The 57215-nt window shown below is 74.2% G+C and carries 47 protein-coding genes (2 of these 47 running past the window's edge); 31 read left to right on the top strand and 16 right to left on the bottom strand.

Annotated features, from left to right (window positions below; genetic code table 11):
- Both NQZ70_RS12620 and NQZ70_RS12615 read left to right on the top strand, forming a co-directional pair.
- Positions 1 to 1092, top strand: partial view of a kelch repeat-containing protein gene (locus NQZ70_RS12620; protein ID WP_165373925.1) — the 3' end only. The gene continues 1524 nt to the left of window position 1, outside the view; the window shows 1092 of its 2616 coding nt (coding positions 1525-2616); the start codon falls outside the window, past its left edge; the stop codon is at positions 1090 to 1092.
- Positions 1089 to 2108, top strand: a complete 1020-nt coding sequence (locus NQZ70_RS12615) for a PEGA domain-containing protein (RefSeq protein WP_272828267.1) — start codon at positions 1089 to 1091, stop codon at positions 2106 to 2108. Before NQZ70_RS12620 ends, NQZ70_RS12615 begins: the two co-directional genes overlap by 4 nt.
- A 21-nt stretch (positions 2109 to 2129) precedes the next feature.
- Here NQZ70_RS12615 and NQZ70_RS12610 read toward each other — a convergent pair whose 3' ends face one another.
- The 8 genes from NQZ70_RS12610 to NQZ70_RS12575 all read right to left on the bottom strand — a co-directional run bounded on the left by NQZ70_RS12610 (position 2130) and on the right by NQZ70_RS12575 (position 9551).
- A complete protein-coding gene (locus NQZ70_RS12610) occupies positions 2130 to 2606 on the bottom strand; it encodes a hypothetical protein (protein WP_129574445.1) in 477 nt (158 codons plus the stop codon).
- Between the two features lie 205 nt (positions 2607 to 2811).
- Positions 2812 to 3942, bottom strand: a complete 1131-nt coding sequence (locus NQZ70_RS12605; protein WP_129574444.1) for a hypothetical protein — start codon at positions 3940 to 3942, stop codon at positions 2812 to 2814.
- 98 nt (positions 3943 to 4040) lie between these two features.
- Positions 4041 to 4415, bottom strand: coding sequence for a PleD family two-component system response regulator (locus tag NQZ70_RS12600; protein ID WP_129574443.1), 375 nt, complete (start codon positions 4413 to 4415; stop codon positions 4041 to 4043).
- A 168-nt stretch (positions 4416 to 4583) separates the two neighbouring features.
- On the bottom strand, positions 4584 to 5957 hold the full coding sequence (locus NQZ70_RS12595) for a sensor histidine kinase KdpD (protein ID WP_237245267.1): 1374 nt from the start codon (positions 5955 to 5957) through the stop codon (positions 4584 to 4586).
- Complete coding sequence (locus tag NQZ70_RS12590; RefSeq protein ID WP_129574442.1) at positions 5954 to 6640, bottom strand: response regulator transcription factor; 687 nt, start codon at positions 6638 to 6640, stop codon at positions 5954 to 5956. The genes NQZ70_RS12595 and NQZ70_RS12590 overlap by 4 nt, the downstream gene beginning before the upstream one ends.
- A 58-nt stretch (positions 6641 to 6698) precedes the next feature.
- Entirely contained in the window at positions 6699 to 6929 is a 231-nt protein-coding gene (locus NQZ70_RS12585; protein WP_165373924.1) for a hypothetical protein, read from the bottom strand.
- 17 nt (positions 6930 to 6946) lie between these two features.
- Positions 6947 to 7495 (bottom strand): Spy/CpxP family protein refolding chaperone, encoded by a 549-nt coding sequence (locus NQZ70_RS12580; RefSeq protein ID WP_129574440.1) that lies wholly within the window; start codon positions 7493 to 7495, stop codon positions 6947 to 6949.
- A gap of 391 nt (positions 7496 to 7886) precedes the next feature.
- Positions 7887 to 9551: a hypothetical protein gene (locus NQZ70_RS12575; protein ID WP_129574439.1), complete on the bottom strand. Its 1665-nt coding sequence runs from the start codon at positions 9549 to 9551 to the stop codon at positions 7887 to 7889.
- A 450-nt stretch (positions 9552 to 10001) separates the two neighbouring features.
- Between NQZ70_RS12575 and NQZ70_RS12570 the strand changes: the two genes are divergently transcribed.
- The 4 genes from NQZ70_RS12570 to NQZ70_RS12555 all read left to right on the top strand — a co-directional run bounded on the left by NQZ70_RS12570 (position 10002) and on the right by NQZ70_RS12555 (position 14426).
- A complete protein-coding gene (locus NQZ70_RS12570; RefSeq protein WP_129574438.1) occupies positions 10002 to 10589 on the top strand; it encodes a hypothetical protein in 588 nt (195 codons plus the stop codon).
- The gene (locus NQZ70_RS12565; RefSeq protein WP_129574437.1) at positions 10586 to 12160 is read left to right on the top strand and encodes a GMC family oxidoreductase; all 1575 of its coding nucleotides are present in this window, start codon (positions 10586 to 10588) and stop codon (positions 12158 to 12160) included. The genes NQZ70_RS12570 and NQZ70_RS12565 overlap by 4 nt, the downstream gene beginning before the upstream one ends.
- A 65-nt stretch (positions 12161 to 12225) precedes the next feature.
- Positions 12226 to 13317, top strand: coding sequence for a low-specificity L-threonine aldolase (gene ltaE, locus NQZ70_RS12560; RefSeq protein ID WP_237245266.1), 1092 nt, complete (start codon positions 12226 to 12228; stop codon positions 13315 to 13317).
- Positions 13314 to 14426, top strand: a complete 1113-nt coding sequence (locus tag NQZ70_RS12555; RefSeq protein ID WP_129574435.1) for a lipopolysaccharide assembly protein LapB — start codon at positions 13314 to 13316, stop codon at positions 14424 to 14426. Before ltaE ends, NQZ70_RS12555 begins: the two co-directional genes overlap by 4 nt.
- Positions 14427 to 14522: 96 nt before the next feature.
- Here NQZ70_RS12555 and NQZ70_RS12550 read toward each other — a convergent pair whose 3' ends face one another.
- The gene (locus NQZ70_RS12550; protein ID WP_129574434.1) at positions 14523 to 14912 is read right to left on the bottom strand and encodes a hypothetical protein; all 390 of its coding nucleotides are present in this window, start codon (positions 14910 to 14912) and stop codon (positions 14523 to 14525) included.
- 202 nt (positions 14913 to 15114) lie between these two features.
- Between NQZ70_RS12550 and NQZ70_RS12545 the strand changes: the two genes are divergently transcribed.
- The 8 genes from NQZ70_RS12545 to NQZ70_RS12510 all read left to right on the top strand — a co-directional run bounded on the left by NQZ70_RS12545 (position 15115) and on the right by NQZ70_RS12510 (position 25849).
- Positions 15115 to 15921, top strand: coding sequence for a hypothetical protein (locus NQZ70_RS12545; protein WP_129574433.1), 807 nt, complete (start codon positions 15115 to 15117; stop codon positions 15919 to 15921).
- Between the two features lie 39 nt (positions 15922 to 15960).
- A complete protein-coding gene (locus tag NQZ70_RS12540; protein ID WP_207217816.1) occupies positions 15961 to 17958 on the top strand; it encodes an FHA domain-containing protein in 1998 nt (665 codons plus the stop codon).
- The gene (locus NQZ70_RS12535) at positions 17955 to 19775 is read left to right on the top strand and encodes a Stp1/IreP family PP2C-type Ser/Thr phosphatase (protein WP_129574431.1); all 1821 of its coding nucleotides are present in this window, start codon (positions 17955 to 17957) and stop codon (positions 19773 to 19775) included. Before NQZ70_RS12540 ends, NQZ70_RS12535 begins: the two co-directional genes overlap by 4 nt.
- Before the next feature lie 16 nt (positions 19776 to 19791).
- On the top strand, positions 19792 to 20886 hold the full coding sequence (locus NQZ70_RS12530) for a serine protease (RefSeq protein ID WP_237245265.1): 1095 nt from the start codon (positions 19792 to 19794) through the stop codon (positions 20884 to 20886).
- Positions 20886 to 22496: a trypsin-like peptidase domain-containing protein gene (locus NQZ70_RS12525; protein WP_237245642.1), complete on the top strand. Its 1611-nt coding sequence runs from the start codon at positions 20886 to 20888 to the stop codon at positions 22494 to 22496. The genes NQZ70_RS12530 and NQZ70_RS12525 overlap by 1 nt, the downstream gene beginning before the upstream one ends.
- A gap of 15 nt (positions 22497 to 22511) precedes the next feature.
- Positions 22512 to 24041, top strand: coding sequence for an ABC transporter permease (locus NQZ70_RS12520; RefSeq protein WP_237245264.1), 1530 nt, complete (start codon positions 22512 to 22514; stop codon positions 24039 to 24041).
- Positions 24038 to 25033 carry an ABC transporter permease gene (locus NQZ70_RS12515; RefSeq protein ID WP_129574428.1) on the top strand — a complete coding sequence of 332 codons (996 nt, stop codon included), beginning with the start codon at positions 24038 to 24040 and terminating at the stop codon, positions 25031 to 25033. The genes NQZ70_RS12520 and NQZ70_RS12515 overlap by 4 nt, the downstream gene beginning before the upstream one ends.
- 174 nt (positions 25034 to 25207) lie before the next feature.
- On the top strand, positions 25208 to 25849 hold the full coding sequence (locus NQZ70_RS12510) for a thioredoxin domain-containing protein (RefSeq protein ID WP_237245263.1): 642 nt from the start codon (positions 25208 to 25210) through the stop codon (positions 25847 to 25849).
- A 121-nt stretch (positions 25850 to 25970) separates the two neighbouring features.
- On the opposite strand, the gene larC is transcribed toward NQZ70_RS12510, so the two are convergent.
- Complete coding sequence (gene larC / locus NQZ70_RS12505) at positions 25971 to 27401, bottom strand: nickel pincer cofactor biosynthesis protein LarC (RefSeq protein WP_129574426.1); 1431 nt, start codon at positions 27399 to 27401, stop codon at positions 25971 to 25973.
- Between the two features lie 68 nt (positions 27402 to 27469).
- Positions 27470 to 28222 (bottom strand): nickel pincer cofactor biosynthesis protein LarB, encoded by a 753-nt coding sequence (gene larB, locus NQZ70_RS12500; RefSeq protein WP_129574425.1) that lies wholly within the window; start codon positions 28220 to 28222, stop codon positions 27470 to 27472.
- A 260-nt stretch (positions 28223 to 28482) separates the two neighbouring features.
- Between larB and NQZ70_RS12495 the strand changes: the two genes are divergently transcribed.
- Together NQZ70_RS12495 and NQZ70_RS12490 are read left to right on the top strand one after the other, a co-directional pair.
- Positions 28483 to 29235 (top strand): hypothetical protein, encoded by a 753-nt coding sequence (locus tag NQZ70_RS12495; RefSeq protein WP_129574424.1) that lies wholly within the window; start codon positions 28483 to 28485, stop codon positions 29233 to 29235.
- Between the two features lie 175 nt (positions 29236 to 29410).
- The gene (locus NQZ70_RS12490) at positions 29411 to 30775 is read left to right on the top strand and encodes a TldD/PmbA family protein (RefSeq protein WP_237245262.1); all 1365 of its coding nucleotides are present in this window, start codon (positions 29411 to 29413) and stop codon (positions 30773 to 30775) included.
- A gap of 261 nt (positions 30776 to 31036) precedes the next feature.
- On the opposite strand, the gene NQZ70_RS12485 is transcribed toward NQZ70_RS12490, so the two are convergent.
- Positions 31037 to 31666, bottom strand: a complete 630-nt coding sequence (locus tag NQZ70_RS12485) for a helix-turn-helix domain-containing protein (protein WP_129574423.1) — start codon at positions 31664 to 31666, stop codon at positions 31037 to 31039.
- A gap of 200 nt (positions 31667 to 31866) precedes the next feature.
- Entirely contained in the window at positions 31867 to 33498 is a 1632-nt protein-coding gene (locus NQZ70_RS12480; protein ID WP_207217815.1) for a lamin tail domain-containing protein, read from the bottom strand.
- 78 nt (positions 33499 to 33576) lie between these two features.
- Between NQZ70_RS12480 and NQZ70_RS12475 the strand changes: the two genes are divergently transcribed.
- Complete coding sequence (locus tag NQZ70_RS12475; protein WP_129574422.1) at positions 33577 to 33921, top strand: DNA-binding transcriptional regulator; 345 nt, start codon at positions 33577 to 33579, stop codon at positions 33919 to 33921.
- A 42-nt stretch (positions 33922 to 33963) separates the two neighbouring features.
- On the opposite strand, the gene scpB is transcribed toward NQZ70_RS12475, so the two are convergent.
- Both scpB and NQZ70_RS12465 read right to left on the bottom strand, forming a co-directional pair.
- The gene (gene scpB / locus NQZ70_RS12470) at positions 33964 to 35742 is read right to left on the bottom strand and encodes an SMC-Scp complex subunit ScpB (RefSeq protein WP_165373923.1); all 1779 of its coding nucleotides are present in this window, start codon (positions 35740 to 35742) and stop codon (positions 33964 to 33966) included.
- On the bottom strand, positions 35729 to 37891 hold the full coding sequence (locus NQZ70_RS12465) for a ScpA family protein (RefSeq protein ID WP_129574420.1): 2163 nt from the start codon (positions 37889 to 37891) through the stop codon (positions 35729 to 35731). Before NQZ70_RS12465 ends, scpB begins: the two co-directional genes overlap by 14 nt.
- 125 nt (positions 37892 to 38016) lie before the next feature.
- Between NQZ70_RS12465 and NQZ70_RS12460 the strand changes: the two genes are divergently transcribed.
- The 4 genes from NQZ70_RS12460 (at position 38017) to NQZ70_RS12445 (ending at position 42929) form a co-directional block, all read left to right on the top strand.
- Positions 38017 to 40329 carry a serine/threonine-protein kinase gene (locus tag NQZ70_RS12460; RefSeq protein WP_165373922.1) on the top strand — a complete coding sequence of 771 codons (2313 nt, stop codon included), beginning with the start codon at positions 38017 to 38019 and terminating at the stop codon, positions 40327 to 40329.
- Positions 40330 to 40339: 10 nt separating this feature from the next.
- A complete protein-coding gene (locus tag NQZ70_RS12455) occupies positions 40340 to 41176 on the top strand; it encodes a hypothetical protein (RefSeq protein ID WP_129574418.1) in 837 nt (278 codons plus the stop codon).
- A gap of 137 nt (positions 41177 to 41313) precedes the next feature.
- Positions 41314 to 42162, top strand: coding sequence for a MaoC/PaaZ C-terminal domain-containing protein (locus NQZ70_RS12450; protein ID WP_129574417.1), 849 nt, complete (start codon positions 41314 to 41316; stop codon positions 42160 to 42162).
- A 50-nt stretch (positions 42163 to 42212) separates the two neighbouring features.
- Positions 42213 to 42929, top strand: a complete 717-nt coding sequence (locus tag NQZ70_RS12445) for a peptidylprolyl isomerase (protein ID WP_129574416.1) — start codon at positions 42213 to 42215, stop codon at positions 42927 to 42929.
- A gap of 135 nt (positions 42930 to 43064) precedes the next feature.
- Here NQZ70_RS12445 and NQZ70_RS12440 read toward each other — a convergent pair whose 3' ends face one another.
- A complete protein-coding gene (locus NQZ70_RS12440; RefSeq protein WP_129574415.1) occupies positions 43065 to 44084 on the bottom strand; it encodes a DUF6599 family protein in 1020 nt (339 codons plus the stop codon).
- Between the two features lie 137 nt (positions 44085 to 44221).
- Here NQZ70_RS12440 and NQZ70_RS12435 point away from each other — a divergent pair, with 137 nt between their 5' ends.
- The 10 genes from NQZ70_RS12435 to NQZ70_RS12390 form a co-directional block, all read left to right on the top strand.
- Complete coding sequence (locus NQZ70_RS12435) at positions 44222 to 45055, top strand: prepilin-type N-terminal cleavage/methylation domain-containing protein (RefSeq protein ID WP_324293050.1); 834 nt, start codon at positions 44222 to 44224, stop codon at positions 45053 to 45055.
- Positions 45052 to 45657 carry a prepilin-type N-terminal cleavage/methylation domain-containing protein gene (locus tag NQZ70_RS12430; RefSeq protein WP_129574413.1) on the top strand — a complete coding sequence of 202 codons (606 nt, stop codon included), beginning with the start codon at positions 45052 to 45054 and terminating at the stop codon, positions 45655 to 45657. Before NQZ70_RS12435 ends, NQZ70_RS12430 begins: the two co-directional genes overlap by 4 nt.
- Positions 45654 to 46958 (top strand): PilW family protein, encoded by a 1305-nt coding sequence (locus tag NQZ70_RS12425; RefSeq protein WP_129574412.1) that lies wholly within the window; start codon positions 45654 to 45656, stop codon positions 46956 to 46958. The genes NQZ70_RS12430 and NQZ70_RS12425 overlap by 4 nt, the downstream gene beginning before the upstream one ends.
- Positions 46952 to 47548: a hypothetical protein gene (locus tag NQZ70_RS12420; protein ID WP_272828266.1), complete on the top strand. Its 597-nt coding sequence runs from the start codon at positions 46952 to 46954 to the stop codon at positions 47546 to 47548. The genes NQZ70_RS12425 and NQZ70_RS12420 overlap by 7 nt, the downstream gene beginning before the upstream one ends.
- Before the next feature lie 16 nt (positions 47549 to 47564).
- Positions 47565 to 51218: a PilC/PilY family type IV pilus protein gene (locus tag NQZ70_RS12415; protein ID WP_129574411.1), complete on the top strand. Its 3654-nt coding sequence runs from the start codon at positions 47565 to 47567 to the stop codon at positions 51216 to 51218.
- Positions 51215 to 51754: a hypothetical protein gene (locus NQZ70_RS12410; RefSeq protein ID WP_129581313.1), complete on the top strand. Its 540-nt coding sequence runs from the start codon at positions 51215 to 51217 to the stop codon at positions 51752 to 51754. The genes NQZ70_RS12415 and NQZ70_RS12410 overlap by 4 nt, the downstream gene beginning before the upstream one ends.
- Before the next feature lie 89 nt (positions 51755 to 51843).
- Positions 51844 to 52965: a glycine cleavage system aminomethyltransferase GcvT gene (gcvT, locus tag NQZ70_RS12405; RefSeq protein WP_129574410.1), complete on the top strand. Its 1122-nt coding sequence runs from the start codon at positions 51844 to 51846 to the stop codon at positions 52963 to 52965.
- Between the two features lie 86 nt (positions 52966 to 53051).
- Positions 53052 to 53453: a glycine cleavage system protein GcvH gene (gcvH, locus tag NQZ70_RS12400; RefSeq protein ID WP_129574409.1), complete on the top strand. Its 402-nt coding sequence runs from the start codon at positions 53052 to 53054 to the stop codon at positions 53451 to 53453.
- 41 nt (positions 53454 to 53494) lie between these two features.
- The gene (gene gcvPA, locus NQZ70_RS12395; protein WP_129574408.1) at positions 53495 to 54859 is read left to right on the top strand and encodes an aminomethyl-transferring glycine dehydrogenase subunit GcvPA; all 1365 of its coding nucleotides are present in this window, start codon (positions 53495 to 53497) and stop codon (positions 54857 to 54859) included.
- Between the two features lie 130 nt (positions 54860 to 54989).
- Positions 54990 to 57215 carry the 5' portion of a serine/threonine-protein kinase PknK gene (locus NQZ70_RS12390; protein WP_129574407.1) on the top strand. 1704 nt of this gene lie beyond the right edge of the window, so 2226 of the gene's 3930 nt are visible here — the first part of the coding sequence; the start codon lies at positions 54990 to 54992; its stop codon lies beyond the right edge, outside the window.

Genomic DNA, 57215 nt, shown 5'->3' with positions numbered 1-57215 from the left:
GGCAACGCCTGCCTGAGCGGCCGCGAGTGCCGCGACGGCGAGTGCACGCCCCCGCGGGTCGCCATGACGGCGGCCGGCGCGCCCGCGCCGCGCCAGATGGCCGCGGCGGCCTGGATCGGGGACGCGCTCTTCGTGTGGGGCGGCCGCACGGCGACCAGGGACGTGAACGACGGGGCGCTCTACAACCCGGCGCGCGACGCGTGGTCGCCGCTGGGCGTCGAGGGCGCGCCCTCGGCCCGCGTGCTCGCCGGCGCGGCGTGGACGGGCTCCCGGGTGCTCGTGTGGGGCGGCGGCGCGTTCGGGAGCACGGCGGGCCTGGCCACCGGCGGCGCGTACGACCCGGCGGCGCGGACCTGGCGCGCGATGAGCACCATGAACGCCCCCGCGGCGCGGCGGTCGCCGATCGCCGTGTGGACCGGCACGCGCCTCCTGATCTGGGGCGGCGCCGCGGGCGGCGGCCCGGTGGGCGGCGGCGCGCTCTACGACCCGGTCGCCGACGCGTGGTCGCCGGTGTCCAGCGTGGGCGCGGCCCCGGCGCGCGATGGCGTCGCGTGGGCGTGGTCGGGCGCGGAGCTCTACCTGTTCGGCGGGCGCGCCGGCGACGCGACCGCGAACGACGGGTACGCCTACAACCCCACGACGGACGCGTGGCGATCGCTGCCCAGCGCGGGCGCGCCGAGCCCGCGGGCCGACGCGTTCGCGGTCTGGCTGGGCAGCCGGCTGCTCGTCTGGGGCGGCCTGGACAAGAACGACCGCGATCTCGACGACGGCGCGCTGTACGACCCGGCGGCCGGCACGTGGGCCGCCGTCGACGACAAGGACAAGCTCTCGCGGCGCAGCCGCGGCGAGCGGCGCACCGGCTGGACCGGGTGGACCGGCACGCGCGCGCTCATCGCGGGCGGGCGGAGCGATGCGATGCCCAAAAAGGACGGGAAGCTGTACGATCCCGTGGCAGGGTGGGGCGCGAGCTTGGCGGTGGCGAACAAGCAGCACAGCTACGGCGTGGGGGTCTGGACGGGGACAGAGCTCATCCTGTGGTCCGGGTTCGACGGGTTCTCGCTGCTCGCCGACGGGGAGCGGTTCAGGCCGTGACGCCGCGGCGGACGCGGGCCCTCGCGGGCCCCCTCGCGCTCCTCGTCGCCGCGGCGGGGCTCCTCGCGGCGCCCGCGCCCGCCGCGGCGCAGAGCGCGGCCGACGTCGCGGTCGCGCGCGAGATCTTCATCGAGGGCTCCGAGTTCGCCAAGCAGGGCCGCTGGGAGGAGGCGCGCGAGCGGTACGAGCGCTCGCTCGCGATCAAGCGCGCGCCGATCACGCTCTACAGCCTCGGGGTGGCGCAGCAGCAGACCGGCCAGCTCGTCGAGGCGCTGGAGAGCTTCCGCGCGTTCCTGGTCGAGCCGTCCGCGCCGGCGACGAAGGGGTACGAGAAGCTCGCGCGGCAGGCGGTGCAGGAGCTCGAGCGCCACGTCGCCGGGCTCGATCTGAGGCTCTCCCCGGACGACGTCGCGGGCGTGGTGGTGAAGATCGACGGCGTCGAGGTGCCCGCGGCGGCGCTGGATCGGCCTCGGCCGGTCAACCCGGGGAACCACGTGGTGACCGTGAGCGCGCCGGGCTACCGCGAGGCGCGGCGGAGCGTCGCCGCGGCGCCGGGGAGCCGCGTCGTCGTCATGCTGACCCTGGAGCGCGACGCCCCCACGCCGGGCGCGTCCACGCCGGGCGCGCCCACCCCGGGCGCCGCCGCCGGGCCGCGGGCGCCGGCCGCGAGGGCGCTGCCGGGCGGTGCGGCGCCCGACGCCGCGCCCGACGCGGCGACGGTCCGCGTCGTGCCGATCGTGCTGCTCGCCGGCGGCCTGACCACCGTCGCGGCCGGCGTGGCGATCGGCCTGCTCGGCGTCGCGAGCGCGTCGGACGCGCCGACGCGGGACGGGGACGCGGCCGACGCCGCGCGGGCCCAGGCGCTCGCGGGCGACATCGTCGCGGGCGCCGGCCTCCTCGCGGCGGGCGCCGGCGTGCTCGTGCTGGTCCTCGACCGCGACCCCGCCGGCGCCCCGCAGAAGCAGGCCCCGCCGCGCGCCGCCGTCGGCCCGCTCCGCCTCACCGTGCGCTTCTGATCGGCCCGCGGGGGCCGGTCGCTACGCCGCCGGCATCTCGCCGCGGTCGAGGCTCACCACCACGAACGCGCCGTAGTTCAGCACCGTGAGCGAGTCCTCGTCGAGGATGAGCACGCGGACGCACTGGGGCGGGGAGGGAGCGAGCAGGTCGGCGTAGGGGTCGAACGGCGCCTCGTCCGTGGGCGGCAGCGCGGCGTGCAGGAACGCGTGGAGCCGCGCCCGATGGCCGAGGATGACGCTCGCGGCCGGCGGCTCCGCGCCGGCGGCCGCCGCGCTGCGGAAGAGCAGCCGGCGCGCCGCCGGGGACACGACCAGGATCGCCGCGTCGGTCACCTCGAGCTCGCTGCACGTGCACAGCTGCTCCACGCGATCGCCCACAGCGTCCTCCACCGTCTGGAACAGCCGCAGCCGCCGCCGCTGTCCCTCGGTGAGCCCCGGCTCCTCGAGGTAGGCCTCGAGGCTGCACCCGTGCGTGTTCCGTCCGCCCCCGTAGCTCATGCCGCCCCGTCGTGGCGCAGTCTGCTCGCCCGCCCTTGCCAGCCGGGTCGGACAGCCGCCACGCCTCCCCGCATGGACGTTCATGCACGGGATTAGCCAACGCTCCGCTGCGCCGCCGCGGCGCGCCAGAGCGAGGCGCGGTCGCCATGCTCTCCAGGCCGGGCGCAGCGGCGCGCACGCGCGCCCTCGCCCGCGTGGCGGGCGGCTACTGCGCTGCGGGCGGCGCGATCTTCGCCGTGAGCTCGACCTGGGCGACGCTGCGCTGGGCGGCTTGCTGGCCGCCGGCGCCGGGGCCGCTGGCGCCGGGGGGCACGAGCAGCGCCTGGAGCCGCTGCGACGCGTCGGCCGTGCCCGGCGCGTAGCTCGACGGCGACCAGGTGAGCGTGCCCTTGCCGGCGGAGTCGAGCCGGTCGATGGTCAGCGTGACGTCGCCGTTCGGGCCCGGCAGCTTGAGGTCGGCGCCCTCCGCGTACTGGCGCGTGTCCACGCTGAACGAGACGACATCCCCCTCCACCTTCTCGATCTTGAAGACCCGGTAGCGCAGCACCGGCAGCTGCGCCCCCGACACCACGGCGCGGTCGGTGACCATCCAGTAGGCCCCCGCGCCGACGGGCTTGTCCGGCAGGGGCGGCGTGAGGAGCGTGATCGCCTCCCCGAGGGCGGCGAGCAGCGGCTGGAGCCCGGGGTCGGCGTCCTTGGCGAGCTCGGGCTTTTGGTTGCTGACCACGTTCGCCGGCGAGAGATCGTAGCGCAGCGCGCTCCCCTTCAGCTTCGCCAGCGCGTCGGCGAGCTCCTTCGGCGGGCCGCCGATGGACATGGACGCGAGCGTGGCCGACGTGATCTTTGCGGTCACCTTCGTCGGCGCCGCGGGCGCGCCCTCCTTGGGCTTGTCCGCCGGCTTGTCGGCCTTGAGGCTCAGGCCGAGCTCGAGGTTCGGCAACCCCTGCGGCCCGCCCATGCGCAGCCCGAGCGTCATGGCGACCTTCTGCTCGGATTTCGGATCGACCTTCGCGGCGAGCTGGGCGCGCGGCTCGCTGCCGGCGTCGATGACCTCGATCGTGTAGGGCACGTCCTTCGGGAGCACGGCGGCGGCCGCCTGCGGCGAGAACACGCCGTTCTCCGGCGGGCCGTCCTTCGCGCCGCCCGGCGCCGGCCGGCTCTCGTGGCCGCCCGACTTCGCCGCCTCCGCGAGCTCCGCGCCGAGCTTGCCGCCGACGACCGGGAGCGCCGGGCCGGCGTCGAGCGCGCCCGCGTCGGCGGCGGCCTGCGCCTTGCTCTTGTCCCCGTCGCAGCCCGCGAGCCCCGAGAGGGCGACCGCCGCGAGCATCGAAGCCATAACCCCGCGCCACCGAGTGTGCATGACGGCGGGGTGTAGCCAAAACCCGCGCCGCGTTCCAGCGCGCTCTTGCGCCGGCCGGGGAGCCGCGGCGGCGGTCAGGCCCGCCGCGCGGCCTTGAGCCCGCCGATGTGCTCCAGGAGCTCGAGGGGCCGGAACGGCTTCGCGTAGTAGGCGGTCGCGCCGAGCGCCTCGGCGCGGACGCGCGCCTCGCGGTCGTCGAGGGCGCTGATCACGACGATCGGCAGGCTGGCCGTCGCCGGGTCCGCGCGGAGGCGCGCGCAGACCTCGAAGCCGTCCATGCTGCCGGGGAGCATCAGATCGAGCAGGAGGACATCGAAGGGCTCGGTCAAGGCGCGCTCCACCGCCTCGGGGCCGGTGCCGACGCCGATGACCTCATGGCCGCTCGCGCCGACCAGCGCCTCGATCATGCGCCGGATCGCGTCCTGATCTTCACAGAGAAGGATACGCATGGTCGCGAGCTGACGGAGCCTCGCACCGGCGCCGTCGCGCGGTCAAGCGGGAACGCGCCCGCCCCGTCCGCTCGCTGCCGGGTTGGCTGCCCCCGGGCGCCGCTCCCCGGCGTCCGCCGCGCGGCCGTCCAGCCCCGCGCGGCGGCCACCCCTTCCGGGGATCGCACGCTAGGCGCGGAGAGGGCGATCGCGGAGGCGCGCGGCGCTCGCCGGCGGGCGCAGCGCGAGCTCGATGCCCACGCGCGCCCCGCCGCCCTCGCGGCGCTCGGCGAACGCGCGACCCCCGTGCGCCTCGGCGACGCGCTTGCACAGCGCGAGGCCCAGGCCGAGCGAGCCGCGCTCGGCGCCGCTCTCCCCGCCCTGCGCCCGCTCGCGCCGGAAGAACGGCTCGAAGATGCGCGTCTCCTCCCCGTCCGCGAACCCGGGCCCGCGATCCTCGACCTCGAAGACGACGCGGCTCGGACCGCCGGGGCGGACGCGCAGCCGCTCGGCCCCGCCCGCGTGTGCGCGCGCGTTCTCGAGCAGGTTGGCGAGCGCGCGCGCCAGCAGCGTCGCGTCCGCCTCGAACGGCGGCGTCCCCTCGGCGACCTCCAGCAGCGTCGGGTCGAGCCCGGCGCGCTCCAGCGCGCGGATCGCGGCCTCGGCCGGGTCGAGGCGCGTCAAGGTGAGCGCCGCGAAGTCGATGCGCGAGCTCGCCAGGAGGTCGCCGACGAGGGCGTCGATCTCCATGACCTCGCGATCGAGGTCGTCGAACACGGGCGCGCTCGGCCCGCCGTCCCCGCGGGCCATCTCGGTGAGCAGGCGGATCCGGGCGAGCGGCGTGCGGAGCTCGTGCGACACGGCGGCGAGGAGCTCTCGCTGGTCGGCGATCTGGCGCTCGATGCGCGCGGCCATGTCGTTGACCGCCTCGGCGACCACGCCGACCTCGCCGTGGCCGTGGCCGTGGCGGTCGAGCCGGACCCGGCTCGACAGCTTGCCGGCGCCGATCTCGTGGGCGACGTGGGCCAGATCGACGAGCGGGCGGGCGAGGCGGCGCGAGATGAGGCCCGAGGCCGCCCACAGGACGGCGGCCACGGCGAGCAGCGGCAGGGCGAGGCGGAGCGACGCGCCGGACCGGCCGCGCCCGGGGCAGAGGAGCACGGTGCCGAGCGAGCCGCCGTCGCCGGGGACCGGCGCGACCAGGGCCTGCGCCCGGCAGGGCTGGCCGTACCGCGCGAGCCGCCGCCCCTTCGCGTCGAGGAGCTCCAGGTCGGTGTCGAAATCCTCCGCGATCACGCGGGCGAGGGCGTCGCGGGCCACGGGGTCGCCCCAGACCCGCTGGAACTGGTGGCCCACGAAGGACTGGGCGCGGGCGTGCTCGTGCCGCCAGCCGGAGTTGCCGACGCGGTCGATGGCGCCGACCGTCGCGATCGCCGCGAACGCGGTGAGCAGGATGGTCGCGCCGAACCACATGAAGATCCGGCGGTGCAGCCGGGCGCTGAGGAAGCGGCCGATCGAGACCTTCCGCCCGTTCTCGAACAGCCAGGAGCGGCAGCGCATCATGCGCGGTCCTTGGCGAGCACGTAGCCGACCCCGCGCACGGTCTTGATGAGCTTCGGCGACCTCGGGTCGTCGGCGAGCTTCTGCCGCAGGTGCGAGATGTGCACGTCGACGGTCCGCCCGCCGACGTTGACGTCGCCGCGGCCGGCCTCCTCGAGCAGCGCCTCGCGGGCGACGACGCGGCCGGCGCGCCGCGCGAGGGCGACGAGGATGTCGAACTCGATGCCGGTGAGCTCCGCGGGCTTGCCCGCGACGGTGACCACGCGGCCGGGCACGTCGATGGCGATGTCGCCGGCCACGATCCGCTCGCCGGCGGCGTCGGGCGTGGCGCGCCGGAGCACGGCGCGGAGGCGCGCGAGCAGCTCGCGCGGGCTGAACGGCTTGGCGATGTAGTCGTCGGCGCCGATCTCGAGGCCGACCACGCGATCGGCCTCGTCGCCGCGGGCGGTGAGCATGAGGATCGGCATCGAGCTCTTCTGCCGGATGCGGCGCACGACCTCGATGCCGTCCATGCCGGGCATCATCACGTCGAGCAGGACGGCGTCGAAGGTGCCCGCGGCGAGCGCCGCGAGGCCGCGCGCGCCGTCGCTCGCGACCGTGACCGTGAAGCCGTTCTGCTCGAGGTAGCTCGCGAGCAGGGCGTGGAGCCTGGAGTCGTCGTCGATGAGCAGGAGCCGCAGCGCCATGGAGGGACCCGAAGGGAAGGGGCGGCAGCGCGCGGCCGCCGCCTCTTTTGTGTATAGCTCAGCGGCCGGAGGCGGTGTCGGCCTCCGGCGCCGCGGGGCGCGCGGGCGCGGCGCTCCGCCACGAGGAGCGCTCGGCCTCCCGCGCGGCGTCCACGCAGAGGGAGGCGACGTGGCGCTGGAAGGCGTCGCGGCGGGCCTCGGCCCGGCAGCGCAGCGCCGAGAAGCCGGAGGCGTAACCGAAGACGGTGCCGAGGACGAGCAGCGTGATCGTGATCTGGCGTCGCATCATGGTCTTCGTCGCCTCCTTCACGCCCACCCGCCGTGCGTCCTGTAGGGATCGGCGCGGTGGCCGCGCCACCCGGCCCTGCCGGACCACAGATCGCGGAACGCGGCCGGCCCGATCTCGATGAGATCCGCGAGCTGCTCGCGCTGGCGGTCCTCGAGCACGGCGTGGACCTTGCCGAGCGCGCCGACCGCGGCCTTGCGCAGCGACTCGATGGCGGTGTCGTGCCGCGCGAAGAGCTCGCCGAGGCGCGTCTCGTCGAAGCTCGGGCTCCGCATGGCGGCCGCGACGTCCGCGCGCGTGCCGCGGATCTCGCCCCGGTGCGCGTCCGCGGCGGCGCGGAGCTCGTCGACGGCCGCGACGATGGCCTTCTCCTGCGACGGCGTGGTGCCGAGCCGGTCGAAGAGGAACGACAGGAAGAAGCGACGGCGGAAGCCGAAGCCGCCGAAGCCGCGCCGGCCGAAGGGGCGCGGCCCCGCGCCCCAGTGCCCGCCGCAATCGTACCGGCCGGCGCGCTTCAGGGTCACGATCAGGCCGATCAGGCAGGCCGTTCCAACGATGAATCCAAACATGATGAGCACCCTCCGTGAGCGTCTCCGCTGTCGATCCGTGCACGGGGCATGTCCGCGCGGCGCCCGGCTCGTCCGGACGCGCGGCCCCGGTCGCAGGAGACCGAAGCCGCGCTCGCGCGGCCCCGGGCTGCGAGGCTGGAGCCGCAGACGCGCGGCCCCGAACCACGACGAAGCTGCGCAGGGCGTGTGAAGGATGTGCAGGAGCGCGCGTGAAGAAAGATGAAGGCGGCCGCGCGCGGCGCGGCGATGTGTGCTGGGCGATACGGCGCGCTGCGCTGCGGTGAGGCGGCGCGCTGCGCTGCGGTGAGGCGGCGCGCTGCGCTGCGGTGAGGCGGCGCGCTGTGGTGAGGCGGCGCGCTGCGGTGAGGCGGCGCGCTGCGGTGAGGCGGCCCTACCTCGCCGGCTCCACCTCGCCGAGATCGTCCAGGTCGTCCACCTCGGCCTTGGCCTTCTCGTCGCTCGAGACCGCCCACGGATTCGTGCGCTCGCTGTCGACAGCAGCGCCGTCGCCCTCGTCGGCGTCCTCCGCTTCGAGATCGTCGAGCGACTCGACCCCGGCCGGCGAGGCGCCCGGCGCCGGCGGCGTCGACGCGCGCGGCGCGGGAGGCGCGGGCGGCGTCGACGCGCGCGGCGCAGGCGGCGTCGACGGGCGCAGCGCGGGCGGCGCGGGCGGCGTCGACGCGCGCGCCGACGAGACGCCGGGGTCGCTCGGGAGCCGGCTGCGCGGCGGCTCGGCCACCTGCGACGAGACGGACGCCGCCGCGGCGCCGCCGGCCGACGGCGGCCGCGTCACGATCGCGCTCGGCGGCGTCGGCGTGATGCCCCCGGCCGGCCTCGAGCCCGCAGGAGCGCCGGCCGGCGGGCTGCTCACCGAGGGCGGGAGCACCGCCGGCGGCGAGCTCGCCGCCCCGGAGGAGGCCCCGCCTGGCGCGGCGCCCGCGGCGGGCTTGCCGGCCTGGCCGGGATCCGGCGCGCCGCCGGGCGACACCGAGGCAGGCGCCGCCGGCGAAGAGGCGGGCGCGTTGCCGGACGACGCGGGCGCGGACGCCGCCGGCGCCGAGCCGGGCACGCCGGCCGGCGACACCGGCGCGGACGCCGTCGGCTTCGACGCGGGCGCGCCGCCGGGCGAGACCGGCGCCGACGCCGCCGGGGTCGACGCCGGTGCGCCGGCGGCCGGCGCGGGCGCGCCGCCGGGCGGCGCGGGCGCGGCGCTGCGGCCCGACGACAGCTCGGCCGGCGCCGCCTTCGGCGCGTCCGCCTTCGGCGTGGCGGCGCGCGCCGCGTCGAAGCGCATCGCCTTCTGCGCGAGCTGCACCACGGGGAGGATCTCGCGCGGCGGGATGTTCGCGGCGATCACGTCCGGCCCGGCGATCGCGAGCTCGCCGTCGGCGTGGAACGGCACGCCCGGGCGCTCGCGCTCCTGCTTGAGCCGCGCGTTGTCGATGGCGACGCGGACCTCGAGCGGGATCCGGGTCTGCCACAGCCGGCCGTCGATCGCCGTGCGCACGTCCCACGGCGTGAGGATCGGCGTCCTGCCGATGCCCTCGAACGGGCTCCGGTCCGCGAGCAGCGCCTTGAGCAGCCAGGCGACGATCTCCTGGTGCTGCGGCGTGTCCTGATCCCACGGCATCGACTCGCGGAAGAACTGCCAGTAGCCACCGGCCGGGCCGTACACGGCGAGATCGCGCGGATCGAACGCGGCCTCGAACGCGCGCGGGGTGATGTCGCCCTCGTCGATGACGGAGTCGATGAGCGCGCCCTGGAAGTCCGGCGTCTTGCGGCGGGCGGCCCGCGGCGACAGGCCCGTGAGGGAGGTCGTGATCTGCTGGCGAACGTCGCTCCGCTCGCGGAACCAGCCCATCCGCTCGACCGCGCCGAACCGCTCGCGCAGCTTGACCGGCGTCCACCACGGCAGATCGAGCTCGCGCAGCCGCGCGATCAGCTCCGCCACGAGCTGCAGCGCAGGCTCGCTCGCGAGGTGCACGCGCGCCTCTCTCCTCAGCGTCTCGTCGTCCTTGCTATCGGGATCCCGGTGCTGCAGCGATCGCTCCGCCATCGTTCCTCCGTGTTCCCCCGGCCGCTCCGCTGAATACCAGAACCGGATCCGCGCCGGCAGCCCGCGCGCGGCGGCGAAGCGCGCGCGAGCCCGGCGGGAACCGAGCCTCGACGCGCGCGGCGCGCGTCTCCCGCGGACCGCCAGGATGTCGTTCTGCAACGACGCGCGAACGCGGGCGCGGGGCGTCGCGCGCCGATCGAGCGCGGCACGCGGCGCGTCACCGCGCGGCGCGTCGTGTCGGCGTCGAGGAGGAAGCGCCGGGGCCGAGGAGAGCGCGCCGGGCGCCTCGCCGCGCTCGGCCGGCCTCGACGAGCTGCGCGGCGGGCCGCGGCCGACCTTCGAAGGCGCCCCCTCCGCGTGGCCGCGGCCAGCGCCCGGGATCACCCGGCCGCGGCGCGCGCCGCCTTGGATCTCGGCGCCGGGTCGATCCGGGCTTAGGCTCTCGCGGCCATGCAGGAGAACGCGGGAGAGGCGGCGCGCGAGCGCGCCGCGCGAGGGCTCGATCGGCTGGACCGCCCCGGGCGCGGGCTCTCGCCCTGGGCGCGCCGCGTCGCGTGGGCCGCCGCGGAGGCGATGCTCTGCGACGAGGACGAGCGGGGCGAGCTCGCCCCGCCGGGCGCCGAGGTGTGCGAGCGCGCGGTCGCGGCGCTGGATCTCTCGCTCGGGCAGGCCAGCCCCGAGACCCGGCGCGGCTTCGCGCTGCTGGCCGCCTGCCTCGAGCTGCTGCCGCCCTTCGTCATCGGCGCCTTCAGCCGGATGAGCCGGCTCCCGCTGGGCCGGCGGCTCGCCTACCTCGAGGCGCTGGAGTCGAGCCGCTCCGGGCTCCTCGCGATGCTGCTCGTCGCCTTCAAGGTGCCGATGTGCATCCCCGCCTTCGAGGAGGGCGCGGAGCTCGCGCTGACGGGCCTCGATCGCGAGAGCACCGCGGCGCGGCGCCGCCTGCCCGCGCTCCGCCCGGCCGCGGGCGCTCCCGCCGCGCCCCGCGCCGACGCGGGCGAGGCTCCGCGCGCGGCGCCCGCCGCACGGGGCGACGCGTGAGCGGCGCCATCGCGTCGGGCGAGCCGATCGTCCGCGGGCGCGATCTGCCGGCGGGGTTCGACGAGGCGTGCGACGTCGCCGTGGTCGGCTCGGGCGCCGGCGGCGCGGTCGTGGCGGCGCTGCTCGCCGAGGCGGGGCGCCGCGTGATCGTGCTCGAGGAGGGCCCCTATTACCGCCCCGACGACTACCAGCGCTGGAAGCCCAGCGAGTCGCTGCGGCGGCTGTTCCGCGAGGGCGGCATGGTCACGGCGTTCGGCGTGGGCGAGACGCCGATCATCTCCCTCACGCTCGGGCGCGCGGTCGGCGGCTCGTCGGTGGTGACCGGCGGGGTCTGCTTCCGCATCCCGGGCAGCGTCCACGCGCGGTGGGTGCGCGACCTCGGCCTCGACGAGCTCTCGGAGCGGGCGCTCGAGGCGGCGTACGAGAGCGTCGAGGAGCGGCTCCACGTCCGCGAGGTGCCGGAGGCGATGCGCTCCGCGTCGACGGCGCGGTTCGTCGAGGGGGCGCGGCGGCTCGGCATCCCGATGCGCCCGCTCCGCCGCAACACCGGCGACGCGTGCGAGGGGAACGGCCGGTGCAACTTCACCTGCCCCGCCGGGGCGAAGCGCTCGGTCGACGTCGCCTACCTGCCGTCGGCCACGGCGCGCGGCGCGCGCGTCGTCGCCGACGCGCTGGTCGAGCGGATCACCGTGCGGCGCGGGCGCGCCGCCGGCGTCGAGGGGACGCTGCTCGGCGGCGAGCCCGGCGCCCCGCCGCGCCGCTTCCGCGTGCGCGCCAAGGTCGTGGTCGCCGCGTGCGGCACGCTGCACACGCCGCTGCTCCTCCGCACGGCGGGCGCCTTCAGGGCGAGCGGCGCGCTCGGCAACGACGTGACGCTGCACCCCGCGGTGCGCGTGGTCGCGCGGTTCGACGACGCGCTGAACGGCTGGGACGGCGCGCTCCAGAGCGTCTACTCCGACCACTTCGACGCCGAGGGGATCAAGCTCGTCGGCGTCTACTCGGCGGTCAACGTGCTCGCGGCCGGGCTGCCGGGCGTCGGGCCCGCGCTGCGGCGGCGGGTCCGCGCGCTGCCGCGCTGCGCGGTCTTCGGCGCGATGATCCACGACGAGGGCGGCGGCCGCGTCCGCCCCGGCCCCGGCCGCGAGCCGCTCGTCTCCTACGCGATGGCGCCGCGGGATCTCGCGCGGCTGCGCCGCTCGATCACCCTCCTCAGCGAGATGGCGATCGCCGCCGGCGCGCGCGAGGTCTACACCGCGATGATCGGCGCCCCGCCGATCACGTCGATGGACGCCGCGCTCGCGGCCGAGCGCGCGCCCATCGACGCGCGCCGCATCGAGTGCATGGCGTTCCACCCGCTCGGGAGCGCGCGCGTCGCGAACGATCCGCGGCGCGGGATCGTGGATCAGAGCGGCGAGTGCTTCGAGCTGCCGGGGCTCTTCGTGGCCGACGGCTCCATCCTGCCCACGAGCATCGGCGTGAACTCGCAGGTGCCGATCATGGCGATGGCGACGCGCATCGCGTGGCGGATGGCCGAGCGGTTCCCGCGGCTCGCGGCGGAGGGCCCCGCGTAGGGGCGAGGGCGCGCGGTGCTAGCATGTCGGCCGGGCCGACAGCCGAGGTTTTCAGGAGGCAAGCGATGATCGATCTCCGCTCCGACACGGTGACCCGACCGACCGCGGCCATGCGCGCGGCGATGGCGGCGGCCGAGGTCGGCGACGACGTGTACCGGGAGGACCCCACCGTGCGCAGGCTCGAGGAGCGCGTCGCGGAGCTCACGGGCAAGGAGGCCGCGCTGTTCGTGCCCAGCGGGACGATGGGCAACCAGATCGCGCTGCTCTGCCACACGCAGCGCGGCGACGAGGTGATCGCGGGCGAGGGCGCGCACTGCGCGTTCTACGAGAGCGGCGCCGGGGCCGCGTGGAGCGGCGTGCAGTTCGCCTTCGCCGGGCGCGGCGGCCTGTTCACGGCGGCGGACGTCGAGGACGCGATCAAGCCGCCGCAGTACACGCTGCCGCGCACGCGCGTCGTCGCGATCGAGAACACCCACAACCGCGCCGGCGGGCGCGTCTTCCCGCAGGACGACGTCCTCGCCATCGCGGAGGTCGCGCGCGCGCACGGGCTCGCGCTCCACCTCGACGGCGCGCGCCTCTGGAACGCGGCGGTCGCCTCGGGCCGGACGGTCGCCGAGCTCGCGGCGCCGTTCGACACGGTGAGCGTCTGCTTCTCGAAGGGGCTCGGCGCCCCGGTCGGCTCCGCGCTGTGCGGCGGCGCCGACGCGATCCGCGCCGCGCTGCGCTTCCGGAAGATGCTCGGCGGCGGCATGCGGCAGGCCGGCGTGCTCGCCGCCGCCGCCCTGCACGCGCTCGCGCACCACCAGGGCCGCATCGCCGAGGACCACGAGGCCGCGCGCGCCATCGCGCGGGCGATGCGCGACGCCGCGCGCCGCGCCGCCCGGTCGGGCGCGATCGCACCGCCCGCGGCGATCGAGGAGCCCGAGACGAACATCCTCTACGTCGACACGCCCGGGATCCCGGCCGAGCGGCTCGTCGACGCCGCGCGGCGGCGCGGCGTGCTGATCGGGGCGACCGGCAAGAGCACCGTCCGCGCCGTGACGCACCTCGACGTCGCGCCCGAGCAGGTCGCGCCCGCGGCGAGCGCCCTCGCCGAGGCGCTCGCCGAGGTGCTCTCGGCGCCGCGCGATCGCGGCCACGAGGGCGCGCGCGCATGAGCCGCCGCGCCGCCGCCTCGGCGCTCGCCCTCGCGATCGCAGCGCTGCTCGGCCCCGCGTGCGCGCCGGCGCGCGGCGACGCCTACGTCGCCGCGATGGCCGCCGGCGAGCGCGCCTACCACGCGGGGCGCTACCGCGAGGCGGCCCGCTCGTTCGACGGCGCCGCGTCGCGCGCGCTGCGCGTCAAGGACCGCGACGAGGCGCGCCTCCTGCAAGCGCGCTCCTTCGAGCGCGCCGAGGCCTGGGCCGAGGCGCGCGCGTCGTACGAGCGGCTGCTCGCCGACTCGCCGCGCGGGCCGCGCTCGGCGCGCGCGGAGTTCGAGCTCGCCGATCTCGCGATCGAGCACGGCGACGCCGACGCGGGCTACGCGATGCTCCTCGCGGCGACGCGGCGGAACCCGTCGCACGGGCTCGCGCGCAACGCGCTGAAGCGGCTCCTCCGGCGCGAGGAGGAGCGCGCCGGCGCGGGCGGCGCGCTCGCGTGGCTGCGGCAGCACGGCCCGGCGTTCCGCGGGACGGAGCTCGATCAGGACGTCGCCTACCACACCGGGCTGCTCCTCGAGCGGACCGGCGATCGCGAGGGCGCGCTGCGCACGCTCGTCGCCGCCGCGCGCGCGCACCCGTACCCCGTCGGCAGCCTGACCGACGACGCGCTGTTCCGCGCGGCGGAGCTCGCCGCCGCCCTCGGGCGCCCCGAGGAGGCCATCGGCTACCTGAGGGAGCTGCTCGCGCCGCGCGAGTCCGCGGCGACCGGCAGCTACGACCGCGAGCGGTTCGACGACGCGCAGCTGGAGATCGCGCGCCTCTACCGCGACGCGCTCGGCGATCGCGCGGCCGCGCGCCGCGAGCTGCGCAAGCTCTACACGAACCACCCCGCGTCCATCCTGCGCGACGACGCGCTCTGGGCCGAGGCGAAGCTATGGCGCGAGGACGGCCGGACCCAGGAGGCGTGCGCGACCGCGGCGCTCATCGCCCGGGAGCTCCCCGAGTCGCGCTACGCGCGCTGCGCGCACGCGATCTGCCCGTCGCTCCCGGCGCCGCAGCGCCCGTGCGCGGACTACATCGTGCGAGAGCTCGACGGCGACAAGGAAGGCGAAAAGGACCGCTGACGCGGGGCGCCGCACGGCGCATCGCCGTGTCGGCGGCCGGCCGTGGCAGCGGCCGGCCGTGGCGACGGACCGCCCTCTCGGCGGCCCGCCCCGCGGTCAGTCGTCCTCGTCGTCCTCGGGCTCGAGCTCGGCGTCGTCGTCGCCCTCGTCGTCGTCATCGTCGCCGAGGTCGTCGTCCTCAGCCTCGTCGAGGTCGTCGTCGTCCTCGCGCGGCTCGTACTTCAGGTCGATGCCGATGTCGCCGAGCTGCGTCTCGAGGAGCTCGAAGAGCTCGTCTACGTCGTCGCCCCCCCACTCGTCGAGCACGTCGGTCAAGAACTCAAAAAAATCACCGCTGTCCAGACGACGCTCGATCTCTTCGACCTGCTCTTCCGAGAACGCCTCGAGGACGTCCTCGCGCAGCGCCTCGGTGTCGCCTTCCTCAACGGCATCCGCCGCAGAGAGGCGGATCTGCTTTACGGCACGCTTGTCGAGGTGAATCTCCATGAAGGTGGCTTCGTTTAGGCGACCCTCGCAGCTGCCGTCAAGCGGCGTATGGAGTCGAGCTTCACGAGACCGCCCGCCTCCCCCTCCCGTCCCCTCTTTTCCTGGCGTCGCGGCGGGGGCCTGACAGCCGCCCCCGGGCGGCGCCGCTCGCGCGCGGACGGGCGTTGCCGGCGACAGATCTCTCGCGTATCTCAAGCAACTCGTGCGTTTACGACCTCCGCCCGGCGCGCTCCCGGCCGCGACCCTCGCGGCCAGCGCGCTGCTGTCCTTGACAGCGCCTGCCGCGCCGCCGGAGGGCAAGGCCGAGGGCGACCTCCCCTCCGCAGCGCCCGACGCTCCCGTCGGCGCCCGGACAGGCGAGGCCGCGGGCGACGGGGTCGACGGCGCGCAGGCGAGCGACGCCGCCGCCGCGCGGCCGCCGCCTCCTCCCGTCAAGCCGCGCGTCGAGCTGGCCGCGCGACCGCCGCCGCTGCACGTCGAGTACGCGCAGTACGGCGTCGCCCTCGTGGCGGAGATCAGCCTCGACCCCGGCGCCGTCTGCCCGAGATCGGGGCCGCTGTACTCGTGCATCCTCGGCAGCGGCGGCGGGCTCGCGATCCGCGGCGGCTACCGATCGCCGGGCCCCTGGTACTTCGGCGGCGCGTACCAGTTCACCAAGATGGACTCGAGCAACCTCTACCGGCTCGGCATCTTCCAGCAGCTGCGCGCCGAGATGAGGTACATGCCGGACATCGGCTACCGAGCGGCCCCGTACTTTTCCGCCGGCGTCGGCGGCGTCGTCTACGGCAACGAGTGGGGCGTCGAGACGGGCGGCGCGCTCATCTTCGGCGGCGTCGGCGTCGAGCTGGAGGTGTCGCGCCGCGCGGTGCTCGGCGTCAGCTGCGTCTACCGGCCGGTGCTGATCGCGGGCTGGAAGGACACGGCCAACTACGAGCGGGGCACCGGCATCGCGCAGTTCGTGGGCTTCGAGCTCCTGCTCGAGGTGCGGACCGAGCTCGGTCGGCGCTGAGCGGCTCCCCCTGCCCGCTCGAGAGAACGCACCGTCCACTTGACTCGACCGTCGCTCCGCGGTCCCCTCGGCAGCGTGATCTGCGATGTGTGCGGTCGCGACAACGCTGCCGATCTGACGTTCTGTCAGGATTGCGGCCGACGGCTCAAGGCGCGCGAGGCGCGCGTCGCCCCGCCGACGCCGCCGAGCGGCCTGCCCCAGGTGTCGCTCCCGGCGCTGCCTTCGCCCGCGCAGGCCGACTCGCCGCCCGCGAACGACGCCCGCTCGGCCACCCGGGCGCCGGGGGCCCGCGGCGCGCCGGGGCGCCTTCGCCCGGAGGCGCCGGTGTTCTCGTTCAGCCCCATAGGCTCGGCGAGGACGGAGCCTGCCATGCCGGCGGCGCACGGCCGCGCGGAGATCGCCGCGCGCCTCGCGCCCGCGCGCGAGGGCGCCGCGACGCCGGCCGCGGGCGCGCTGGACAGCGCCATCCAGATGGCGCCGGCGCTGCAAGGGCCGCGGCCCGCGGATCGGAGCGACGCGGAGGCGCCGTCCATGGCGCAGGCGACGCCGTCGATCACCGAGGCGCTGCTGGGGCTCTCGTGCGCGAGCTGCGGCGGGGACAACCCGCCGGGCTACCGCTACTGCGTGACGTGCGGCGCGCCGCTCCACCGGAAGGACGGCGCCGCGCCGGCGGGCGCGCCGCAGCCGGCGAGCGTCGTGCCCAGGCGAGCGAGGGGCAGCGACCCGGACGCCGGGCCGTCCCCCGCCGCGCCGTATGTGGCGCACCCGCCGATCGAGGAGACCAAGACGACGGCGCGGGGGATCCAGGACGCCGCGCCCCGGCACGCGCCTGCGCCCGAGGCCGCGTCGCCGCCCGCGCCGCGCGACGAGCGCCCCGGCGCCGGGGACGCGCTGCGGCAGGGCCCCGGCGCCTCGCCGCCGGCCAGGCCGGCGCCGCCTCCGCTGCCGCCCGTCGCCCAGCCGCCCCCGCGGCTGCCGCCTCCCCCGGCCAGCGGGAGCACCCCCGACAAGATCGTCGGCTCGCCGGTCCTCGACATCGCGTCGTCGCAGAAGGCGCCGGCCCGGCCGGTCGAGTGCGCGCGCTGCCACGGTCAGTGCCTCGCGGGCACGCGGTTCTGCAAGTACTGCGGGGCGCCGCTCGAGGGCGAGCGGCCCGTCTCCGAGCGCCCGTCCAGGCCCGCCGCCGATCGCCCGCAGCCCGCGCCCGCCCCGGAGGTCGGGCGCGACCCGCCGCGGCCCTCGCCGGGCGACGCCGCCGGGCCGCTCTCGACCGAGGCGGGCAGCGTGCCGCCGCCCTCCCAGGTGCCGCTCGCTCCGCTGCGGGCGTCTTATTCGGTCCGCCCGCCGGCGTGGGTCCCGGCCGACACGCGGCCGGCCCGGGCGCCCGAAGGCAAGCTCATCGTGATCGTCGAAGACGGGACCGAGGGGAAGAGCTTTCCCCTCACCGGGCCGCAGGTCGACATCGGCCGCACCGAGGGGGATATCGTCCTCGAGGACGACCTGTACGTCTCGCCGCGGCACGCGCGGCTCATTCCGCAGAGCGGGTCCTGGGTTCTCCGTGACCTGGGCAGCGTCAACCGCATCTACCTGCGCATCCGGAAGACGCACCCCCTTCGAGATGGCGACTTGCTCCTCCTGGGGCTCGAGGTGTTACAGTTTCAGACCGTGAGCGACGGGGAGCGAGGCCTCGGCCATGCGATCCAGCATGGAACGTTGCTGTTTGGCTCGCCCGCCATCCACCGGCGGGCGCGACTGTGCCAGCGGACGGTGGAGGGCGTGACGCGGGACGTGTACCACCTCTACCGGGACGAGACGGTGATCGGACGGGAAACGGGAGACATCGTGTTCACGGCCGATCCGTTCCTCTCGCGACGCCACGCCGCCATCCGGAGGAACCCGGCCACGGGGGAGTTCTCGCTCACCGACCTGGAATCGTCGAACGGGACGTACGTCGCCATCCGCGAGGACGTCAGCCTCCACGATCGCGATTTCGTGCGCATCGGGCAGCACTTGTTCCGCGTGGATCTCTCCCGATGAGCGACCCGACCGTCCGCGAAACGCCGACCGAGGCGCTGGAAGTCGAGGGGCTCTCGAGCGCGGCGTCGGTGGGGACCGACCCGAGCGGCAACGCGGGCAAGGCCCTTGGTGATTCCCCGCACGGCGCCGCGTCGCTCGAGGCCGGCAAGGCGGGGTCTCTGGAAGCAGGCAAGCCCGTGAACTGGAAGCCGCCCACGCCGCCCAAGGTGCGCCCGGCCGCGAACGCCGCGCGCGAGCAGAAGGCTGGCATCTCCGTGAAATCCGTGAAGGCGCCCGGCGCCCCGAGCCCCGACAAGGTCGGGAGGAAGCTCCCTCCGCCGCCGCGGGTGCGGCTCACCGCCGGAGGGCTGCGCGAAGACGACGCCGATGGAAGCGCGACGCGGTCGGACGACCTCGCGGACGCGGCGACCCCCGACGCGCCGCCGGCCGGCGTCCACGCGCACGCGTCCCCCGGGGCCCCGGCGGTCGCCGCGTCGCACGACGGCGCGCTCGACGAGACCCCGGCCGCGGAGGCCATCGGCGACGGTTCGACCCTGCGCCCCGCCGCGGGCGACGAGCCGGCCGAGGGCGGGCAGCGCCCCGACGACATGGACGGCGGGGCGGCAGCGCCGGCCGAGCCGCGTCGACCCGAGGTCGTGCTGCGGCTGTTCGGCCGGACCGACGTGGGGCAGGTCCGCGAGCACAACGAGGACAACTTCATCGTCGCGGATCTCACCAAGGCGAGCCGCGGCCTGATGGAGATGGACCGCTACCAGGTGATCGGCGAGCGCGGCGCGCTGCTCGGCGTGTGCGACGGCATGGGCGGCGCCGCGGCCGGCGAGGTCGCGAGCCAGCTCGCGGTCGACATCATCTACCAGCGGATGAGCGCCGGCGGTCCCCCGCAGAACCACGACGAGCTCGCGGCGCGGCTCGTGCAGGCGATCGAGGCCGCGGGCCTCAGGATCTTCAGCGAGGCGAAGCTCGATCGCACCCGGCGCGGGATGGGCACGACGTCGACCATCGCCGCGCTCATGGACGATCACCTGTTCCTCGGCCAGGTCGGCGACAGCCGCGCGTACGTCCTGCGCGGCGATCGACTGGTGCAGGTGACGCGCGATCAGTCGCTCGTGAACCAGCTCATCGAGGCCGGCCAGCTCACCGAGGAGGAGGCCGAGACCTTCGAGCACAACAACATCATCCTCCAGGCGCTCGGCACGGCCGACTCGGTGCAGGTCGACCTCACCTACGTGCAGCTCAAGCAGGGCGACACGCTGATGCTCTGCTCCGACGGGCTCTCGGGCATGGTGAGGAACGAGGAGATCCGCGAGGTGCTGCGGACCGTCGACGATCCGATCGAGGCCTGCAAGGTGCTGACGGATCGGGCCAACCAGGCGGGCGGCCACGACAACATCACGGTGGTGGTCGCGAAGTTCGACGGCGACGGGCTCGCCGAGCCGGACCTCGCGGACATCGAGGAGCTCCGTTACCAGAAGTACTCGCTGCCCGAGCACCTCCTCGCGCAGAACGCCGCCGCGTCCGAGCCGGCGCGCAAGGTGAAGGAGCTCGACGAGAAGAAGATCTCGCAGCGCCCCCCCTCGCCGAAGTCGTGGCTGAGCGCCGCGGACAGCGACCTGGACGAGGACGGCGACGACTACGACCCCGTCATCTCGCCCCTGCCGCCGGACGACGCGCTGGAGGAGCGCAAGGCCCGCGCCCCCGTCCAGGGCGACGAGCCGATCATGATCCCGACCGACGGCGCGCCGCAGTGGCTCGTGATCTTGATGATCGTGAGCGCCGTCGCGTGCGTTACCATCGCCGGCTACTACCTGCTCCGTTAGGCCCCGCGCAGCGCACGTGCGCGCGCCACCCACCGCGATGCTGCGCAGCAACGACAAGCGTGGCCGGCAGGCTCCGGCCGCCCCGCAGGAAGGGCCGCCCCCGCGGGGACCGGACGCGGACGGCCGCGTCGACGTCGAGACCGCGCAGCGCATCGTCAGGGACGCCGTCGTGCAGGCGATGCGGCGCGAGGACAAGGCGGTCGCGCTCGTGCGGGCCAAGGCGGACGAGGCGCGGCGGCGGGTGGCGCGCCACAACCTGCTGCTCGGGCTCGGCGTCGCCGCGGCGCTCGTCGCGGTGGCGGTGGCGGGCGTCGTCGCGTACCGGTCGCGCCGGGCGGCCGACGCGCTGGCGCGCGAGGTCGGCCTCGGCGTCGCGCCCGCGGCGCGGCCGACGGGCGAGATCCCGGATCAGGTGCTCTCGGGCCGCGCCATCTTCGAGCAGAACCGGCTGGCCCTCTACGTGATGGGCTACAAGGTGGACAACCGCATCGGCGGCTGCTGCTCGGCCTTCGCCGTCGCGCCCGATCTGCTCGCCACGAACGCGCACTGCGTCCGCGACTGCCGCGCGCTCGGCGGCACCCCGATCGTCACGCAGAACGACTCGATGGGGAAGACGCGGTTCCGCATCGTCGCGATGTCGGCCCACCCGGCGTACAAGCCCGGGCAGGCGGGGTCCGGCTCGCCGGACGTCGCCCTGCTGCGCATCGACGGCAGGGCGTCGCACACGGTGAAGCTCGCGAACGACGCCGAGCTGCGGGCGATCGGGCCGGGCGACGACGCCTACGTCCTCGGCTTCCCCGGCCGGCTGATGGATCCGCTGAGCCCCTCGGCGACGTTCCTCGAGGGCCGCATCGGGCGGGTGACCGGCGTCGACCACGAGGCGACGACGCCGGACCGCGCCGTCGTCATCCAGCACGACGCGGTCACGCGCGGGGGCAACAGCGGGAGCCCGATCTTCAACCAGTACGGGCACGTGATCGGCATCCACGCCGCCCACATCGACGACGAGGACGACGTGACGATCGATGGGCGCAAGACGACGGTGACGCAGAGCTCGCCGTTCCGGATCGGGATGCGCATCGATCTGCTGAAGGGGGTCCCCGCGCCGTGATGCTGCGCGTCGTGCACACGTTCGGGCGCAACGCCGGGTCCGTGGAGCTCCATGACAAGCGCGTGGTGCGCTTCGGCCGCGCGCCGGACAACGACGTCGTGTTCGACCCGAACCACGATCGCGACGCGAGCAGCCACCACGCCGAGGCGCGCCTCGAGGCGGCGGGCTGGGTGCTCTACGACCTCGACAGCCGCAACGGGACCTACGCGGGCGGGCAGCGGATCAAGCGGCACCCGATCGCCTCGGGCGACGAGGTCACGTTCGGCACGAAGGGCCCGCGGGTGCGGATCGAGCTCGTCGAGCGCCGGCCGCCGGGGCCGCCGCAGGCGCACGCGGCGCCGCCTCCCCCTGCGCACGCCGCGGCCTACCCCGCGCCCACGGGCTCCCCGGCGGGCGCTGCGTACCCGGCGGGCGCTGCGTACCCGGCGCCCGCCGCCGGTTACCCGGCGCACGCCGCCGGCCATCCCGCGCCGGCCGCGTACCCGGCGCCGGGCACCGGCCACCCCGCGCCGGCCGCCGCTCTCCCGGCGCAGGCCGCGGGCTACGCCGCGCACGCCGCGGCCTACCCCGGGCACGTCGCGGCCGCGCCGCCGGCCGGCGCGCGGCGGGTCGGCGAGCGGACGATCGCCATGATGATCTCCTCGGCCGTCTCGGCCGCCACGGGGCGCGCGAAGCCCCGCGGCACCGTCGAGCTCAACGCCATGCTCCACAAGGAGGTGCACGCCGCGACCGCGGGCCAGCGTCGCACGACCTACATCCTCGCCTCGCTCCTCGTGGTCGCGCTCGCGAGCCTCGCCGGGCTCATCGCCTACAACCGCTCCTCCCACGACGAGATCAGCCAGCTGCGCGCCGAGCTCGCGCGCCTGCCGCCGGAGGACCCGCGGCGCAAGGAGATCGAGCGGCGCCTCGGCACGCTCCACCCCTCGAACGCCAACTTCGGGCGCAACCTCCACGACCGCTTCAGAAAGGGGATCTTCATGCTCGCCTCGGGGCGCGAGGGGTTCTGCACGGCGTTCGCGGTGCGGCCCTCGGTCCTCGCGACGAACGCGCACTGCATCACGGCGGCCAAGCGCCGCGGCGGCACGATCGTGGCGCTCGAGAACGAGGGCCGGGGCCAGATAAGCTTCGCCGTGACAAGCATGCGGACGCACCCCCAGTACCGCGACAGCGCGGACCAGCTCACCCCGGACATCGGCGTCGTGTCGATCGCGGGGCGCGCCGCCGCCGTCCTGGAGCTCGCCACCCGGGAGGAGCTCGCCGCGGCCGGCGCGGGCGACGACGTGTACCTGATCGGCTTCCCCGAGCGCCTCACCGACGCCGCGAACCCCGTCGCCACGTTCCTCGCGGCCAACATCGGCCGGATCACCGGCGCGAACGGCCGGCCCGCGGGCGCGGCCGACGCCTGGCTGATCCAGCACGACGCCCGCAGCACGAGCGGCATGAACGGGAGCCCCATCTTCGACGGCCAGGGCAAGGTCATCGGCATCAACGCCGGCGGCTACCTGGAGGGCAACGACGAGACGATCTCCGGCCAGAAGACGGAGGTGGTCAAGGCCTCCCCCTACAAGTTCGGGATGCGCATCGACCTGCTCGACGCCATCCTGCGCTGACCCCGCGCGAGAGAGATGCTCCGCCACGCGCTCCGACGGCTCCTCTGGACGCTGCCCACCCTCGTCGGCGTCTCGCTGCTGACGTTCTTCGTGCTCTCGTTCGTCCCGGATCCCACGGACGATCCGCTCCTCGCCAGCTCGCTCTCCAGCGCGGAGCTCGCGCGGCTGCGCCGGGAGCGCTTCCTCGACCTCCCGCGCTTCATCAACCTGGACCCGCGCGACGTGCGCCTGCGCGCCCTCGCGGCCGTGCAGGCCGTCGCGGCCGGCGGCGACGGCGCGGCCGCCGCGGCCGACGAGCTGCGGCGGCTCGGCGGCGCCGCGCTGCCGCACATCCTGCCGCTCGACGCGCTCGCGCCCGAGCCGCGCACCCGCGTCGCCCTCGCGCTCGCGCCGGTCGCGGCGCGGATGGGCCTGCCGCGCGCCGACGAGGCCGCGGCCCCGGCGCACGCGGTCGCCTTCTGGACGCGCTTCTGGGACGACCGCGGCATCGAGTTCCGGAGCGCGTCGGTCCGGAGCGCGGTGCGCCGCCTGGTCCGCTACGGCTCCGAGTCGCGCGCCGCCGAGCTGCTCGAGCTCGACACGTTCGCCCTGCAGCCGGTGATCGCCGCGCTCCAGCCGCCGCGCGACGCGGCGACGCTCGATCAGGCGCGCGCCCTCGTCGACGTCGCCGCCCACATCACGGAGATCGACGACCGGATCGCGCCGGGCGAGGACCTCGCGGAGGCGCGCGCGTGCGTCACGCGGTGGAAGTCCTTCTGGAACGTCTACCGCAGCGACTTCGAGGTGTTCTCCGGCCCGGCGCGGCTCGCGGCGACGGTGCTGGAGACGCGGTACGGCAAGTGGGCGCTCGGCGCGGTCACCCACCGCCTCGGCGTCGCCGCGACCGGCGAGCCGGTGCTCGACGAGCTCGAGCGGCGCGCGCCGGTCACGCTCACGCTCGTCTTCGGCGCGATCGCCCTGGCCTACGCCGTGGCCGTCCCGCTCGGCGCGCTGAGCGCGGCCTCGCGCGGCCGGCGGAGCGACTCCGCCATCGCGGCCGCCGTGCTCACGCTCGCCGTCCTCCCGACCGCCATCGTGGCCGTGGCCGCCGCGCTCCTCGCGGGCGGCGCGGAATCGCTGCTCCTGCCGACGTGCCTCATCGCGCTCTCGCTCATCGCCGCGCCGACGCGTCAGCAGCGCGCGGCGCTCGTCGCCGTGCTCACGCAGGACTTCATCCGGGCCGCGCGGGCGCGCGGCGCCGGCGCCGCGCGCGCCATCGCCGTCCACGGGCTGCGCAACGCCGTGCTCCCGGTCGTGACGCTCGCGATGCTCGAGCCGCCGATGGCGCTCGGCGGCGCGTTCGTCGTGGAGCGCGTCTTCGAGCTCCACGGCCTCGGCGAGCTCACCCTCCTCGCCGTGCAGGCGCGCGACGTGAGCTGGCTCATGGCCATCTCCATCGGCGCCGCGGGCATCGCCGCGCTCGGCGTGATCGCCACCGATCTCGCGTACGTGCTCGTCGACCCGCGGCTCGGCCCGGCGGTGCTGTCGCGGAGGAGCGGGGCGTGACGCACGCGGCGGCGTTCCTCCGCCGGATGGTCGGCAGCAAGCGTGTCGCCGCGGGCACCGTCCTGCTCGGCGTGCTCGCGCTGCTCGCCATCTTCGCCGAGCTGCTCGCCGCCCCTGCGCCGATCGCCCGGTTCGGGCCGGACGGCGCCGAGATCCTGCCCGCGATCACCGACGCCGCGGAGCTCGAGTCGCTCACCGAGGCCGAGCTCCGGGTGCGCTTCGAGGTGGGCGTCGCGATCTGGCCGCCCATCCGTTACGGCCCGGAGCAGCGCACCGACGCCGGCCCGAACGCGTCGCCCTCGCTCGACCACCCGCTCGGCACCGACTTCGAGAGCCGCGATCTCGCCGCGCGGCTGATCTACGGCGCGCGCACCGCGCTCGGCCTGTCGCTGAGCGCGGTGCTCGTGGGCATGTTCCTCGGCGTCGTGCTCGGCGGGCTCGCCGGCACGCTGCGCGGCTTCTGGAACGACGGGCTCGTCCGCCTCGTCGAGACGGTCGACACCTTCCCGGCGATCCTCGTCGTGGCGATCGTGCGCGCCATCGAGCGCGAGCCCTCCGCGCTGTCGCTGGTGCTCGCCGTCGCCTTCGTCCGCTGGGCGGAGATCGCGCGCCTCGTGCGCGCCGAGGTGCTGCGCGCCTCGAGCGAGGAGTACGTGATGGCCGCGCGCGCGCTCGGCAGCACCCGGCTGCGCGTCTTCTACCGCCACATCCTCCCGAACGCGCTCGGGCCCACGATCGTGAGCTCGGTGCTCGGCGTGGCGTCCGTGGTCCTGCTCGAGGCGGCGATCTCGTTCCTCGGGATGGGCGCGCCCACCCGCGTGGCGTCGTGGGGGGAGACGCTGGGCCAGGCGGCGCGGCACCCGAGCGAGATCCGGCTGCTCGTGCTCCCCGGCCTGCTGCTCCTGGCGACGGTCGGCGGCTCGTACCTCATCGCCGACGCGCTGCGCGACGCCGTCGACGCGCGCACCGTGCGCGCGCGGACGCCGCGCTGAGGGCGCGCGCGGCGGGGCGGAGCGCCCGCGGCCGTCTCCGCTGCGCCCGCCGCCCGCCTCGCGCCCAGGCCGCGCCGGGATTTCGCCGAAATCGGGCTCATCTGCGCGATCCCGGCGGCGGGGGCCTCGCGCCACTCGATCTCGATGGGAAGGCCCGCTATGAATTCGCCCGCCATGGCCGTTCCCGAGATCAGCGAGCAGGAGTTCGAGCGCGAGGTGCTCCGCAGCGAGTTGCCCGTGCTCATCGATTTCACCGCCACCTGGTGCGGGCCGTGCAAAACGGTCGCGCCGGAGGTCGACGCCATCGCGCGCGAGCTCGAGGGCAAGGCCAAGGTGGTCAAGATCGACATCGACAAGTCGAAGCGCATCGCCACCATGCTGCGCATCCAGGCCGTCCCGATGTTCATGGTCTTTCACCGGGGCCGCCCGGCGGCCGCGGAGCAGGGCGTCCTCAACCGCAAGCAGCTCCGCGAGCTCCTCGATCCGTTCCTCCCGCGCGCCGAGGGCGCCATCCGGGCGGCCGAGCTGGCGCAGCTGATCCGCGAGGGTCAGGTGGTCGCCGTCGACACGCGCGAGGGCCCCGCGTACGGGCGCGCCCACATCCCCGGCGCGGTGCACATCCCGCTGGACGAGATCGAGGGCCGGCTCGCCGAGCTCCACATGCTGGCCGGCGCGCCGGTCCTCTACTGTCGCTCCGGCGACAAGTCGAAGGACGTGGCCGCGAAGCTCGCGGAGGAGGGCGTCCCCGTCGCGTTCCTCGAGGGAGGCTTCCTCGGGTGGGAGGCCGAGGCGCTGCCGATCCAGCGCCCCGACTGAGCGCTCGCGCGCGTTCGGCCCCGTCCGGTGAGCGCGGCGGTCGCCCGGGCGCGCGCGCGGCGCCGCGGCGTTGCGTCGCCGCCGGCGGCCCCGGCGGCGTCATCGACCGGCGGCCGTCGCGTTACCCCTTGGCGGCCGCGAGCGCCGCCGAGACGACCTCGCGCACCGGGACGCCGTGGGTCCTCGCCGCCGCGGCGCAGTCGTCGAACTCCGGCTTGATCTGCGGCGGCCCGAACGGCCCCTCGCTGATCTTCACCCGGATGGCGCCGTACGCGGTCTTCACGGTGGTGATCCGCCGCGGCCGCTCCGTGCGGGCGACCGGGATCTTCCGGAGCCCGATGCTGGTCGTCTCGCGGAGCAGCGCCGTCGCTACCGCGTCGGCCTGGGGGGCGGCGGCGAGCGCCGCGATCGTCAGCGCGGGCCGCCCTTTCTTCATCGTGATCGGCGCCGCCCACGCGTCGAGCGCGCCGGCCGCGAACAGCGCCTCGATCGCGTGCCCCGCCACCTCGCCGGTGAGGTCGTCGACGTTCGCCTCGACGATCACGTGCGACGCGCTGCCGAGGCTCTCCTCCCCGCCCGAGCGCGTCCCGAGGACGACCCGCAGCAGGTTGGGGCGGTCCGGGAGCTCTCGCTGGCCGGCGCCGAAGCCGATCCGGTCGGGCGCGAACGTCGGCCAGCGCTCGAACCGGGTCGCCAGCGCGGCGATGATGGCCGCGCCGGTGGGCGTGACCAGCTCGGCGTCGAGGTCGACGCCGTAGGTCGGGACGCCGCGGAGGCACGCGACCGCGGCGGGCGGCGGCAGCGGGAGGATCCCGTGCCGCGCCTTCACGAAGCCGCGCCCCATGGGCAGCGGCGAGCCGACGACCTCCGCCCCGATGTGCACGATGGCCGCGGCGGCGCCCACGATGTCGACGATCGCGTCGACGGCGCCGACCTCGTGGAAGTGCACGTCTTCCAGGCGGATCCGGTGCACGGCGGCCTCCGCCTCGCCGAGGCGCCGGAAGATCCGGCGCGCCAGCGCGGCGACGGGCGGATCGAGCGGCGCCGCGGCGAGCATGGCGTCGATCGATCCGTAGGTGCGCTCCGGCTGCGGCGCCTCGACGTGCACGTCGAACGAGGTCGCCACGATGCCGCTGCGGTGGGCGTGACCGCGGTGCAGGTGGAACCCCTCGATGGGCAGCGCCGCGACGGCGCGCTCGATGACGAGGAGCGGCACCCCGAGATCGAGCAGCGCGGCGATGGTCATGTCGCCGGCGATCCCGCTGAAGGCGTCGAAGAACAGGATCTTGCCGGCGCCCGCGCCTTCCTCGAGGAGCGGCGCGCGCGGGTGATCGTGCCCGTGCGCAGGGTCGTGCCCCTGCCCGTGCGCGTGATCGTGGTCGTGCCCGTGCGCGTGATCGTGATCGTGCCCGTGCGCATGGTCGTGCCCGTGCGCATGGTCGTGCCCGTGCCCGTGCGCATGGTCGTGCCCGTGCCCGTGCGCATGGTCGTGCCCGTGCGCATGGTCGTGCCCGTGCCCATGCGCATGGTCGTGATCGTGCCCGTGTCCCATGTCTCGCCTGCTCCGTTCGCCGGGCGTCTGTGCCTCGCGGCGCTCCCGCGGTCGCGCTCGTCGAGCGCTCACTCCTTCGGCAACATGCGATGCACCACCATCGCCGCGCCGAAGCCGCTGTCGATGTTGACCACGGCGACGCCGGAGGCGCACGACGTGAGCATGCAGAAGAGCGCGGTGAAGCCGCCCAGGGCCGCGCCGTAGCCGACCGCCGTCGGGACCGCGACGACCGGAGCCGCCACGAGCCCGCCGACCACGCTCGGCAGCGCGCCCTCCATGCCCGCGACGACGATCACGGCGGACGCCTTGCGCAGCTCCTCGACGCGATGGAGGAAGCGATGCAGCCCCGCGACCCCCACGTCGTACAGCCGCTTCGCCTCGAGCCCCACGGCGCGCAGCGTCTCGATGGCCTCCTCGGCGACCGGGAGGTCGCTCGTGCCCGCGGTCACCACCGCGACCGGACCGGCGGCGCGCTTCGGCGTCGGCGCGACCTCGACGGTGCCGGTCCGCGCCAGCGGGACGTAGCGGAACGCGGGCAAGAGCGACGCCACCGCCGCGCCCTTCGCGGCGTCGACCCGGGTCACGAGCACGTTCTGCCCGGCCCCCGAGATCTCCTGGGCGATCAGGGCGATCTGCTCGGGTGTCTTCCCTTCGCCGAAGATCACCTCGGGCACGCCCTGCCGGAGGGCGCGGTGGTGATCGACGGTAGCGACGCCAAGATCCCGGAAAGGCAGGCCTCGGAGCGCCTCGAGCGCCTCCTCGACGGCGAGCTCGCCGGTGCGAACGCGCTCAAGCATGTCCCGGACGAGGCGCGGCTCCATGTGCGCAGCCGCTTAGCGCGGCGGCGCCGCCAGAGCAAACGTTCCGCCCCGTCCGCCCGTTCCTCCCGTCACCCCCTCGCGCCCGCGGCGCACCTGGCCGTGCGCCTCCGGCGGCTCGGTGCACGCCCCCTCTCGCGCGGCGCGCCGTCCCCCGGCGGCGCCGTCCCGGCACGCTCCCCTCGCGCGTCCTTGTGCCGCCCCACGCAAACTCTCCAGGCTCTTTGCGCAGGAGGGGGCGACGGGACTACGTTCCGCGCCGCGTGCCCGCCTTCGTCGCTCCCCTCGTCGGCTTTGCTCTCGGCGCGCTGCTCGCCTGGTTCAGCGCAGCAGCCTCTCACCGCCCAGGCGCGCTCCGCGCGGCGGAGCCACGGCTCGCGTCCGGCGCACCCGATCGGCCGCTCGCCCTCGTTTGCCTGTTCGCCGTCCTCGTCTTCGCCCCGGTCTGCGCCTATTTCCTCGTCTTCGCGCCCGACTGGAGCTTCGCGTACCTCGTCGACACCCGCCGGATCCCGTCCGCCGTCGACCTCGTGCTGCTCCTCCTCGACGCCGCCTCGGTGCCCGCCGGGTTCGTCGCCGCGCAGCGCTTCGCCGCGAGCGCCGGCGGCCGGCCCACCGCGCAGCGCTCGATCCGCGCGCTGGCCGTCTTCGCCGGCGCGCCGCTCGCGATCGCCCTGCTCGCCGTCCTCGCCCTGTCCCGGCGCCTCGCGCTCGACGGCACCTACCGGCAGGTCGAGGGCGACTTCGGCGTCCATCCGATCGCCGGAGGTCCGCTCGGCTACGCGCTCCTCTGGATGTACACCATGCTCGCCGCCGGCTTCGCGGTCACCGTGAGCGCCCTCCTCCGGCGCGAGCCCCCGGGCGGCGGACAGAAGGGCGAGCCCCCCGCCGCCCCGCGCCCCCGCGCCGTCCCGAGCGCGCCGTCTCCGACGGCCGAGCCGCCGCGGCCCGCCTCGACGCGCCCGCAGCGCCGGCTCGGCCTCGGCAAGGGTGGCCGCTCGAACCGGCCGGGCTGAGGCGCCTCCCGCGAGCGCGGCCCGCCGCGTCACCGCATCGACGGACCGTCGCGGCGGCGCGGCCCGCCGCGTCACCGCGGCGACGGACCGTCGCGGCGGCCGGCCCGCCGCGTCACCGCGTTGACGGAGCCACCGCGCTCCACCACCCTGTCGCCTCATGTCCGAACGAGCCCGCATGGATCGTCAGATCGAAGAACTGATGGAGCTGGCCGAGCAGGTGGTGACCCGCGCCAGAAAAGGCGGCGCCGACGTCGCGGAGGCGATCGCCCGCTCCGGCTCCGAGCTCACCACCAAGGTGCGGCTCGGCGAACCCGAGCTCGTCGAGGAGGCCGTCCACAAGGGCCTCGGCATGCGGATCATCAAGAAGCAGCGCGTCGCGCTGACCTCGACCTCCGACCTCACGCCCCGCGGCCTCGATCGGTTCGTCGCGGACGCGCTGGAGCTCGCCGACATCTCTCAAGAGGACGAGTTCGCCGGCCCCGCCGACCCGGAGCTCATCGCCAAGGGGAACTTCCCCGCGCTCGATCTCTACGACCCCTCGGGCGGCGAGGTCACCGCCGCGCAGGCCATCGACCTCGCGCGCCGCGGCGAGCAGGCCGCGCGCGACGCCGACCCCCGCATCACGAACAGCGAGGGCGCGACGTTCTCGCGGAGCGCGGGCGCCTACGCCCTCGTCCTGTCCGGCGGGTTCCGCGGCGGCGTCGCCGGCTCGTACGCCCAGCTCGTGGTCTCCCCCGTCGCCGACGACAGCGATGACAAGAAGCGCCGCGGCTTCTACTTCACCGCCCGGCGCCACCTCGCGGACCTGGACGCCCCGGAGGCCGTGGGCCGCGAGGCAGCCCGCCGGACGCTGCGCAAGCTCGGCGCCCGCAAGGTGCCGACCTGCGAGGCGCCCGTCGTCTTCGACCCGGACGTCGCCCGCTCGATGCTCGGGCTGCTCGGCTCCTGCCTCATGGGCAGCGCGATCTGGCGCAAGTCGAGCTACCTCATCGGCCGCGAGGGGACGCGCGTCGCCAGCGATCTCATCACCGTCGTCGACGACCCCTTGATCCCGCGCGCGCCCGGCTCGCGCCCGTTCGACGGCGAGGGCCTCCCGTCCAGGCGCAACGTCGTGGTCGAGCAAGGCGTCCTGAAGACCTACCTCTGCGACAGCTACAGCGGCCGGAAGCTCAAGCGCCCCTCGACCGGCAGCGCCTCGCGCGGCGCCGGCGGCGGCGTGGGCCCGTCGACCTCGAACTTCATCCTGCAGCCCACCTCCACGCCGGCGGAAGAGATCGTCCGCTCCACGCCGCGCGGGCTGTACGTCACCGAGATGATGGGCTTCGGCTTCAACGCCGTGACCGGCGATTTCTCCCGCGGCGCCGCCGGCTTCTGGATCGAGAACGGTGAGCTGACATACCCCGTCAGCGAGGTGACCATCTCGCTGAACCTCGACGAGCTCTTGCAGCGCATCGACGCGGTCGGGAACGACCTCGATCTCCGGACGGCGACGTCATCTCCGACGTTCCGGGTCTCCGCCATGACCATCGCCGGCAGCTGAGCGCGCTGATCCGCCGTCGTTCGAGCGGCCCGCGCTCCTCGACGCCTTCTTCTCCAGCTCATCCAGGAAAGCGTGGGAGCGGGCTCGGCAGCTGCGTTGCGGGCGACCCTTCAACCGGCCCCAGGTTGCGCTGCGGAGGGGGGTTCTGTCCTCAGCGGGTCGTGCTTGCAGTGCTGCGCTCGGTGGCGGGCTCTCCTCCGTCGCCCGCGGCCGTCCTCGCCGAGCCTGTCGAGCTGGGCGTAGGACGGCCGCGGCCCTCGCTCAGCGCGAGGACCCGCCTGCGGCCAAGCTCCGCGGCGGCTCTTCCGAGGCTGCGCCGGCGCTCGCCTGGAGGGGCGCCCCCGGTTGCGCGGCCGCTTCAGGCATCAGGAAGGCCTTCAGCTGCTGCGCGTCGTTGCGGCCGATCCTCCCCACGAACGGCGGCAGGCTGATCGGCTCGTCCGACAGCGCGACGAACGTCCCCTGGGAGTTCGCCCGGTGGAGCGCCTCGAACAGGGAGGTGACGTCGACGTCGCCGGACACGGCCCGAACGTCGACGATGTACACGTCCGCGGGGTCCGCCCCCGCGTAGATCAGCGCGTCGTACGGGTGGCTCGCGTGCCGGATGGGCACGCCTTCCCCGAGGGATCGCGCCACGTGGGCCATCGTGTCCTTGGTGCCGATGGCCATCATCGACTTGGAGGTCGCCTTGGCGAGCTCCCGGGGCACCGAATAGCCCCATGCGCGGAGGAACTCGGCCACATCCGCCGCCTTGAAGCGCAAGTGTCTCCCTGGCGTACGGAAATGGGCAATCCTCCCTCGATCCACCCAGTTATGGATTGTCTTCAAGTCGACCTCGCACAGGGCTGCCAGGTCGGATGCGGTCAACAGCTTCTCACGAACACCAGCCATCGCCGAACTCCACGCGAAAGGCACCTGCCGCACAGCTCGCGTTCACAGCGCGGCAGCGTCTCCTCAGGTGGCGGCCCCCCCCACCCGTCTGTCTACTCGATTGAAACCTAGCTCTCACAGACGGGTCCGTCACCCGCTTTGCTCGAATTTTCTCGGCCCCTCTGAGAGATCGCCCCGTACGGAGGCGAACTCCCCATCCTTCAGGGGATCTCCTGGTTCATTATGTTCACGCGCCCGGGTGTCGGCCAGCTGGTCACGAAGGAGCCAGCCGAGCCGTCGGGAGCGCGCGGTCCTACGCGGGCCAAGCTCATCCCTGCTTTCGGCTCGGGCATGGCGGGCGACCTGGACAAGACAGCACCTCCTCCATCCATCAATTTGAGCGGTTCTCCCGAGTTGGACAGCCCATGGTTGCCAAGTTTTGGCACGCGGAGCAGGAGCGCCTCGGGAGGAGCCGGGGGATCGAGCTCATCATCGGAGACAAATCCCTCGTTGACGACCAGCGCGTACGCGCCGGGAGCCAGCGAAATGGAGGGCAATTCGGTCTCTCCGCCCACATCGGCCAACACATACCCTGTAAGGTCAGCTGGGACGTCGCCATCGTTGTAGAGCTCGACCCATTCCTGCCCCGGCTCCGGACCGACGGGATTTGCCAGTACCTCGTTGATGATCACGTGGGGCATGGGCGCGCGCATCACGGCAGAGAACGTCCGCCGTTCCACGCGGCCGGCGTTGTCGACGGTGGCAATGGCGAGCTCCACGGGGGAGAGGGGCGGCAAGGGCCCGAGGACGAACGGCTCGCCCGGCCGTAGGGCGAGGACCTCGTCCAGCCCTTCGCCCGCGATCGCCCAGAGCAGCGGCGCGTCCGCCGACCGGACCCGGATCCGATCGTCGGCGACCTGGGCGCACCCCGGCCCGAGAGGCACTTCGTCCGGCGCGCACGCCGCGGCGACGGCGGGGAGGGGCTCCGACTCCAGCGCAAACGGACGCGGGTCGAGGCTCACGGCCGCCGGCTCGCCCTCGAACGCGACGGGCGGCCCCACGAGGCGCAGCTCGTCCGCTTCGCCCGGCGCCGGGGGCAGCTCCCCCTCGAAGCGCAGGCAGCGCGCGCCGACGCCTTCGACGGCGCCGCGGCGCAGCTCGCCCGCCGGCCCGCTCGGCTCGAGGGTCGCCGCGGCGATCGTCTCCGGGAGCGGCGCGTCGCCGCACCAGACGCCGAGGCCGAGGCTCGCCCCGGCGTCGGGCGGCGGCCAGATCCGCGGGAGCACGGGCGGCGAGCCCTCCGCGGCGATCTGGAGGTGGTGCGAGAAGACGGGGCTGCCGCTCGCGACGGCGTACGTCTCGCCGGGCGCGAGCGGGACGAGCGGCACCACGGTCAGCGTGAGGTCTCCCGGGGGCGTCCCGTCCAGCCAGGCGATCGACGGGACGACGCGCTCCGAGAGCGCCTTCGACAGCTCGCCCTGCTCGATCTGGCGGAGGTGCGCCGCGCCGACCTTGCCGCGGACGACCAGCGCACGGGCAGGATCGACGCCCTCGAGCGAGGCGCCCGGGAGGCGCACCCGCAGCCGCAGCACCGGCGGCGCGGCGTGCAGGGGCGCTTCGGGCTCGATGTGGAGCTCGGGGCCCGCGTCCGCGGGGTCGGCGAGCTCGGCGTCCTCTTCCTCAGGAGGGGAGCGAGGGGGAGCCGCGAGCTCCGGCGCGCAGGACAGGGCGGAGGCCGCGAGCGGCGCGAGCGTGAGCGGCAGGGCGGAGGCCACGAGCGGCGCGAGCGCGAGCGGCAGGGCCCGGCGAGCGCGGGGGGTGCACGAGGGGCGAGTCGGCGGGTGCTGGGTCATGACGCGGAGTTCGGCAGGAGCGCGCCGCCGGTTGCTCGCCGTCGCTTTTTTTTTCGAGGCCGCTACCCTCGCCTCTGCATGGCCCCCGAGGACATCAAGAAGCTCCGGCAGGAGCTTGGGTGCACGGCCCGCGAGCTCGCCGGAGCGCTGGGTATCGAGCAGGAGACGGTGCTCGCCTGGGAGCACGGCGATCTCTTCCCGACCAAGCGCTTCGTCGGAATGATGGAGGAGCTGCGGCGCAAAGGTCCGGAGGCGATCCCCCGCAAGAAGAAGAAGCAGGCGACCGCCTCGCCGCTCCAGCTGCTCTCCGACCCCGAGCTCTGGCGGCTCTTCCGCAAGCTCCTCGCCCACCCCGAGCTGAGGAGCGCAGCGATGAAGCTGGCCGAAACCTATCCGGATCCGATGGACGCCCCACCGTCGTGAACGACGTGCCGATGGGCCTGAGGGTCAGGAGGAGATGACGATTCAGTCGTCGTCCTCGTCCTCGTCGTCCTCTTCGTCGTCGTCGTCGTCCTCGTCCTCGTCCTCGTCCTCGTCGTCGTCGTCCTCGTCGTCCTCGTCCTCGTCCTCGTCCTCGTCCTCGTCCTCTTCGTCGTCCTCGCTCTCCTCGTCGTCGTCCTCGCCCTCTTCGTCCTCGTCTTCTCCCCCGTCCTCGTCCTCGTCCTCTTCGTCTTCGCCCTCGTCGTCTTCGTCTTCCTCGTCCTCGTCCTCGTCGTCCTCGTCGTCTCCGTCGCGCAACGCATCCTCCTCGGCAGGGTTGTCGTGCCGGGCGGCGGCCTCCTCGACAGCCCCAGCATCCTCCCCAGCGACCGAGCTCCCCTCACGCACGTGGTTTTCCATGGCTTCCATCACAACATCTCCCTCCCGCGGCGCAGTAGGCGACACGCCGACGTCTTCCGGTAGATCCTCGGCCGCGCTGGCGACCGTCGTCCGGATTGATCCCTCCGCGCCGGCGAAGCTCTCCTGGCCCGCGGTCGCCACCGCCGTCTCCGGCGGCTCTTCGCCGAGCTCGCGCTCGTAGGCGCGTCGCGACTCCTCGGTCAGCTCGGTGAACTCGCGCAGGGTCGGCAGCTCGCCGAGCGCCTTCAGGCCGAAGAACTCGAGGAACTGCGCCGTCGTGCCGTACAGCATCGGGCGCCCGGGCTCGTCCTTCTTGCCCAGGATCCTCACGAGGTCTCGTTCCAGGAGCGACTTGAGCGCCGCGCCGGAATCGACGCCGCGGATCTCGTCGATCTCGGGCCGCGTGATCGGCTGCCGGTAGGCCACGATCGCGAGCGTCTCGGTCTGGGCGCGCGACATCTTGACCGGCTTCTGATCGGTCACCTCGCGAACGAACGGCGCAAATGCGGGGCTCGTCCGGAAGACGTACCCTCCGGCGACCTCGTCCAGCCGGAACCCCCGCCCGTCGTACTCCGCGACGAGCTCGGCCAAGAGCTCGCGCACGACGCGGTGCTCTGCGTTCGCCGAGCGCGCGAGCTCGCGGGCCGGCACCGGCCGCTCCGCCACGAAGATGAGCGCTTCCAGCACGCCCTTCAGATGCTTGCGCGCGACCGCGGAGAGCCCCGGCACCTGCGCGGGCCCCGAGGTCGCGCTCCGGACGGGAGCATCGGTGCGACGCGCCGGATCGCCGAGCTGGGACCAGGCGCCTGCGCGGAAGCGGGCGAGCGGATCTTGACGCGTCGCCCTGGGCGCGCGCGGCTCTTTCTTCGCGCCGCGCGTTCGCTTCGCTCCGCCGAGCCACGCGTACGCCGCCGCCCTCAACCGCGCCGGCGTGCCCCGCCCGCTCGCCCGCGCCGGCGCGGCCTGCTTCGGCGCGCCCTGCGCCGACGTCTTCGGCGCGCGCGGCTCCTTCTTCGCCCCCCTGGGCCGCTTGGCTCCGCCGAGCCACGCATGCGCCGCCGCCCTCAGGTGCGCCGGCGTGCCCTGCGCGCTCGCCTTTGCCGGCGCGCCCTGCCCCGGCGTCTTCGGCGCGCGCGGCTCCTTCTTTGCGCCTCGCGGCCGCTTCGCTCCGCCGAGCCATGCGTGCGCCGCCGCCCTCAGGTGCGCCGGCGTGCCCTGCGCGTTCGCCTTCGCCGGCGCGCCCTGCCCCGGCGTCTTCGGCGCGCGCGGCTCCTTCTTTGCGCCTCGCGACCGCTTCGCTCCGCCGAGCCACGCATGCGCCGCCGCCCTCAGCTGCGCCGGCGCGCCCTGTCCTGTCGTCTTCGCCACGCGCCGCCGCTTCGCCGCGGCATCAGCCACCGTCACGGCCACTCCCTGCGTCTACCTCATCCACCTCTTCCGCCGGCGCAGCCCCTTCCGGCGGCATCGCGGCCTCCTCCGAGGCCGGCAGGTCGCTCGGATTCGCGGCCGCATCGCGCTCCGTCTGCTCCAGGGCGGGACCGGCGTCTGGTTCCGCCGCTGGCTCGCCCCCTGCGAGGTCGTGCGCGCGGCTCGTCTCCTCCGCCGGCTCGGCACGCTCCGGCCCTGCAGGTTCGCCGCTCGATGGCTCGGCTGGCTCGGTCAGCTCCGGCCACGTGGCCGCCTCCGCAGCCTCCGCAAGCTCCGGCGCCTCCGCAGCCTCCGCAAGCTCCGGCGCCTCCGCAAGCTCCGGCGCCTCCGCAGCCTCCGCACGCTCAGGCGCCTCCGCCGCGATGCTCCTGTCCTCCACGGGCGCGGCCAGCTCCGGCCACGCCAGCTCTTCGCTCGCTGCCTCCGAAAGCTCAGGCGCCTCCGAAAGCTCAGGCGTCTTCGCAACCTCCGCAAGCTCGGGCGCCTCCGCAGTCTCCGCCGGCTCAGGAGCCTCCGCCGCCTCAGGTGCCTCCGCCGCCTCAGCCGCCTCCGCCGCCTCCGCCGCCTCCGCCGCCTCCGCCGCCTCAAGCGCCCCCAAAGTCGCCGCAAACGCAGGCGCCTCCGCCTCGACGCTCCTGTCCTCCGCGGGCTCGGCTAGCTCCGCGCTGGACGATTCGCCGCTCGGCGCCTCTGCAATCTCCGCGAGCTCCGGCTCCTCCGCCTCGACGCTCCTGCCCTCCGCGGGCTCGACCAGCTCCGCGCTGGACAATTCGTCGCTCGGCGCCTCTGCAATCTCCGCGAGCTCCGGCGCCTCCGCCTCGACGCTCCTGTCCTCCACGTCCTCCGTGGACTCGGGCGGCTTCGGGCTCGCCGATTCACCGCTCAGCGCCTCCGCAGCCTCCGAGACCTCCGTTCCCGCGGGCGCGACGAGCTCCAGCTCCGCCGCCTCGACGAGCTCCAGCTCCGCCGCCTCGACGAGCTCCAGCTCCGCCGCCTCGACGAGCTCCAGCTCCGCCGCCTCGACGAGCTCCGGCTCCGCCAGCTCGCCGCCCCCCACGCTCGCGGCCTCCGCTCCCCCACCCTCGCCGGCAGCAGGCGGCGCGCCCGCCTCTTCGCCCCCGGCCACCTCGACCCGCTCCGCCGCCGGCGCCCCTTCGTCGACCTCGAAATCTGGCGGAGGCGTGCCGTCCGGCACCGAGAGCTGGATGTGGATCGGCGCCAGCGAGTCCGTCTGGTGGACCCGGATGAGCCTCAGCTTGCACATCTCGAGCACGGCCAGAAACGTGATGACGACCTCGAAGCGGGGAATGACGCCCCCCTTCGAGACGCTGTCGAGCAGCAGATCCTCGAAGCGCATCGACCGCCGCGCCGAGAGCTTCTCCGTGAGCTCCACGATGCGATCCGTGATGCTGATGCGATCGAAGACGACCTCGTGATCAATCTGGACGTTCGTCCGCTTCAGCACCCGCTCGAAGGCGTCCAGCAGGCCGAAGATGGCCATCGACGCGAACGGCGCGGGGCCCTTGGGCACCTCGCTCTCGCTCATGCCGCGCGTGAACACGTCCCGCCCCAGCGTGCCGCGCTCGGCCAGCTCGGCCGCGGCCACCTTGTACTTCTGGTACTCCAGCAGCCGCCGGACGAGCTCGGCCCGCGGATCCTCCTCCTCGCCCGGCATCCCGTCGTCGTCCTGCCCCGCAGGGACGCTCGGCAGCAGCATCTTCGACTTGATGTGCGCCAGCGTCGCCGCCATCACGAGGTACTCGCTCGCAAGATCGATCGACAGCGAGCGCATGAGCTTCAGGTACTCGAGGTACTTTTCCGTGACGAAGCTCACGGGGATGTCGAGGATGTCGAGCTCGTGCTGCTGGATGAGGTGCAGCAGCAGGTCGAGCGGCCCCTCGAACGAGGGAAGCGTGACGACGTACTCGCCCTCCCGCGGCCCCGCGTCCGCCGCCTCCTCGCGCGCAGCCGCCGCGGCCTCGCGGGCCGAGGCGGCCTCGCGGGCAGGCGAGGCGGCGTCCCGGGCCGAGGCGCCCTGGCGGGCGGCGGACGCAGGAGCGGCGCCCGCATTGCCGCGCCCTTTGCCGCCGCGCGCCCTCGCTGCGCCCGCCTTGGAACCGCTCACGCCGCGACCGTAGTCGCAAGGCGCCGGTCGGTCCACGCCCGAGCGTCCCCCGGCGGCGCGACGCGCCGAAACGCCGCTCCCTCCGAGAATTTATGGCGGGACCGGTGCTAGGATCAGCGCGGTCGATGAAGCCGTCCCCCGCGAAGAGCTGCCCCTCGTGCGGTGAGCGCTACGACGCGGGCGTGCTCTATTGCCCGCGCGACGGCACCCCGCTCGCGAGCTCGCGCAAGAGCGCCTCGTTCGGCGCCGCCGAGCGCGATCCGTACGTGGGCCTCACCCTCGGCGGGCAGATCCAGACCCGCCACCTCATCGGCATCGGCTCGATGGGCCGCGTCTACCGCGCCTTCCAGGCAGGGATCGAGCGCGACGTGGCCGTGAAGGTCCTCCACCGCGAGCTCAGCAGCAACGCCGAGCTCGTGAGCCGCTTCCACCGCGAGGCCAAGATCGCGAGCCGGCTCGTCCACCCGAACGTCGTCCAGGTGCTCATGACCGGGAGCATCCCCGCCACGGCCGACGCCCGGATCGGCGGCGAGCTCTACCTCGTCATGGAGCACCTCGACGGCATCTCGCTGCTCTCGGCGCTCGCCGCCGCCGGCACGGCCGGCGAGAGCGAGGCGCTCCCGCTCCCGAGGGCGCTCCACATCATCCTCCAAGTGTGCGACGCGGTCGGCGAGGCGCACGCGCAGGGCATCGTCCACCGCGATCTCAAGCCCGAGAACATCATGCTCGTCCGCCGCGGCGAGGACCCGGATTACGTGAAGGTGCTCGACTTCGGCATCGCCCGCCTCGACTGGGCCGACAAGGCGATGACCACCCAGGCCGGGCTCATCTTCGGCACGGCCAAGTACATCTCGCCCGAAGGCGCCGAGGGGCAGCGGGTCGGCCCGCCCGCGGACGTCTACTCGATCGCGACGATGCTCTACCAGTGCCTCGCCGGCCGCGCGCCGTTCGAGGGCGACTCGCCCGTCGCGCTGCTCGTCCAGCACACCCACGCCCCGCCGGCGGACCTGCGCAGCATCGCGCGCTCGAGCTACGTGCCCGCGCCGATCGCAGAGGTCGTGATGCAGAACCTCGCCAAGAAGCCCTCGGACCGCGCCCCGGACGCGCGCGCCCTCGGCCGCGACCTCGCCCTCGCCGTGCGCGCGAGCGGCCTCGACCCCGACGAGATCGCCGCCCAGCCCGGGCTCCTGCGCGCCAGCGCGGTCATGAAGCTGGCGTCGAAGTCGCGCACCAAGTCGCTCGACCTCTCCCCCGCGCTCGCCGCCAAGATCGGAGGCATCGCCGCGCCCACGCTGGAGAGCGCCCGCGTCAGCGACCTCGATCCGCTCCTCCCGGCCAGCGAGGCGGCGCTCTACGGGGGCCCCGCGTCGCCTCGCCACGAGGAAGATCGCTCCTCGACGAGCGACGAGGAGCGCTGTTCGTCGCCTCGAGCGAGCGGCGTCGAGCGGTACTCCACGGGCGGCGTCGAGCGCGCCGCGTCGCCTCGAGCGAGCGGCGTCGAGCGCTCCTCCGCGAGCGACGCGGAGCGCGCCTCGTCGCCCCGAGCGAGCGGCGTCGAGCGCTCCTCCTTCAGCAGCGCAGACTTCAGCGGCGCGCCGGACGAGCCCGCGCGGACGGCGGTCGGCCTCGGCATCGACCACCCCGCGCGAGACTCCGCGCCCGCGCCGTCGACCATGCAGGGCGTCGCGTCCGCGCCGCCGCAGCTCCCCCGCCGCGCGGTGATCGCCCGCGCCACCGCGCTCCTCGCGTGCGCCGGCGCGGTGGGGCTCGTCGCGTTCCTCGGCGGGCGGCACCTCGGCGCCTTCGGGGGGAACGCCGCGCGAGACTCCCTGGAAGGGCACATCGACCGCGCGCGCGACTGCATGGGCAGGCACGCGTGGGACACGCCGCCCGGCGAGAACGTGAAGGACATCATCGCGCAGGCGCTCGCGCGGTGGCCCAGGGACGCGCGGCTCGGCGCGCTCCGGCGCGAGTCCGCCGAGCGCATCGTCGCCGACGCCCTCGGGCGGAAGTACGCCGGCGACAGGTCCGGCGCCATCCGCCTGGCGAAGCTCGCGATCGAGCTGCACCCGGAGCTCACCACGGCCCAGCACCTCGCCGCCGAGCTCTCGGCCCCGCCGCAAGACGCCCCCGCGGAGCCGCCGCCGCAGGTCTCCCCGCAGAGCAGCGGGCTCCGGGACGCCGGCCCCGATCGCCGGCCGCCCCCGCGCCGTCCGGCGCCGGCCGGCGATCGCGGCTCGACCGCCGGCCAGCCGCCGGCGCCGGGTCCCCGCGGCGCGCCGGCCCCGCCGCCAGCGTCGGGAGCCGCGGGCGCGCCCGCGAAGACCGGCGCCGCCCCGCCGCCGGCCAGCGACGCGCCGGTCCTGCCGCCGTCGCCGCCCCCGCTGCCCACGGAAGGCTCCTCGCCGCTCCCCTCGTCCACCGGTCCTTGGCTATAATTCGACGAAGGTGAATCGAGGCCGCTGGTACCCGACGTCGCGCGCACCCACGGACGTCCGCGCCGGGGAGGGCGACCGAGCAGCGCCGCCGCGCCGAGGCGGGGTCCGATCGAAGCGCCGCGTCGCGGGCGCAGCGAGCGCCGCCGCGCTCGCCCTGCTCCTCTGCGCGGCCCCCGGCCGCGCCGACGAGAGCAGGGCGGCCCGCCGCGCCGCCGCCGCGCGCGAGCGGGATCGCCCCTACACCATGGTCGAGATGAGCGGCGGCGTGATGACGCTCCCCGGCGCCGACGTCTGCCCCGTCCTGGCCCCGGAGGCGTGCGAGCAAGGCGAGACGAGCGTCTCCTTCGGCATCCACAACCTCTACCGCTGGGGCGACATCGGCTTCGGCGCGGGCATCTTCTGGGCGGCGTCGCTGAGCACCGACGCCGCGCACGGGGCCAGCAGCCTCGAGCGCGATCACTCGCGCCGCTACTTCATGCTCGACGGGGTGTTCCGCTACTACGCCCTCCGCACGCCCAAGACGGAGTGGTGGGTCGGCGCGACGGTCGGCGGCGTCGTCGTCAACGACTCCTGGTCGGTCGAGGCCGATCGCAACCCGTACTCGGACACGGCGTACGTCGGTCCCAGGGCAGCGACGATCGGCACCGAAGGGGTCGCCGCGGGGCTCGCGATCGGCGGGGACTGGGCGTTCGCCGAGAACTGGAGCGTCGGGAGCCACCTCCGCTACTCGAGCTGGTTCCTCCCGGCGCAGCGCAAGATCTCGCCGACCGGCGATCGCGCGTCGCTCTCCGAGCGCGTCGACATGTTCAACATCGGCGTGCTCATCGCCTACCGCGTGGCGCTCTGATCCCGCGCGCGGGGTGGCCCCGGCGCGCGTGCCCGCCGCGCCGATGCGCACGGAGATCGCTCGGCGGGCGCCAGTTGACGCGACATCGCCGGGTCTGTACGCCTCCTCGACCGTTTCCATCCTGCGAGGAGCCCCCGATGCCGCTGAATCTCTCGACGGTCGGCCACACGACCAAGCCCAGCGCCTTCACCTTCAACTGGAAGACCCTGGCCACCTACGCGCTCGGCATCGGCGCCCGGCGCGAGGAGCTCGAGTACCTCTACGAGGGCGTGCCGGGAGGCATGAAGGTCTACCCGACGTTCGGCGTCATCCCCTCGCAGGACGCCGTGTTCGCCGCGCTCGAGGCGGCCGGGGCCGAGCTGCCGCTCATCGTCCACGGCGGCCAGACGCTCCGCGTGCACCGGCCGCTCCCGACGAGCGGAACGCTGTTCACGACCGCCACCCTGTCCGGCATCTACGACCTCAAGAAGTTCGCGCAGGTGATCGTCGAGACCAAGACGACCCTCGACGGCGAGCCGCTCTTCGACACGGTGTGGTCGATCATCGTGCGCGGCGTCGGCGGCTTCGGCGGGCCGCGCCCGCCGCAGAGCGAGCCTGCGGCCTCGGCGCCGAAGGACCGCGAGCCCGACTGGGTGGTCGAGCAGGCGACCGCACCCGAGCAGGCGCTCCTGTACCGGCTCTCGGGCGACGAGAACCCGCTCCACGCAGACCCGGAGGTCGCGGCGAAGGCGGGCTTCGCGCAGGGCCCCATCCTGCACGGCCTCTGCACGTACGGCTTCGCGGCGCGCGCGATCATCCAGAAGGCCGCGGGCGGCGACGCGAGCCGGCTGCGGGCCTACGGCGCGCAGTTCCGCAAGCCGGTCTGGCCCGGCGACACCCTCATCACGCGGGGCTACATGCTCGAGGGCGGCAAGGTCGCGCTGGTGACGTCGGTCAAAGATCGCCCCGATCCGGTGCTCACGAGCGCGTGGGCGGAGATCGGCTGACGGCCGGCGCGGCCGCGTGCTAAGGCCGAGGCCCGGATCAGGGAAGCGATATGAGCAAGACGACCGACAAGGACAGGGCCAAGGACGACGAGGACCTCGACGAGGACGAGTCGACCGATGAAGGCAACGACGACGGGGAGGAAGAAGAGGCGAAGGCCGCCGCGGTCCGCGGCCGCGGCCACGCGCACGACGACGACGACGACGACGCGGACGACGACGGCGCCGATCCGGAAGATCCGTACTGGTGGGCGCCGCACGCGGTGCTCAGCGCGCTCGTGCTGATCGGGCTCCTCGGCTTCTTCGGCATGTTCAACACGACGCCGCTCGCTCGCCTCGCCGCCCCTGTCGCCCCGGAGCCGGACGATCACGCGCACCCGGCCGCCGCGTCCCCCGCGCCCGCCCCGACGCCCCGCCCGGCGCAGTCGGCGCAGCCGCCCCGGGAGATGTTCGGCGCGAAGCACCTGCTCGTCATGTACCAGGGGAGCCGCCGCGCGCCCGGGACGATCACGCGGACGAAGGAGGAGGCGAAGGCCCGCGCGACCGAGGCCATGACGAAGGCCAAGGCCGACCCGAGCAAGTTCGCGGACATCGTGAAGGAGTACTCGGACGAGCCGGGCGCGGACCGGCGCGGCGGCGACCTCGGCAAGTTCCCGAAGGGCGCGATGGTCCCGGAGTTTCAGGCGGGCCTCGAGAAGATCAAGGTCGGCGAGGTGAGCAACCTCGTCGAGACGCCGTTCGGCTTCCACGTCATCCTCCGCACGCAGTGAGCGCGCGCCGCCCGCGGCGCCGCAGGCCCGAACGGCGCCGCAGGCCCGGGCGCCGCGGCGCCGCAGGCCCGGGCGCGCCGCAGCGCCGCAGGCCCGGGCGCCGCGGCGCCGTAGGCGACCCGTTCGCCCGCGCGCTCAGCGCGCCGGCGCGGTGACGATCTTCTTCAGCCTCGCCGACTTCTCTTCCTTGGTCAGCGTCAGCTTGGCGTGCTCGTCCGCCGTCATGCCGCTGCGGAGCACGCGGGCCTCGTCGCCGACCCCGTAGACGGTCTTGTCGGCGCGGGCGAAGATCCACTCGGTGGCGGGGCTCTCGCCCTCCTTGTGCATGAGGCGCACCGAGCCGTCGCCGATGCCCTTCTCCCGGACCGCGCCCGGCAGCTTCGCCAGCGTCGACAGCACGTCCTTGGCCTGATCGACGTCGGCGCGCACGATCGCGGCCACCCGGTAGCGCTTGTCGACCTCCTTGTAGTAGCCGAACGCGCCGGGCCCCGCGCCGTCGACCCCGAGCACGTCCTTCGTCTCGTAGCGGATCCCGAGCGCGATCATGTTGTCCCTGGGCAGCGCCGCCGCCGCCGGGGGCAGCGACGGCTCGCCGGGCAGCTTCGAGCCCATCTCCTTCACGAGCCCGGGCAGGACCTTCTCGCTCGACGACTTGAGCGCCGCCTCGGCCAGCGCCTCGTCGTTGTACGTGATCTCGGCGAGGTACTGCCCGCGCCAGAGGTACGCGTTCCCGACCCCCATCGCGGCCGCGCCGCCGCCGTCGATCGGGCTCGGCGTCGCCTCGTCGGCGGGGTCGCCCTCGCCCACGGTGCGCTTCGTGAACATCCCGTAAGCGCCCTCGGTGGAGCCGAACTTCGAGAGGTGCACGTCGACCGTCGCCGAGCCGCCGGCGCCGCTCACGTAGCGCGCCTCGACCACGCGCCGTACGCCGAATCCCTTGTAGATCTCGCACTCCCCGTCGAACATGTCGCAGATGCTGTCGAGCGGCAGGGGCGCCGATTCGCCGAACGTCTTCTCGGCGCCGTTCGGGTCGAGGCAGAACCCGCCCGTCATGCGCGGGAAGAACGGCGCGCTCGCCGCGTCGCTGATCGTCCCGCCTCCGTCCGCGCACGCGGCCGGCTTCGCGGCCGGCGGCGGCGGCGGCGGCGCGCCCATGGGCTCCTCCTTCTTGCTGCAACCCGCGGACAGCGCGGCGGCGAGCGCGCCCGCGAGCAGCGCACAGCGCCCGGCGCTCCCGCGCCTGGGCCTTTCGCCGCGCGCGACAGGCGCGCTGGGGGCAGACGGGACTCTCGATGAACACCTTTCCGGCGGGAATCGCATGGCCCGTTCGCCTTGCACCTTTTTTCATAGCGCCGCAATCGTTAGCGCCCGTCCCGGACCGCTTTGAGAGATTCATCATGCAAATCCATGCTTTAGCGCGCACCGCCGAGGGCATGCGGCTTGCCTTTGCCGGCCATCTGGTGCGTCCCTTCCCCTGTTCGCGACCTCCTCTTCGAGATCCCGATCGACCGCGGGCGTCGTCACCGCGAGAGCGCGCGTGGCGCCGCCGCAATGGGCGCGGCTTCACCCTGCCGGAGCTGCTCGCGGTGGTCGTCCTCATCGGCATCCTGGCCGCCGCCGCGTCGCCGAGCTTCGTGAACGGCATGCGCGATCGCCGCGTGAACCGCACCGCGATGGAGATCAGCGGCCTCTATCGGCTCGCGCGCTACCAGGCGATCGGGCGCGGGGCAGCGGTGCTCGTGCGGTGGACGGCCGCGACGGGGCAGTTCGAGGTGCGGCAGGCGCGGGTCGAGAACATCGCCGCCGGCTCGCTCATCGCGACGAGCTGCCGCAGCATCGGCAACTGGATGGATCCCACCCTGACCGACGCCGTCACGACGCTGCAAACGGCGGCCGTCGAGCTGGCCGCCGTGGAGCTCCGCGATCCGACCGCCCCCGACGGCGCCGTGCGCGCGAACGCCGACATCTGCTTCACGCCGAGGGGCCGGACGTACGTGCGCTACGCCGCCTCCGGGGACCTCGCCCCGCTGCTCGGCGCGATCCGGGTGAACGTGACCAACACAAGGACCGGCCTCGTGCGCTCGGTCTTCGTCCCGCCGAACGGCGTCGCGAGGCTCGGCCTGTGAGCGCGGCGCGGGTGAGGCGAGCGGGGCGCTCCGGCTACACGCTCATCGAGGTCATGGCGGCCCTCGGCGTGCTCGCCATCGGCGCCACCGGGGTGCTCGCGCTGCAGAAGGCCACGCTCATCAGCAACACGAACGCGCGCAACATCGCGATCGCCAACAACATCGCCATGACCTGGGCGGAACGGCTGCGGGTGGACGCGCTCCAGTGGAACGAGCCCCGGCGGGTCCCCGACCTCGACGGCGACACCCAGTGGCTCAGGCTCACGAGCGCCAGCCCGTTCCCGGCGAAGGTGACGCCCACGCCGGTCGACGCGCTCGGGGCGCCGAGCGCCGACGTGTTCGGGACCGACATCCACCTGGGCGACACGTCGGAGCCCGCGTTCTGCACGCACGTCCGCTTCCGCCAGTTCACAGACCCCGTGTCGGGGACGCGGCTCTGGGAGAGCCTCATCCGCGCCGAGATCCGCGTCATCTGGGAGCGCAACGGGAACCCGATCGACTGCACGGTCGACCCGGTCTTCGTCGACCAGCATCCGGAGCGCTTCGGCGCGGTCTACCTGACGACCGGCGTCCTCCGGAACACGAGCGAGGACCGACGATGACGACGGATCGCCGCACTTCCCCCGCGCGGGCGCGCGCCGCAGGACAGCGAGGCTTCACGCTCGTGGAGCTGCTCGTGGCGATGGCCGCCGGCCTCGTCGTGTCGCTGGCGGCGTTCCTGCTCTCGAAGAACGCGACGCGCTTCTTCCAGAACGAGGCGAGGGCGTCCGCCTCGCACCTCGCCGCGACCGTCGGGCTGAACCGGCTCGCCGCGGACCTGCAGCGCGCCGCGTACCTCTCGACGCCCAACATCCGCGTCGACCCGGAGGTCTGCCAGGTCCCGGCCGAGCCGCCCGGCCTGAATGTCCTCGCGGGCATCGCGATCCGGCGGCGAGGCTCGGTCTTCGAGGGCGGGGCGGAGCTCACCCAGAGCGCCGACAACGAGCTATACCCGGACTCCATCATCATCGGCGGGAGCTTGAGCAGCAACGAGCTCTTCGAGTTCAGGAGCATCAGCGACGCGAGCGGCGCCCTGGTCGTCCAGCTCAATCCGAACAGCGCCGCCGTGCAGCGCACGCTCCAGCGCGCGAACGGCAGCGGACAGGGGCTATCCCAGATCTTCGCGCCGAACCGCATCCTGCGCGTCATGGTCCGGGGCCAGACCCAGTTTCTCTACGGGGTCATCCAGGGCACCAACGTGCAGGGCAATCCGCCCAACCTCATCGCCATCACCCTCAAGCCGACTCCCGGCCTGCCGATGCTCTCGGGGCTCGGCCGGTGCGGCGTGACCCCCGGCGGCGCCACCGGCGACGGCGGATGGGTGAACGTCGTCAACCGGGTCCGCTACAACATCCGGAGCCTCGTCCACAAAGGCACGCCCTACGACCCCCTCGTCGAGCCCATCGCGCCGGAGCAGACCGGCGACAACGGCCGCACCGAGCTCGTGCGGGTCGAGCTCGACGATGAGAACAACGAGATCGACGAGACGCTCGAGCTCATCGCGGAGTACGCCGTCGATCTCAAGTTCGGGATCTCCATCGCGGAGGAGAGCACCGATCTGAGCATCACCGACCCGTTCATCCAGCGGTGGCCGATCCTGTCGACCGACAGCACGACCGTGTACAACACCGCCGCCCCGCTCGATCAGTTGAGCTCCGCCACCCCGCAGCGCGTGCGGTCGGTCCAGATCCGGCTCTCGACCCGCACCCGGGCGCCCGACCGCGACGTCGGCTACCCCGAGCGCTCCGACGGCCGCAGGCTCAGGTTCCTGATCCCCGGTATCCTCGGCGGCACCACCTACGCCCGGATGCGCACGCTCTACGCCGACGTCGCGCTCCCGAACCAGGCCTACGTCAAATGGTGAACGCAAGCATCGCCCGGTCCCGCCGGCGCGCCCGCGAGCGGGGCGCCGCCGTGTTCATCGTCGTGCTGGTCATCACGATGCTCATGGCCATCGGCCTGTTCGCGGCCAACGTGGCCACGCTGTCGACCATCGCCACCGGCCACGAGCGCCGGATGACGCAGACCCACTACCTCACCGAGTACGCGATGCAGCTCGCGCTCGCCGAGATCGAGCAGAACGGCGGCCTCGACGCCATCGCCCCGACGGCGTCGACCAACTGCTCGATCAGCACCGAGCCGTGCTGGGCGTTCTACCCGCACACGTTCGACGCGGCGGAAGATCTCGTGGAGCTGCCCGCGCCCGAGGCGCCGGGGAGCCTCGGGCGCGCCGACATCGCGTGGATCGCCAAGGTGGAGATCACCGACAAGATCAAGCCCGCGATCGGCAATCGCGCCGGCAGCGACCAGGGCGGCCCGAACGCCGTGAGCGCCGATTACTGCACGGTCACCATGAACGCGCGGCTCATCGCCTGGCCCAACGGCGCGGTCATGGCCGAGACGGGCAGCCAGGAATCCCTGTCCGTCGTTGCCGATATCCTCTGCTCGAAGTGACGAACCGGAGCGCACGATGCGAAACCTGACGAAGGTCCTTGTCACGATGGGCTCCGCGGCGACGGTCGGCCTCGTCGCCGCCCGCGCACGCGCGCAGGCGATGGATGTCGAGCCGCCGCTGCCGAACGTCCTCCTGCTGGTCGACACGTCGGGCTCGATGGAGAAGACGGTGGCGGGCGGGGAGCCGGACTGCAACCCGCTCACGCCCCCCGCCTCCGAGGCCCTGAAGAGCCGCTGGGCGAAGCTCGTCGAGTCGCTCACCGGCCCGATCCCGGATTTCTCCTGCTACGCGCAGCCCCGCACGCAGTCCGAGTTCATCGACGAGTTCAGCATCGACGCGGAGCCGCCGTACGACGCGAACTACTACATCCCGTTCCATCGCCTGCTCTCCAACGGCTGCACGCCCAGCCCCGGGGCGACCCACAACGACGTGGCAGGGCACAGGTTCGACGACGCGGCCGTCGCCTGCGCGTTCCCCTACGACGCCCCCAACGGCCTGCTCGACGTCTACCAGGACCGGATCCGGTTCTCGCTCATGACGTTCGACACGCTCCCCGACGCGCGCACCGGGCTCGTCGGCGGCGTGCGCAACGCCCAGAGCGGCATGCGCGGGATGTGGAGCTACTTCCTCGAGTTCCAGAGCGGCGCCGGCTACCCGGCGCGGGGCAACCCGCCCGACTGCGCCGTCGAGAACATGGAGGTCGGCGCCAAGAACCCGGCGGCGCCGCTCTGGGAGGGGCCGCTCGTCCCCTTCCCGACCTACGACGCGGACATCACCGAGGTGCGCGCGCGCAATGAGCGCATCCAGAGAGCGCTCCTCGCGACGCGGCCGTACGGCGCCACGCCGCTCGCCGGGATGCTGTCCGACGCGCGCGACTACATCCTCAACGAGGCCTCCCTCTGGGAGGGCCAGCCGCTCGGGCCGCGCGACGATCCGTACATCAGCGGCGGCTGCCGCAAGACCTCGGTCGTGCTCGTCTCCGACGGCGAGCCGAACCTCGATCTGCGCCCGACCTGCGCGCAGGGCCCGGGCCCCGGCCCCGAAGGCACGGGCTGCCCGTACGAGGAGCCGCACGTCATCGCGCACTCGCTCAACACCCACGTGAACCCGAACCGGCGCGTCAGGACCTATGCCGTCGGCTTCGGCCTCACCACCCAGGCGCGGCAGGAGCTCAGCGATCCGACCTTCGACTGCGCGAGGATCTCCAGCACCGACTTCCTGCCCGCCGGGCGCTGCGACAACGCCACCGGCGCGGTCAAGGCGTGCTGCACGCTCTCGCGCATCGCCATCGAGGGCGGGACCGACCGCGGCTACTTCCCCGACGACGCCAACGAGCTGTCCGCGGTCATGTCGCAGATCTTCGCGCGCATCTCCGCGAACTCGACGAGCCGCACCCTCCCCGTCTTCGCGATGGCGACCTCGACCGTGAACAACGGCAGCGACGCCGCGGGGGTCGCCTACCAGTTCGGCTCGTCGTTCAGCCCGCCGGCGGACGGCTCGCTCTGGAGCGGCAACCTCGAGCGCAAGCGTTACGTCTGCGAGTCCGTGAACGGCGTGATGACGACGCAGCTGGAGGACGTCGACCCCAGCAAGGGCGACGATTTCGCGGCCAACGTGAGCTCCAACGATATGTCGCGGCCGCGGAGGTTCCTCAGCGTGATCGGCGATCTCGACGTCGCCGAGCAGCGCGTCTGGTCGCAGCGGACCATCCGCCCCGCGGCCGCCTCCGCGGACGGGCTCAGCGACTACACGGGCACGGTGACCGGCAGCGGCGCGCCTGCGACGGCGCAGGCGTTCGCGGACGCGCTCTCCAGCGCGCCGCGCGCGCTCGGCCTCAATCCGAGCTCGGGCACCGTCCCCTCGCAGTGCTCGGGCGGGCTGCAGGCGACCACCGCCGAGGTCTGCGCCGAGCGCATCATCGAGTGGGAGACCGGCGAGCCGATGGCCGCGAACGTCCCCTCCCGCGACGGCAACGAGCTCGGCAGCATCTACCACTCCACGCCGGTCGTCGTGGGGCCGCCGCGCGACTACATCCCCGACGAGTCCTACCGGCTCTTCGCGGAGCAGCCCGCCCAGGCGAACCGGCCGCTCGTGCTCTACACCGCCACGACCGACGGGCAGCTCCACGCCTTCCAGGTGACGGCCGCGACCGCGACCGACACGCTCAAGGTGGACCGGGTCCAGAACAACGAGCTCTGGTCCTTCCTGCCGCCCTACGTCCTTCCTCGCCTCCTCGATACGTTCAACCAGCAATCGATCCTGCTCGACGGCGCGCCCGTCGTGAAGAACGTCGTCTTCGAGCGCACGTCGGCGCAGATCAGCGAGGCGACCGCGTCGTGGAGCACGGTGCTGCTCGCCGGCGGCGGCGCGGGCGGCGGCTTCTACTACGCGCTCGACGTCACGAACCCCGGGGCGCCGCGGTTCCTCTGGCAGCTCTCCACCGACAAGGCCGGCAACCCGCTGTTCGGCGCGTCGACCCCGACGCCGGCGATCGGCATGGTCGAGATGGAGGACGACGGCGAGATCCGCGAGATCGCGGTCGCCATCCTGCCCGGCGGCTCCGCCCCGCTCGACACGAGCCAGAGCTCGTGCACCCGGAAGGGCACGACGAACCCGCTCTTCCATCCGACGGGCGGCCTGTCGGTCCGCGGCTCGGTCCGGTGCTGGGGCACCGCGGGCAGCGGCGGCTCCGTCGGGCCGGCGCGCTCGCTCACGATCGTCCGGCTCGAAACCGGCGAGGTGCTCCGCACCTTCCGGGGCCTCCCCTCCGAGGCGCCGGCCGGGCTCTCGTCGCGGACCACGGAGGTCGACTTCGACTCGCCGATCACCGGCGTCCCCGTACCGTTCCCGGCGGGCGTCGGCGAGGTCGCCGAGCGCATCTACGTCGGGGACGCGGACGGGACGCTCTGGCGCGTCAACCTGTCGAGCACGGACCCGGACGAGTGGAGCGTGTCCCTCGCCTGGGACGCGTACTCGTTCCCCACGGGCGACAGCGCGGCGAGCAGCCAGCCGATCCAGACGACGCCGATCGTGAGCACCGACGCGCTCGGCAACACGGTCGTCCTGTTCTCCACCGGCGATCAGGAGTCGTTCACGGCGGGCGGCGGCATCGAGACGCGGGTCTGGTCGATCACCGAGCGGCCGCACGACACGAGCGTGCACATCTCCGAGAACTGGGTCGTGCCGCTCACGAACGGCAAGCGCGTGACCGGGCCCATCTCCCTCTTCAACGGCTGCGCGTACTTCGCGACGTTCACGCCCGTGGCGCCCGGGACCTTCGCGTGCGCGGACGGGTTCGGCTCGATCTGGGGCGTCGACTACCTGCTCGGCCAGTCGGCGACCCCGGCCGCTTACCCGAACGCCTGCCTCGTCGTCGATCCGCACGCGCCTCCCGAGCACTTCGAGGATCAGGCGCCGGGGACGATCGTCTTCGGCGTCGCCGTGACCCAGAAGCCGACGTGCACGGAGACGGAGGAATACACCGACGCGTACTTCGGAACGCAGACGATCATCCGGCAGTCGACCCCGCCCGAGTACCAGCTCGTGTTCCACACCGGCGCCGCGGGCCAGGAGGACGCCCAGGGGGGCGAGACGCGCACGACCACGAGGGCGCTGCAGCCGCCGCGCAAGGTCGTTAAGATCGACTCGTGGGCGACCATCCTCGAATGAAGCGCGGCGGCCTGTCGCGCGCCGCGGCGCTCGCCGCGGCCGTCGCGTGCGCGTCCGCCGCGCCCGCCTGCCGCGGCGACGCGCCGGCGCCGGCGCCGCCGCCGGCGGCGAGCGAGGCCTCGGCGCCGAGGCCGCCCGTCGACCAGGCGCTGCCGGGCGAGCTCGCCGAGGGCGCCGAGCAGGCGTTCGGCCTCCCCATCCCGCGGCGCATGAAGGTGCGCGCGCGCTTCCCCGACGCGGTCTTCGCGGTCGGGGAAATCCCGGCCGAGCGGGTGGCCAATTACGTGCGCACCCGCGTGCTCGCCGGCAACGTCGAGACCGGGCCGGCGAAGACGATCTTCTCGCGCGCGACCGTGAAGAGCGCGCCGCAGCGGATGCTCCGCGTCGAGGTCGTCTCGCGCGCGCACGTCTCGGAGCTCGTCGTCCGCGACGAGACCCGGCCGCCCCCGGAGCGGGGGCTGTCCGTCGAGGAGCGCTGGCGTCGCAACGGGCTCACGCCGGACGGCAAGGTGCTCGACCCCACCCGCCTCGAGTGAGCGCGCGACGCCGGCGGCCTCGACGTGGTGCGTCGCGGGAGGCCGCCACGCCAGTCGACATCCCCGACCTTTCGAAGTAGATCGCGCCCGTGTCGACCAAGCCGCTCCCCACCGCTCCGCTCCGCAGGACCCCGCTCTACGACGAGCACATCAAGCTCGGCGGCCGCATGGTCCCGTTCGCCGGCTGGGAAATGCCGGTCCAGTACAAAGGCGTGACCGAGGAGCACCGGGCGGTGCGCACCGCCGCCGGGCTCTTCGACGTCTCGCACATGGGCGAGATGATCCTGAGCGGCGAGCACGCCGGACGGGTGGTCGACCACCTCGTCACGAACGACGTCAAGAAGCTCGAGGACGGACACGCGCTCTACACGTGCGCGTGCAACGAGGGCGGCACGATCCTCGACGATCTCATCGTTTACCGGATCGACGCGCGGCAGTGGCTCATCGTCTGCAACGCGTCGAACCGCGACAAGATCGCGGCCCACTTCCGGGGCGCGGCGCAGGGCCACTGCAGCTTCGAGGACGCCTCGGACCGCACGGCGATGATGGCGCTCCAGGGGCCGAAGGCGCTCGACATCGTCGCGCTCGCGGGCGGCGACGGCCCGGCGCTGCGCGAGCTGCCGTCGTTCCACTTCCGCGACGCGACGCTCGCCAACGTCCGCTGCACCGTGGCCCGCACCGGCTACACCGGCGAGGACGGCATCGAGATCTTCTGCTCCCCGTCCGACGCGCAGCGGCTGTGGCGCGCGCTGGTCGAGCTCGGCGGCCCGCTCGGCCTCGAGGCGACGGGCCTCGGCGCGCGCGACACGCTCCGCCTGGAGGCGCGCCTGTCGCTCTACGGCAACGACATCGACGAGACCACGAACCCGATCGAGGCGGGCCTCGGCTGGGTGGTGAAGCTCGACAAGGGCGATTTCGTGGGGCGCGCCGCGCTCCAGCGCGTCAAGGACGAGGGGCCCGCGCGCAAGCTGATCGGCTTCGAGATGGTGGGGCGCGGCATCGCGCGCCACGGCTACCCGCTGCTCGACGAAGGCGGCGAGAAGGTCGGCGTGTGCACGAGCGGAAGCCCCGGGCCGACCGTCGGCAAGAACATCGGGCTCGGCTACCTGCCGGCGTCGATGGCCAAGGTGGGGACCGCGTTCCAGGTCGACTGCCGCGGGCGCACGGTCGAGGCCGTCGTGGTCAAGACCCCGTTCTACAAGCGGGCCTGACGCGCGGGCGCGCGTCGCGCGCGGCGCGCTGACCGAGCGGCCGCGAGACGAGCAGAGATCCAGGTTGGCAAAGGGAGAAGAAGTCCATGGCGAGCGATGATGTCCGAACGGACCGGCGGTACACGAAGGACCACGAGTGGGCCAAGCAGGAGAACGACCACGTCGTCGTCGGGATCACCGCGTTCGCGGTCGATCAGCTCGGCGACATCACGCTGGTCAACCTCGACGTGAAGCCGGGCGACACGATCACGGCGGGCAAGGCGTTCGGCACCATCGAGAGCGTCAAGACGCTGAGCGACCTGTTCGCGCCGCTGAGCGGCAAGGTCGTGCGCGTGAACGGCGAGCTCGAGAACCGCCCCGAGCTCGTCAACGACGACTGCTACGGCAAGGCGTGGATGATCGAGGTCGCGCCCTCGGACCAGGGCGAGCTCGGCGCGCTCCTGGACCCCGCCGCCTACGCCGAGCTGCTGAAGACCGCGGCGCACTGAGCGCCGCGCCCCCCGCATCACCCTGCCCGCTGCACAACACCATGCGTTACCTGCCCCATACGCCCGAGGAAATCAGCGAGATGCTGCAGGCCGTCGGCCTGTCGTCGCTCGAGGAGCTCTACAGCGCGATCCCGAAGGAGGCGCGCCTCACGCGCCCGCTCTCGATGGATCCGCCCCTCGACGAGGCCTCGCTCATGCGGCACCTCGAGGAGCTCGCGCAGAAGAACCGCGCCGGGCGCATGCTCTCGTTCCTGGGGGCCGGCGCCTACGAGCACCACTTCCCGCCGGCCGCCGATCAGCTGCTGCTCCGCAGCGAGTTCTACACCGCCTACACGCCGTACCAGCCCGAGGTCTCCCAGGGCACGCTCCAGGTGATCTTCGAGTTCCAGACGATCGTGAGCGAGATCCTCGGGCTGCCGGTCGCCAACGCGTCGATGTACGACGGCGCGAGCGCGCTCGCCGAGGCGGTGCTGATGGCCCGCAGGCTCACGGGGCGCGAGCGCACGGTGCTGTCCGAGGGCGTGCACCCCGACTACGTCGGCACGGTCGAGACGTACGTGCATGGCATCGGCAGCGGCAAGGCGTCGCTCGCCCGCGTCGACGTCGGCCGCGACGGCGCGGCGGACGTCGAGGCGCTGACGCGGGCGATCGACGAGACGACCGCGTGCGTGGTGGTCGGCTATCCGAATTTCTTCGGCGTCGTGGGCGACATCCGGCGGGTGGCCGAGGCGTGCCACCAGAAGGGCGCGCTGCTGGTCACGGTCACGCTCGATCCGTACGCGCTCGCGCTGCTCGAGTCGCCGGGCGCGCTCGGCGCCGACATCGCGGTGGCGGAGGGCCAGCCGCTCGGGCTGCCGCCGCAGTACGGCGGGCCGAACGTCGGGCTGTTCGCGTGCAGGAACGACCGCAAGTACCTCCAGCAGGTGCCCGGCAGGCTGGTCGGCGAGACGGTCGACAAGCACGGGACCCGGGGGTACGTGCTGACGCTCGCCACGCGCGAGCAGCACATCCGGAGGGAGCGGGCGACGAGCAACATCTGCACGAACAGCGGCCTGTGCGCGACGGCGGTCACGATGCGGATGTGCATGCTCGGCAAGCGCGGCTTCGTCGAGGCGGCGCGGCAGTGCCTCGCGAAGGCGGAGCACCTCAAGCGGGAGATCGCGCGGCTCGACGGCTACGCGCTGCCGCTGCCTTCGCCGACGTTCCACGAGTTCGTCGTGAGGGTCCGCGGCGGCGACGCCGGGAAGCTCACGCGGGCGCTGGCCGAGCAGGGCATCATCGCGGGGCTCGATCTCGGGCGGATCGACGCGCGGCGGCGCGACGAGCTGCTCGTCGCGGTGACCGAGCGGCATAGCCGCGCGGACCTCGATCGGCTCGTAGAGGCGCTCGCGGGGTTCGCGGGCTGAGGTCCGGGCGGGGGCGAAGGGCGCGGGGCCGCGGCAGGTCGGTCCTCTCGGCGACCTCGTCGCGGCCTGGGGCCGCCGGTCGAGTGCTCCCGGATACAAACACGCCTCGAACCGGGCGATACTTCCCGCCATGCGGGGGGGAGAGGTGATCGCCGGGCGATTCGAGATCGAAAAACTCGGAGGCGCCGGTGGAATGGGGGAGGTCTACCAGGCGCGGGATCGGGCGTCTGGCGGGACCGTCGCCGTCAAGCTGCTCTACCAGCTCGACCCGCGGAACGCCGAGCGCCTGATGCGCGAGGCCGCGCTGCTCGCCGGGCTCGATCACCCTGGCATCTGTCGCTACGTGGCGCACGGGTGGACGGCGCAGGGCGCGCCCTACCTCGCCATGGAGTGGCTCGAGGGAGAGGACCTCGGCGCGAGGCTCTCGCGCCGCGGGCTCAGCGTGGACGAGACGGTCACGCTCGTGACGCGCGCCGCCGAGGCGCTCGCGGTCGTGCACGCGCGCAGGATCGTTCATCGCGATCTCAAGCCGTCCAACCTCTTCCTCGTGGATCGCGACGTCGCGAGGGTGAAGCTGCTCGACTTCGGGATCGCCCGCTTCTCCGAGGCGACGCGGATGACCCAGTCGGGGGTGATCGTGGGGACCCCCGCCTACATCGCCCCCGAGCAAGCTCGGAGCAGGACGGCGATCGACGCGCGCGCCGACGTGTTCGCGCTCGGCTGCGTGCTGTTCGAGTGCCTCACCGGCGTGCAGGCGTTCCGGGGCGACAGCTTCATGGCGACGCTGCTGAAGATCGTGCTGGAGGACGTCCCGCGGGCGAGCGAGCTGCGCGCGGAGGTGCCGCCGTACCTCGACGCGCTCTGCGCCAGGATGCTCGCCAAGAACCCGGCGGAGCGCCCGCGCGACGGCGCGGCGGTGGCCGCGGCGCTCGAGGCGGTCGGCCTGGGCGCGACGCTCCCCATGGCGAGGGTGCCGGCGAGCTCGGCGCCCTCGTCGCCGCTGTCGCTGACCCACAGGGAGCGGCGGGTGCAGTGCGTGCTGCTGATGGCCCCCGAGCCGGGCGCGGCCAGCGGCGCGGGGAGGCCGGACGCGGAGACCGAGATCGCCTCGGCCTCGGACGAGGTGACCCGGGAGGTCGCCGGGCTCGGGTGCCAGCTCGACCTCCTCCTGGACAGCTCGATCCTGGTCACGTTCACGGGGACGGGCCTGGCCACCGATCAGGCCGTGCGAGCGGCCCGCTGCGCGCTCTCGCTGCGCAAGCACGCCGGCGACCGGCCGATCGCCCTCGCGACGGGCACCGCCGAGCTCTCGGGGAGGCTGCCCGCCAGCAACCTCATGGACAGGGTGGCGCGGACGCTGGCGCAGCCCGCGCCCGCCGCGGGGCAAGCGCGGCCGATCGCGATCGACGAGGTGACGGCGGGGCTGCTCGACGCCCGCTTCGACGTGGTTGAGACCGAGGCGGGCCTGTGGCTCCACGGCGAGCAGGCGCTCGCGAAGGGCGCGCGAACGCTGCTGGGCAGGCCGACCGCGTGCGTCGGGCGCGACTGGGTGATCGCGGCGCTCGAGGCGCTCCGCGCCCAGTGCATCGAGGAGTCGAGGGCGCGCGCGGTGCTCGTGACCGGGCCGGCCGGCATGGGGAAGTCGCGCATCGCCTACGAGATGCTGCTCCGCGCCCGCCAGCGCGAGCCCCCGTTCGCGTTGTGGGTCGGCCGAGGAGACCCGCTGCGCACGGGCGCCGCGCTCGGCCTGCTCGGTCAGGCGCTGCGGCAGGCGTGCGGCGGCATCCAGGACGGCGAGCCGCTGGAGGCGCGCCGGGACAAGCTCCGCGCCCACGTCGGCCGGTATTTCGGCGGGGCCGACGCGCAGCGCGTGTCGGAGTTCCTCGGAGAGCTCCTGAACACGCCGTTCCCCGACGAGGAGAGCCTCCAGCTGCGCGCCGCGCGCGGCGACGTCCGGCTCCTCGGCGACCAGATGCAGCGGGCCTGGGTGGATTTCCTCGGAGCGTCGTGCGACGAGCGCCCCTTGCTCCTCGTGCTCGAGGACCTGCACTGGAGCGACACGCCGACGGCCCAGTACATCGACGAGGCGCTGCGCCGCGTCCGCGACAAGCCGTGGATGCTGCTCTCGCTGGCGCGCCCGGACGTGCACGAGCAGTTCCCCCGGCTGTGGGCCGAGCGGGGGCTCCAGGAGATCCGCCTCGAACCGCTGACCTCCAAGGCGAGCGCGCGGCTCGTGCGGCAGGTGCTCGGCGATCGGGTGAGCGACGCGACGCTGGAGCGCATCGTGGCGCAGGCCGAAGGCAACGCGTTCTATCTGGAGGAGCTGATCCGCGCGACCGCCGAAGGCGACATGCGG

This window comes from Sorangium sp. So ce836, assembly GCF_028553905.1.
In the GTDB taxonomy this organism is placed as follows: Bacteria; Myxococcota_A; Polyangia; order Polyangiales; family Polyangiaceae; genus Sorangium; species Sorangium cellulosum_D.
Note: the sequence above shows the minus strand (reverse complement) of the source record. Positions and strands in the feature narration are given on the sequence as shown.

What these genes read in the sequence shown, in the direction of transcription:
- NQZ70_RS12570 (WP_129574438.1), top strand. Translation starts at nt 10,002, where the DNA reads ATGCAGGAGAACGCGGGAGAGGCGGCGCGCGAGCGCGCCGCGCGAGGG.
- NQZ70_RS12415 (WP_129574411.1), top strand. Translation starts at nt 47,565, where the DNA reads ATGCGAAACCTGACGAAGGTCCTTGTCACGATGGGCTCCGCGGCGACG.
- NQZ70_RS12520 (WP_237245264.1), top strand. Translation starts at nt 22,512, where the DNA reads ATGCTCCGCCACGCGCTCCGACGGCTCCTCTGGACGCTGCCCACCCTC.
- NQZ70_RS12460 (WP_165373922.1), top strand. Translation starts at nt 38,017, where the DNA reads ATGAAGCCGTCCCCCGCGAAGAGCTGCCCCTCGTGCGGTGAGCGCTAC.
- NQZ70_RS12610 (WP_129574445.1), bottom strand. Translation starts at nt 2,606, where the DNA reads ATGAGCTACGGGGGCGGACGGAACACGCACGGGTGCAGCCTCGAGGCC.
- NQZ70_RS12590 (WP_129574442.1), bottom strand. Translation starts at nt 6,640, where the DNA reads ATGGCGCTGCGGCTCCTGCTCATCGACGACGACTCCAGGCTCCACGCC.
- NQZ70_RS12585 (WP_165373924.1), bottom strand. Translation starts at nt 6,929, where the DNA reads ATGATGCGACGCCAGATCACGATCACGCTGCTCGTCCTCGGCACCGTC.
- NQZ70_RS12410 (WP_129581313.1), top strand. Translation starts at nt 51,215, where the DNA reads ATGAAGCGCGGCGGCCTGTCGCGCGCCGCGGCGCTCGCCGCGGCCGTC.
- NQZ70_RS12435 (WP_324293050.1), top strand. Translation starts at nt 44,222, where the DNA reads ATGAACACCTTTCCGGCGGGAATCGCATGGCCCGTTCGCCTTGCACCT.
- NQZ70_RS12485 (WP_129574423.1), bottom strand. Translation starts at nt 31,666, where the DNA reads ATGGCTGGTGTTCGTGAGAAGCTGTTGACCGCATCCGACCTGGCAGCC.
- NQZ70_RS12475 (WP_129574422.1), top strand. Translation starts at nt 33,577, where the DNA reads ATGGCCCCCGAGGACATCAAGAAGCTCCGGCAGGAGCTTGGGTGCACG.
- NQZ70_RS12600 (WP_129574443.1), bottom strand. Translation starts at nt 4,415, where the DNA reads ATGCGTATCCTTCTCTGTGAAGATCAGGACGCGATCCGGCGCATGATC.
- larB (WP_129574425.1), bottom strand. Translation starts at nt 28,222, where the DNA reads ATGGAGCCGCGCCTCGTCCGGGACATGCTTGAGCGCGTTCGCACCGGC.
- NQZ70_RS12420 (WP_272828266.1), top strand. Translation starts at nt 46,952, where the DNA reads ATGGTGAACGCAAGCATCGCCCGGTCCCGCCGGCGCGCCCGCGAGCGG.
- NQZ70_RS12595 (WP_237245267.1), bottom strand. Translation starts at nt 5,957, where the DNA reads ATGATGCGCTGCCGCTCCTGGCTGTTCGAGAACGGGCGGAAGGTCTCG.
- gcvH (WP_129574409.1), top strand. Translation starts at nt 53,052, where the DNA reads ATGGCGAGCGATGATGTCCGAACGGACCGGCGGTACACGAAGGACCAC.
- ltaE (WP_237245266.1), top strand. Translation starts at nt 12,226, where the DNA reads ATGATCGATCTCCGCTCCGACACGGTGACCCGACCGACCGCGGCCATG.
- NQZ70_RS12425 (WP_129574412.1), top strand. Translation starts at nt 45,654, where the DNA reads ATGACGACGGATCGCCGCACTTCCCCCGCGCGGGCGCGCGCCGCAGGA.
- NQZ70_RS12580 (WP_129574440.1), bottom strand. Translation starts at nt 7,495, where the DNA reads ATGTTTGGATTCATCGTTGGAACGGCCTGCCTGATCGGCCTGATCGTG.
- NQZ70_RS12510 (WP_237245263.1), top strand. Translation starts at nt 25,208, where the DNA reads ATGGCCGTTCCCGAGATCAGCGAGCAGGAGTTCGAGCGCGAGGTGCTC.
- NQZ70_RS12605 (WP_129574444.1), bottom strand. Translation starts at nt 3,942, where the DNA reads ATGGCTTCGATGCTCGCGGCGGTCGCCCTCTCGGGGCTCGCGGGCTGC.
- NQZ70_RS12550 (WP_129574434.1), bottom strand. Translation starts at nt 14,912, where the DNA reads ATGGAGATTCACCTCGACAAGCGTGCCGTAAAGCAGATCCGCCTCTCT.
- NQZ70_RS12525 (WP_237245642.1), top strand. Translation starts at nt 20,886, where the DNA reads ATGCTGCGCGTCGTGCACACGTTCGGGCGCAACGCCGGGTCCGTGGAG.
- NQZ70_RS12445 (WP_129574416.1), top strand. Translation starts at nt 42,213, where the DNA reads ATGAGCAAGACGACCGACAAGGACAGGGCCAAGGACGACGAGGACCTC.
- NQZ70_RS12555 (WP_129574435.1), top strand. Translation starts at nt 13,314, where the DNA reads ATGAGCCGCCGCGCCGCCGCCTCGGCGCTCGCCCTCGCGATCGCAGCG.
- NQZ70_RS12440 (WP_129574415.1), bottom strand. Translation starts at nt 44,084, where the DNA reads ATGGGCGCGCCGCCGCCGCCGCCGCCGGCCGCGAAGCCGGCCGCGTGC.
- NQZ70_RS12535 (WP_129574431.1), top strand. Translation starts at nt 17,955, where the DNA reads ATGAGCGACCCGACCGTCCGCGAAACGCCGACCGAGGCGCTGGAAGTC.
- NQZ70_RS12450 (WP_129574417.1), top strand. Translation starts at nt 41,314, where the DNA reads ATGCCGCTGAATCTCTCGACGGTCGGCCACACGACCAAGCCCAGCGCC.
- NQZ70_RS12490 (WP_237245262.1), top strand. Translation starts at nt 29,411, where the DNA reads ATGGATCGTCAGATCGAAGAACTGATGGAGCTGGCCGAGCAGGTGGTG.
- larC (WP_129574426.1), bottom strand. Translation starts at nt 27,401, where the DNA reads ATGGGACACGGGCACGATCACGACCATGCGCATGGGCACGGGCACGAC.
- gcvPA (WP_129574408.1), top strand. Translation starts at nt 53,495, where the DNA reads ATGCGTTACCTGCCCCATACGCCCGAGGAAATCAGCGAGATGCTGCAG.
- NQZ70_RS12575 (WP_129574439.1), bottom strand. Translation starts at nt 9,551, where the DNA reads ATGGCGGAGCGATCGCTGCAGCACCGGGATCCCGATAGCAAGGACGAC.
- NQZ70_RS12480 (WP_207217815.1), bottom strand. Translation starts at nt 33,498, where the DNA reads ATGACCCAGCACCCGCCGACTCGCCCCTCGTGCACCCCCCGCGCTCGC.